Origin of the sequence: Kribbella sp. CCNWLW201 (genome assembly GCF_037203805.1) — a bacterium.
In the GTDB taxonomy this organism is placed as follows: domain Bacteria; phylum Actinomycetota; class Actinomycetes; order Propionibacteriales; family Kribbellaceae; genus Kribbella.
The window spans coordinates 223,807-281,477 of record NZ_JBBCBQ010000005.1 but is presented as its reverse complement, the minus strand read 5'-3'; the positions used below and the strand labels follow the sequence as shown (position 1 = coordinate 281,477).

Below are 57,671 nucleotides of genomic sequence, written 5' to 3'. Positions count from 1 at the left end.
TCTGCCGCAACTCCGTGCGGAAGTCGTCGACCTCGCCGAAACCCGGGTGCACCGATATCCACAACATCAGCGAGCCCATCCCCTGGTAGGTCAGGTACCGCGCCCGACCAGCCGGATCCCGGCTCGGCCGGATCAGGCCGCTCTCCACCCCGGCGGCCAGATACTCCTCCGCATCACGACACATCTGCTCCATGAACTCCGTCGCGAGCTCACCACCGGCCTGCAGACTGCGCAACGCGTACATCGCTATCGGGGCGTACTCCTCCACCTCCGCCAGCTGCGCGATCATCCCCGCCGGACTGCCGGTCGTCGCCTTCAGCTTCTCGGCCCGGATCACGCCCAGCACATGCGCATCGCAGGCCCGGCGCAGCCCTTCCTTCGACCCGAAGTGGTGCACCACCAGCCCCGCGGTCACGCCCGCATCCGCCGCCACCGCCCGCAATCCGGCCGCGAACCCGTCCCGGCCGTACCGCAGGATCGCGGCATCCCGGATCCGCTCAACCGTCGACTGCCCGCCGGCACCGGCCGACGAGCCACCACGAGCCTCGGTTGAACGCATGTTCAAAGACTAAACGCGCGTTCAGTCCAGGCACAACTGCCCGACTCGATCCGGATGTGCGTGCTGACGGCTGCGTTCGGGCGACGGGTCAGCAACCGCCCGAGATTGCCCGCACAGTCACGGTCTGCGGTTACCTGGGTTGCAAACTGCGCCAGGCGGCGACGAGCATTGTCATCTCGACTCAGTACCTGTTGTTGAGCTCGGTCGGCAGCACAGGTGATTGAGCGCTTCGGCTGGCTCGCGCATTGAGCATCTGTTGGCCGCGGAGGTCAGGCGTTGAAGCTTCGGCGGGCGGCCTCGATGTGACCTAGGTACCGGCGGGTCCAGCCGCACATTCCGTCAACTGTCGCGCGCAGAGCCTGGCCCGGCTCGGTGAGGGTGTATTCGACCCGCGGTGGGACGGTGGGGTACACGGTGCGCTCGAGCAGGCCGTTGCGCTCCAGCATGCGCAGGTTCTGGGTGAGCATCTTGTGGCTGATGCCCTCGATCTCTTTCCGAAGCTCGCTGAATCGCAGGGTGCGATCACCGAGACCCTCGACGATGAGGAATGCCCACTTGTTGGCGACGTCCGAGAAGATCTCCCGCGCCAAGGAGTCCGCACGCGCCAAGTCCGCATCCTCGGGCGAGCCGGTGAACTGCTTGGTCACCATAAGGTTCTCCAGTCACTGAAAAGTGCGTTCTTCCATTTCACCCGCCACTCTCCTACGGTTTCTCAGTAACCACAAGAGAGTACGAGCGTGTTGGTCGGGCGGACCCGAGCCCGCGGCGCTCAGGACGAGGAGATACGCAGTATGGCCATCACCTTTGTGAACCCCAGCGGATTACCCAAGATCGACGTCTACCGGCAGGTGTCGATCGCATCCGGGTCGAAGCTGGTCTTCATCGCCGGGCAGGTCGCATGGGATGCCGAAGGGGTCACGATCGGCGAAGGCGACCTCGCTGCCCAGGTCGAGCAGTCTTACCTCAACGTCGCCACCGCCCTGGCCGAGGTCGGTGGCTCCTTCGACGACGTCGCGAAACTGACGTTCTACGTCGTCGACTGGAATCCCGACAAGATGCCTGCGCTCCTGGAAGGGATCTCGCGGGCAGCCGCGAAGCTGGGAGTCACCCCGGCCCCACCGACCACGCTGATAGGCGTTGCGGCACTCGACGTCCCCGACCACCTGGTCGAGATCGAAGCCACCGCGATCCTCGACTGAACCGACACCTTCGCTCGCTTCGGCTGGAGGCTGATAAGCGGGAGGCTGCTGACCGTCAGGGATAAGGCTGGAACGTGCCCGACGGGTGCGCCGACCAACCCGCGGCTTACCGTCGTGATGTGGACCAGTCTCGCCGGACAGGCATGAACCCAGAAGAGCACAGTCCCGGACTCCTGGAACTGCTCACAGGATCGGACCGACATCGATGGACTCAGTTCGTCCCGGGGCGACCATGTGCGAGGTCCGCGGCGCATGTGGCCTCGAGGTCTCCGTCCGTCGATTCAGTAGGAGCACACTGACGACTGCCCAATCTTACGGATACCAGCCTCGCACCTTGACCGCTTCCGTGGGCCGGAAGGCGGCGCCAGAAGTGAGTGCAGCGTTCAGCGAGCCTCCTTTCTTCATCGGCTCGAAGGGTCGCGGCACGATGAGGTCAGGGTGCGTGGGTCGATGTGGAGTTTCGGTCCGCCGGTCGCGTTGTCGGGGCGCCAGCCGGACAGCACATCACCCGCACGGTCTAATGGGACGACACCGGCGACGCACGGCGCCGGGTCGACCCGCCCGTCGCGGTAGGCATCGATGGTGCCTACAATTCCGGCGGATGCCCCGAGGATCCCGACGACGGTGATGTCCTTGAGCGCGATCTCCCGCGTGTCGACGGTGCTCGGCGTGACCGAGAGCCCGATGAGGACTACGCGACGCCCGGGCTCGACAAGGTGTATAGCCGTAGCCGGGACCACCGCGCCGTTGGAGGCGTCGACGATGGCGTCGAACGGCTCGTCAGGCAGGTCGTCCAGGGTGGAGCAGCCACCGAGCGCGCTGCCCCGAGCGAACTCCAGCGAAGGTCCTGGTACGCCCGCGAGGTGCACGCGCACCCCCGCTGCGACGGCGAAGGCGGCGACCATGAGTCCAATGGTGCCGGTGCCTACGACGAGAAGGCGCTCACCGCTGTCCACCTCCGCGGCCTGGAAGGCGCGTAGCGCATTGCCTCCCGGCTCGACCATCGCGCCGGCAGTGTCGTCGACGCCGTCCGGTAACGGGAGCAGCGCTCGGCACGGAACCCGCAGCCGTTCGGCGAGTGCGCCGGGGAACTCTCCTCGGATGCCGATCTCGGAGCGATCGTCGCAGACGTGGTTCCGACCGGCCCGACATCGGCGGCAGCGCCCACACCCCAGCATGGTGTCGCCGGTGACCCGGCGGCCAAGCCAGGTGCCGTCGACGCCGTGACCGACCGCCGAGACTGTGCCGCACCACTCGTGGCCGAGCACCATCGGGTAGCTGGAGTATCCGAGCCTCAGATACTCCATGTCGCCGGTGAAGAGCTCGACATCGGTTCCGCAGATCCCGACGCGGGCGACGTCGACTACGACCTCACCTGGGCCCGGCACCGGATCAGGCAGCTCGTCCACCTGGGCCTTCCCAGGGCCGACCAGGACCAGCCCTCTCATGGTCGGGTTACAACGAGCCACTCGGCACCGGGCTTGCCTAACCGCATGAGCTTCATGTTCTGCATTCTCTCCTTCGCTTGCACTCAGGGCTTCCCACTCTTCGATGATCGGATGGGTGTATCTCGACCACCCGCACACAGGTCGTCCATCAAGTGACAGCGGACCTGCCAAATCTCCCTGCAGGGCGGACACGACATCCCCAATCCTGTGGACAGCTGATCTCCCTTTCCACGGACGGTTGGGCCGTCGTGTCGGTCCGATGTAGAGCGTCCCTCCGGACGTGCCAGTACTGCCAGGTGGGGCAGGTCCGGCGAGCGTGATGGAGACGAGTACGAGAGGTCTGCGTCGCCTCAGGAACGCGTCCCGACAGCATTCCGTTAGAACGCGATCGTCGCCTCCAAGTCAGCAACCGTCAGAACAAGATGTGCGCATCAGCCGATCAGGTCATCGCACGGGCCAGGGCTTCGATCACTGAAATCCCGCGGGACCAGTCGCCCATCTCATTGGTCAGATAGGCGAAGCCGAGTTTCGCGTCGGAGTCGGCGAAGGCCACCTGACCGCCGGCGCCATCGTGTCCAAAGGAGGTCGGCGATAGGTACGGCTGCCAATCGGACGGAATCATGACGCCGGCGCCCCAGGCCTGGTACGGCGGCGGTCCGGTCACGAAGCGTGGTACACCCACACTGCGCGGCTCCCGAAGCGCCTTGACCATGTCATCACTGATCAGCCGCACGCCGTCGGTCGGCGTGACGGTCGCCGACCAGATCTTTGCCAACCCGCTGGCGGACGCGATACCGCTCACCGCGGCCAGCTCCGCGGCGTGAAGTGGCCGGCTGTTGAACGACTGCGGTGTGATCCCGCCTAGAAAGTTTCCGGCGCGCTCGGACCAATAGATCGATTCAGGGTCGCCTGTCAGGGCCTCCGGCGGTGATGGGTCTTCGACCAGCCGGCTGACCCGATGTTCTTCCGACTCCGGAAGGCCGATCCAGGCCGCCGCCTGGAGAGGGCCTGCGATGTAAACGTCGAAGCAACCGCTGATCGACTGCCCGGCAGCAAGCCGGACCAACTTGCTCGTGATCGCACCATGCGTGACAGTGTGGTACTGGTGGTGCTCGCCCGGCGGCCATAGCGGCATCTGTTCGGCTAGGACGTCAGCCACCGTCAGGTCGTCCAATGCGTCCTCGAGGCTCAGCTCGCGGCGCGGGGCCGACAGGCCCGCTCGATGCGCCAGCGCATCACCGATCGTCACCACTTCTTTGCCATAGGCACCGAACTCCGGCCAGAGGTTGACGACGGGACTCTCGAGCGATGGAATCGTGCCGCGTTCGATGAGCATGGCTATGAGCACGGACGCGAGGCCCTTGGTGCACGAGAAGATCACCGACAGCGTGTCGAAACCGAAAGGCCGTCCGGTACGTGCATCGGCCACTCCGCCCCACAGCTCGATGACCGGCACCCCGTCAATCCAGACCGACATGGCCGCGCCACTGCTGTCATCGTCCGGAATCGTTCGGAAGAACGCATCGGCTACCGCGCCAAAACCGGGTGCTACTACCGGATCGCTCATCGCGCCCATCCCCTTCAGTGGACGACCACGCGGATACGACCCAGGTTCTGCGCCCGCCCGAACGCAGTGGTGGGATGGCCCTCGCGTTGCGAGGCGACACGCAGCGCCGGGAAGTAGGTACCTGGCTTGGTGTAGGTAAAGCTGGTCCTCACCTCCACGGTCGGCTTTGGTATGCCGAGTCTCATGGGAGTGAAGGTGCCTGTACCGAAGAAGTCCCACTCGGTCGCCACGACTTTGCCGGTCGCGGGCGGCACCTGGATCCGAGCCCGGAAGGTGACCGGGTGGCCGGCGAGCACGTCGATGCGGTCGCGGCCATTGACGGTGAGGTCGACCACGGGCTGGATCCCACGACGCTCGACCGCCCGAGCTGGGACGCCGATCTGGCCGTTCACCGCGTCGTACTGCGTCGATCCTGGCGGCGCGATGCCGTGCTCGACCCAGGCGCTGACATCGCGAACCGCCTGCTGCAGGATGCCGGTGTACGCGACGATCCGCGTGGCCCGATGACCGCTGACGGCGCCCTCGCCGTGGTCGGCGTTGTCGTTGTACCAGACGCGGAAGGTGTCGGCGAAGCGGTTGCCCAGAGCCTCTTTCACCCGTTGGGCGTACCAATCGGCGTGCCACGGGTAGGCGTCGACGTCGAGCAGGTTCGCGACCACGATCACCTTCCCGGTGATCTGGCCGGTGTAGCGGCCACCGCCGGTGACGCCTGAAGTGATCATTGGGCCGATCTCGACCGGCCGCTGCGGGTGGATCGGCGTTCCATCCGGTGCTCGGAATTGATCCCACGCGGAGTAGCCCGGTCGCTTCGGCACCTGGTGCCGGTGGTACGACGTGAGTGCGACGGCCCATCGGTTGTCGATGCGCAGCCTCTTGCCGACGGCAACGGCGTCCAGCACGTTCGCCGGGTTGCCACTGCCGATGGTGAAGACCTTGGCGTCCAGTGAGCCAGACAGCGATCCGATCTTGGTGGATCCGTCGTACAGCGTGAAGTCAGAGCCCGCCTCGATCGACGATGGTGCGCTGTCGAGGACCAAGCTCACCGGCTTGCCAGTCGCATCCCGGTTGACTTGAGTGATCACGGCCATGTGGTCCACCTTCGCCGCGCGGACCAGTCCGCCCAGGGGCGACTGCTCGGCGCCGAGGTAACCCGGTTTGCTCCAGAAGTCGTCCACGTACGTCGCGTCTGTACCGCGGATCACAGAGCCGAAACCGAGCAGACCATCGGTCGTCTGCAGACCGAGGAGATACGAGTAGTCGTCCCACGCCCGCAGCGGCACGCCCATCTTCGTCACCTCCCGCAGCACGTCCCGCTCTGTGGGGTTGAGGCCGGCGAAGGGATCGCCGCTGCCGCCCGGACGTACCGCGTTGGCAATCTGCGGCGCGCTGTCCTTCAATACCAGTCGGGCGAAGGCGCGGACGAAGAAGTTGTTCGGGATCGAGGTCGGCACTCCAGGGATGAACGGTACGGCGCCCTCCCACACGCCCACGCTGTTCTCGATCGCGCCGATGGTCTGGAACGAGCCGCCGCTGCCGCCGTAGATGTATCCGTGGATCCGCCGGTCGGGATCCCCGTAATACCGGGCCGCGACGGTCTTGGCGAACTTGGCGGCTGCGGCATCGACGCGGTAGCCGCCGTCGCCGTTGGTCTGCACCGTGTAGGCGCCGCTGTCCACACCGAAGGCGATGGTCTCGTCAGTCGCGGTCTCATCCTGGAACAAGGCCAGCGGGTAGACCTTGTGGAAGAACCGTCCTTGCCACCGGTTCTGCGGCGGATAGTAGAAGTTGAACTTGTACTTCGTTCCTTCGAAGTGCCCGGACACCTTGCGGTGCGGCACGGGGGTGTTCACGTCCTGCTCGGAGTCGATGACTGGGCGGTTGTACAGCGGATCGACGCAATCGGCTGTGATCCAGAAGGGGCCACCGGCCTCGCTCGGCGCGCACTCGGTCGCGGGTTCGGTCGCCGTGGCGCTCGTGCTCGAGGCGACCAGAACGACGGCAGCGGTCAGCACGGAGGCGACAACGTGAAGTGGCCGGCAGCGGGCAGAAGTGATCTTCATCAGGGTGCTCCCGATAGGTCGGTGGGCTATCCGGCCAGTGCGTCCTGCATCTTCTTCAGTGCGCTCTCGGGACTGTCGTCGCCAAGCAGCATCGACTGCACCACCTTGTTGAGCGTCGTCTGTACTACGGGGTTCGGCCAGGTCGGAAGGGTCGAGAATTTGCCCGACGCAACCAGTTTCTCGAACTGGTAGAGCTCAGCCGGCGGCTTGAACTGGTCGTTGGGAATCGCGGGCACCGAGCCGAACTCCGCGGCGTAGTGGTTGATGTTGTCCGGCTGAGCGAGGAACTCCAGGAATGCCTTCGCGGTCGCCGGATTCTTCGCCTTGGCGTTCACGGCGAGCGTGTAGCCGGGCAAGGCCGGCATGTAGGTGTCGGCCGGGTTGTCGGTCGCCGGCATCGCGGCCAGAGCGAACTTCGATCGTGGTGCAGTCTTCTGCAGGGTGCCCATGACCGCGCCGACGTCGACGACGCCGAGCGCACGTCCGGCGGCGACGGCATCGCCGCCCTGCTGCCGGGTCCGGCCCAGCGCGCCGTCACCGAAGCACCCCGCGTCGTGCATCTTCTTGTACAAGTCGAACTGCTGCTTCCACGCGGAGTCCTGGAAGGTTGCCTTGCTATCGAGCTGCTGCTGGGTGAACTCTGGGTTCGGCCCGTACACGAGCGTGCCGGTCTGAGCGAACGACAGCATCTGCGGGCCCGCGGACACATCCCCGAGACCCTGAGCGTAGGCGTAGATACCGGCACGCTTCGCGGCCGCGCAGAGATCCAGCACCTCGGTCATGGTCTGCGGGATACTCAGCTTGAGTTGGTCCAGCTTTGTCTGGTTGTAGACGGCGCCCAGCCCCTGCACCGCTCCTGGATACGCGTACGTCTTGCCCTGATAGGTCACGTCAGGGCTCCATTTCTTGGGTACAGCGGACGCCCACGACGAGTCGGACAGGTCGAGCAACCGGTTCTGCGAGGCCATGGTGACGACGTTGACGTTGCCGCCGTTGCCCGGGCTGCCGCCGGGGAATGTCAGCAGCAGGTCCGGAGCGGTCCCCGCCTGGAGTTGCGTCGAGATCAGACCAGCGACGTCGCCTCCGGCGTAGTTGATCTCGACCTTTACACCCGGGTGCTCCTCCTGAAACGCCTGCGCCGCAGGGTCGAGGGCCTGCTTGTAGGCTGCGTCGAACACGCCTGTCAGTGTGCCGCCGACGGTGCCGTTCGCCGCCGGAGCCGCCGCGGTCCCTCCATTCGAGCACCCGCTGAGTACCAGCGCTCCGATCAGCATGGTTGCCGCGACTCCGCGTCCGGTCCGAATCTTCATCGCTGTCTCCAATGTCTTTGTCATTACGGTCTTAGCCCTTCAGGCCGCCGGCGAAGCCACGGATCACGTAGCGCTGGAAGGCGAGGAAGATCACCAGGATCGGAATCATCGAGATGATCAGGGCCGCGAAGATGAGGGCCCAGCTGGTCGAGTACAGGCCCACGAACTGGTAGATCGCGACCGGCAAGGTGTTCCGATTGCTTCCCGCGAGGTAGAGCAACGGCGTAAAGAAGTCGTTCCAGATGCCGACGCCGTTGAGAATGACCAGCGTCCCGAGAACCGGCCGGAGCAACGGCACGACGACATGGACGAAAGCCTGGACATCACCACACCCGTCGATCCGCGCAGCCTCCTCGAACTCGGTGGCCACGCTCGATCGAAGGAAGGTCGCCACCAGGAAGATCGAAAACGGCATCTGCACTCCGGCGTAGCAGAGCACCAACGACCAGACGGTTCCGAGCAGGTGCAGATCCCGCATCGTCAGGTACAGCGGCAGGAGCGCGACCTGAAAAGGCAGCAGCAAACCGATCAGGAAGAAGTAGAACGTCGCCGTCGAAAGCCCAGCCGTCGACCTGGCCAGTGGGTACGCCGCCATCGTCGAGAACACCAGGATCGCCAGACACGACAAGGTCGTCACGATGATGCTCGTGACCATCGCGCTGCCCAGCGAGGACTGGGTCCAGGCCGTGACGAAGTTGCCGGTCGTCGCTCGTGAGGTGGGCAGGTACGCCGGCGACACGTCGTCGACCGGACGGATCGCCAGGTTGACCAGGACGTAGATCGGCAGCAGGAACAGCACGGTCGTGCCATATGAGAGCCCGTGCCGGGCGACACTTCCGGTTCGCGACGAAATCATGCTTTCCTCTCCTGCCGGCGCAGAGCGGCGAACTGGATGAGCGACAGCACTGCCACACCGATGGTGAGTACGACGGCCAATGCCGCCGACCGGCCGTAGAACCCGAACTGCGAGAACAGCTGATAAATCAGAGTCGAGATCGTCTCGGTCTTGCCGGCCGGACCGCCGGCGGTGATGGCGAAGATCTGGTCGAACAGCTTCAACCCGCTGATGAGTCCGAGCATGAGGTTGATGGTGATGGCCGGCGCGAGCAGTGGGCGGATCACGTACCAGAACCGTTGCCACGTGCCGGCGCCGTCGAGAGCGGCCGCCTCCAGTTGCTCGGGTGGGATGTTCTGCAGCCCGGCCAGATAGATGACCATCGTCGATCCGGTGAACTGCCAGACCACGACGAAAACGATCACCCACAGAGCCAGGCCCGGCCGCGCCAGAAAGTCCACCTGGTCCAGCCCCGCAGCCTTCAGAATGCTGTTGATCGCGCCGATGTCCGGCGATCCGAAGATGTACTTGAACAGGTAGCCGCAGACGAGCGGAGACACCAGCATGGGCGCGAAGATGATGCTCCGAAGGACGTTCCGGCCCGCGATCCGACCGTTCAGCAGGAGCGCGAGCAGCAGGCCCAGCACATTCTGGGCGACGACCGCGACGAGCGCGATGAACAGCGTCCGCAGCGCCGCCGTGCCCGCGTCTCCCTGAAAGATCCTGACGAAGTTGTCCAGACCGACGAAGCGACGGTCCAGCGAGTATGCCGACCAGTTCGTCAGCGACATGTAGGCGCCCTGGGCCGTCGGCGAGACGACCACGACGACGTACAGGAGGACCGCCGGGAGGACGAACCACCACAGGTTGCGTCCGACGGAGCGCATCCGCCGTTGTGAGCCAGGCGCGCGCGGCGGGCTGGAAGGACTCCCGATCGACTGCGTCGTCTCAAGCGTCGTCATTGCCACCTCTTTTGCGGCGCCGATGGTGTGCAACGTTCTACACCAACGATGGATGGCGCCCATGGAGTCGGATTGTGTGCAACGTTCTACGCCCGGACGTTACGAACACGATTGAAACGAGTCAAGAGCTCGTCGAGGTTCGCCGTTGTAACGGTTCTGCAACACCGAGAGCGGCGGGAGTGGGACCGGGCGAAACTACCTGGGGCTCGTGGATCGCCGGCGAGTTGCAGTATCTGCCGCAGCAGCCGCGCTCGTGCTGCGTGGCAGCAGGCGCGGTGCGACGACGTAATGCACAGGCCTGGTCCGGCCGGCGATCCGCTCCAGGAGAAGCCTCGCGCTCGTCGCCCCGGTGAGGTGTCCGGACTGGTCCACCGTCGTGAGCGAGATACGGCCGATCGTCGACACGTAGATGTTGTCGTAGCCGACGATGCTCAGGTCCTCCGGAACCCGGTACCCGAGCTCTTCGGCCGCCCGCAGGGCTCCCAGGGCCGCGATGTCCGCGCCGCCGAAGATGGCCGTTGGCCTCGTGGACCTGCCCAATGCTTCGACGGCGGCGCGGTAGCCGCCATCCTCCGACCAATGGGTCTCGATGACGTCGGGCTCGAGCCCGTTTCGTTCCATGGCTTTCACATAACCGTCGCAGCGCGCAGTCTGCGACAGCACGAAAGGCCGCTTCAGACCGCCCGAAGGATGAGTGAGGTGCACGATCCGCCGGTGCCCGAGAGCGGCGAGGTGATCGACCATAAGGCGAGCGCCTTCGTAGTCGTCGTCGACGACGCTGTCATAGTTGTCGCCGCCGCCATGGCGCGCGACCACCACGGTTGGGACGCTCGCCGTGAGCTTCTCCAGCCAGGACTGACTGACGAACGGAGCAATCAGGACGAGTCCGTCCACCTGCCGGTCCACGAGCGCCTCGATGCCGCGCTTCTGGCCCTCAGCCAGGGCACCTCCGACGGTCAGGATCGCCTGGAAAGGACTCGAGTCCAGTTCGGCACTGATGCCGTCGACGACCTCGGGCTGGAACGGTGACGACAGCTCGGTGAGCATGACGCCGATGGTGAAGGACCGGCCGCGCATCGCCCGTGCGCCGGTGTGCGGCCGGTAGCCCAGCTGCTCGATCGCATCGTTGACCCTTGCCCGCATCTCGGGACTCACGCCATAGGCCGCACGCAATACCTTGGACACCGCCGAGGGCGACACTCCGGCCGCCTGGGCAACATCCTGGATCGTGGCCCTGCGGGCCGAGCCTCTTCGCATGGTCAGAAGTCTACCGAAGGTGCTGTATATCGTTGCACTCATCAAGCCGCCGGACCGTTGACTTCTGCCGAGATCCTTGTGTAGAACGTTGCACACAACTCGTGAGATGTGGAGTCCTGACATGGCCATGGCTGCGGCACCCGAACCGCCCCGGTTCGAACATCACACCGGCCCGGTGCTCGGCCTGGGAACAGACAGACCTCGGCTCTCGTGGTCGATCCCGACGGCGGAGCCCGCATACGAGCAGACGTCGTACGAGATCGAACTGACCCGCGACGGGATCACCGAGCGGCACCGAGTCGACAGCCCTCACCAGATCCTCGTGTCCTGGCCGGCGAGGCCGCTCGCTTCTCGCGAGGCCGCAACCGTGCGGGTCCGCGTTGCACACGAGGGGAGTTGGAGCGAGTGGAGCGAGCCGGCGATCGCCGAAGCAGGGTTGCTCGAGGTCGCCGACTGGACTGCCACGTTCATCAGCCCTGTCGGCGTCGGCGCGTTGCACATGCCGGCGCCGATACTGAGTGGCTCGATCACGATCCCCGGGAACATCCGCAGCGCGCGCCTCTACACCACCGCGCACGGCGTCTACGTCGCCACCCTCAATGGCAGGCGGGTCGGCACCCAGGTCCTCGCGCCCGGCTGGACGTCGTACCGGACCCGGCTGCGGTATCAGACGTACGACGTGACCGACCTGGTTCACGGCGGCGAGAACACGCTCGAGTTCCTGCTGGGCAACGGGTGGTACCGCGGCCGCCTTGGATTCAAGGGAGAGCGGGCACTGTACGGTGACCGGCTCGCCCTGCTGGCGCAGCTCGAGATCACCACCACGGACGGGCAAGTGCACGTCCTGGCCACGGACGGATCGTGGACCGCGCGCGAGAGCGAGATCCTGGCCGACGACCTGTACGACGGCCAGCGCACTGACTTACGCCGACGCGACGGTGAACGGCGGCCGGCCGCGGGCGGCGTCGAGCTGATCGACGGCGACCTGACCCGGCTGGTGGCGCCCGACGGTCCTCCCATCAGGGTCACGGAGGTCCGGCCGGCTCAGCGATTATGGACCTCACCTTCGGGCCGCAGACTGGTGGATTTCGGTCAGAACGTGGTCGGATGGGTCCGGCTACGGGTCCGCGGGCTTGCGCCGGGTAACGAGGTGACGGTCAGGCACGCGGAAGTCCTCGAGGACGACGAGCTCGGAACCCGCCCGCTACGAACCGCCGAAGCCAAGGACACCTACCTGGTCGCAGGCGACGGCGAGGAGACGCTCGAACCCGAGCTCACCTTCCACGGCTTCCGCTACGCCGAGATCACCGGCGTAGCGGACGTGGACCCAGCGGACGTCGAAGCGGTCGTGATCGGCTCGGACCTTCGCCGCACCGGCTGGTTCACCTCGTCGCACGAATTGCTCAACCGGTTCCACGACAACGTCGTGTGGAGCATGCGCGGCAACTTCGTGGACGTACCGACCGACTGCCCCCAACGCGACGAACGGCTCGGCTGGACCGGCGACCTCCAGGTCTTCGCACCTACCGCGACCTTTCTGTTCGACACCGCCGGGTTCCTCAGCTCGTGGCTGGCCGATCTGAGCACCGAGCAGCAGAGCGACGGCTCTTTGCCCTTCGTGGTGCCAGACGTACTGCTCGACCACTCCCCTGCTGCGGCCGCTTGGGGTGACGCGGCAACAATTGTCCCCTGGGTGCTGTATCAGCGCACCGGAGACCGCGGGATGCTGGAACGTCAACTCCCGAGCATGCGTGCGTGGGTGGACAAGATGACCAGCCTCGCCGGCCCCGACCGGCTGTGGTCCGGCGGATTCCAGTTCGGCGACTGGCTCGACCCGACTGCGCCCCCAGACGCTCCGGGGGACGCGAAGGCCGACCCCGACGTGATCGCCACCGCGCATCTGGCACGCTCGGCCGAGATCGTCGCCGAGGCCGCTCGAATACTGCACCGCCTCGACGAGGCCGAGCGCTATGCGGCGCTGGCGACCGAAGTCCGGGAGGCGTTCGCCCGTGCCTATGTCACGCCTGCCGGACGGATCCTGTCCGATGCGCAGACTGTTTACGCCTTGGCGATCGAGTGGACTCTGCTGCCACGGGAGGTCCAACGGGTTGAAGCAGGCCGGCGGCTGGCACAACTCGTCCGGGAAAGCGGGTACCGGATCAGCACCGGCTTCGTGGGGACGCCAGTCGTCGCCGATGCGCTGACCTCGACTGGCCACGCGGACGTTGCCTATCGGTTGTTGTTGCAAACCGAATGCCCATCGTGGCTCTACCCGGTGACGATGGGGGCCACGACGATCTGGGAGCGCTGGGACAGCATGCTCCCTGACGGCAGCATCAACCCCGGCGAGATGACCTCATTCAATCACTACGCCCTCGGCGCCGTTGCTGATTGGTTGCACCGCCGGATCGCCGGGCTCGCTCCGGCCGCGCCGGGCTACCACGAGATCGTCGTACAGCCGCATCTGTCACCAGCTCTCACCTCGGCGTCGGCTCGGCATCTCACGCCGTACGGCGAGGCCGGCGTCGCGTGGCGGCTCGCGGACGGGATCTTCCACCTCGAGATCCGTGTCCCGGTCGGAAGCACAGCACGGGTGCACCTGCCCGGCGGAACCAACCCCCAGCTCGTCGGACACGGCGACCACAGCTGGGACGTCGTCGCGCCCCTCGACGAACCCCGCGCACTCGCACCGTCCCTTACAGAATGAGGTCCGCAATGCCGAATGCGCAGTACCGCGACGCAGGCCTGTCCGCCGACGTCCGAGCCAACCTGCTGCTGCGGGAGATGACACTCGAGGAGAAATGCCATCAGCTCACCTCGGTGATGCCCTGGACCCTGGTTAGGCCAGACGGCTCCGACGCGGATTCGACCGCTGCGTCGCTCCAGAACCCTCCCGGGCATGTCGCGCAACTGATTGTCGACGACCCAGCCCGCCTGGCCGACCTGGTCGGCACGATCCAGCGTCGGTTCGTGACCCGGACCAGGCTCGGCATCCCGGCACTTTTCCACGCGGAGGCACTCAACGGCCTCCTTGCCGGCGGCCACATGTCGTTCCCGACCGGCACCGGCCTGGCCGCAACCTGGAGTCCTGGACTCATCGAGCAGATGGCCGATCTGATCCGGCGGCAGATGCGTCGGACCGGCATGTCGCACGCCCTGTCGCCAGTCATGGACATCGCCTTGGATCCTCGCTGGGGGCGTGTCCACGAGACCTACGGTGAAGACCCGTACCTGTGCGCCGCGTTCAGCGTGGCCTACACCCGTGGTCTGCAGGGTGACGATCTCACCCAGGGTGTCATTGCCACCGGCAAGCACTTCCTCGGCTACGGCCTTCCGGCCGGCGGCGTGAACACCTCCGCGTACGACGCCGGCCCGCGCCGGACCCGCGACCTGTTCGCCTACCCCTTCGAAGCAGCGATCCAGCTCGCCGGCCTGAAGTCGGTGATGAACTCGTACGCCACCGTCGACGACATGCCCGTCGGCGTTTCCCGAGAGGTCCTCACCGACCTGCTTCGCGGAACCCTGGGCTTCGACGGCTTCGTATCCTCGGACTACACGACCCTGGACCAGGTCGTCGAACGCCAACGGGTCGCCTCGACCCCCGGAGAGGCAGCCCGCCTCGCGATCGCCGCCGGCCTCGATGTCGAGCTGCCCAAGCCGTACGCCTACGGCACACCGCTGATCGAGGAAGTACAACGCGGCCTCGCAGACGTTCGGTACGTCGATGCCTGCGTCCATCGTGTCCTGAAGGCCAAGTTCGAGCTCGGACTCTTCGAGAATCCCTACCCCGCCGAAGACATCGACATCGCCGCGGTTGCGGCCGAGGGCAAGGACCTCTCCGAACAGCTGGCCGAGCGATCAATCGTGCTCGCGAAGAACGACGGAATTCTCCCGCTGACCCGCGGATCCCTGAAGGTTGCGGTGATCGGCCCGCACGCCGACACAGCTCTACGGCAGTTCGCGACGTACACGTACCCGGCGTGGCGCGAGGCGGTCAACGCGATGTCCCGTGGGGACCTCGGCAACATGCTCGGCGCCGAGGAGATCATCGCCTCGTGGTACGAGGCCTTGCTGGCACCGGTCGATCCGGAGAAGCTCGCGCGCGACCGCTACGGAGCTCGCACGCTGTCGGACGAAATCGCCGAGTTCGCTTCTTCCGTACAGATCGAACATGCTTCGACGTTCACGCAGCCGTTGAGCCCGGACGCCGTGGGCCGAGCCGTCGACATCGCGAGCGATGCCGACGTCGTCATCCTTGCGCTCGGGGGTGCGAGCCTCTGGTTCAACGGCGAGCGCACCGAGGGTGAGGCCAGCGACTCCGCGGACATTTCGCTACCCGCAGCCCAAACCCGCCTCGCCGAGGCGGTCGCCGCGGCCGGCAAACCTCTTGTCGTCGTACTCGTCCAAGGGCGCGCCTACGCGTTGCCCGACGTCGTCAGGAACGCCTCCGCGATCGTGATGGCGCCGTACGGCGGTCCCTTCGGGCCGAAGGCGATCGCGAACGTCCTCTTCGGCGCTGTCAATCCCAGCGGCAAGCTTCCGTACAGCATCCCACGCCACACCGGGCAGGTCCCGGTCTACCACCACCAGCACGCGGGCACCGGCTACCGCAACCCACTACCCCCGAGCGTTCCCCAGCACTACCTCGACCTGGAAGCCACTCCCCTGTACCCGTTCGCGCACGGCCTCAGCTACACCGACTTCGATCTTGACGGCCTGTCCGGCGATGCGGAGATCGACACCGATGGCGTCGCCCGGATCGGCGTGTCCGTGATCAACACCGGTGCTGTCGGTGGCGCCGTTGTCGTGCAGCTTTACCTTCGCGTCGAAACGATCGGTGTCACCCGTCCCGCACAGCAGCTCGCCGGCTTCTGCAGAGTCGTGCTGGCTCCAGGCGAGTCCCGGCGCATCACCTTCAAGGTCGCGGCGACGCAGCTCGGCTGTACGAACCGGTCCCGCGACTTCGCAGTCGAGACCGCGAACGTCGAGTACTTCATCGGATTCGACTCCGACGACCGGCGCCTCGAAGGTCACTTCCAGCTGGTCGGGGAGCCGCGCGTACTGACCAGTGCGCAGCGCTCCTTCCTGTCCGAGGCGACGATCTCGCCCGCCTGAGTGCGGCGCCACCCACGAAAGGAAACCTCTGTGTCGCGAGTTCTCTTCGGCGCTGCCTACTACCCCGAGTACCAACCCGGCGAGCTGCTGAAGACCGATCTGGACCTGATGGCCGAGGCACGCTTCTCGGTCATCAGGGTCGGTGAGTCCGTCTGGTCCACCTGGGAGCCGCAAGACGGCCAATTCAATCTGGACTGGCTGCAGCCGACACTAGACGGTGCGCACGCGCGGGGCATCGGTGTCATCCTCGGCACACCCACCTACGCCGCTCCGCCCTGGCTGGCCCGCCTCTATCCGGAGATCGCCGGCGAGGAGTCGACTGGGCAGCGCATGAGTTGGGGCGCCCGGCAGGAGATGGACTTCACTCACCCCGCTTTCCGGTTCCACGCCGAGCGCATCATCCGCAGGGTGGTCGAGCGCTACGCAGGTCACCCGGCGGTCATCGGCTACCAGGTCGACAATGAGCCGGGCCTGCACCTGCTGCACAACCGGGGCGTCTTCCAGCGCTTCGTGAATCGGTTGCGTCAGCAGTACGGCGACGTACAAAGGCTGAACGAGGAATGGGGTCTGGTCTTCTGGTCGCATCGCCTCTCGGACTGGGCGGACCTGTGGACACCCGACGGCAACGCCCAACCACAGTACGAGCAAGCCTGGCGGCAGTTTCAGGCCGACCTGGTCACCGAGTTCATCGCTTGGCAGGCCGAGATCGTCCGCGAGTATGCCCGGCCCGGACAGTTCGTCACGACCTGCATCGCCTACGGCAGACCAGCCTTGGCTGACGAGGAGCTGACCCGGGCCCTCGACGTCACCGCTGGGAACTTGTACTACGGGATGCAAGACGATCTGCTTCTGCCCGCGCCGCCGGAGCAGAGACAGCGCTGGCACAGCAAGGACACCTGGGCCCTTTACCGAGCGGCCGACCGAATTTACTCTTCCCGCCAAGCGCCCTTCTTCGTCACGGAAACCAATGCCCAGGGGATCGGCCCTTCGTGGGCCAGTCAACCCGGCTACGACGGACAGCTGCGCCAGGCAGCCTGGGCGCTCGTCGCCCGGGGCGCGTCGATGATCGAGTACTGGCACTGGCGGACGCTGGCGTTCGGCGCCGAGACTCACTGGTACGGCGTTCTGCCACACAGCGGCCGTCCCGGCCGCACCTATCGGGAGCTTGCTCGTATCGGGGCTGAACTGGACAGAGCAGGCGATCTGGTCGGGGATCTGGTGCCGGACGCCGATGTCGCGATGCTGTACTCGCAGCCGAGCGAATGGGCCTTGGCCGCCCAGCCGCCGCTCGGCTCGCCCGCAGGCGGACCGGATCGGCGCTCGTACGAGACCATCTTCGACGCGTTCTACCAGGGCGCGTTCGACGCGCGCCTTCAGACGCGGATCCTGCATGCCGCGCAGGCCGTCGCCAAGGATCCGGCTGAAGTCGCCGAGAGACACCCGGTTCTTGTGGCCGCCGCGCTGTACGTGAGTGACGACGCCACTTTGGACTGGCTGGCCGGCTATGCCGAGGCCGGCGGCCACCTGATTCTGGGGCCGCGGTCGTGCTATGCCGACCCCGAGGTCCGGGCCCGCCGCGACACTCAGCCAGCCCGTCTCGCCGAAGCGGCAGGCGCCTGGTACGACGAGTTCAGCAATCTCGATGCCGAGTTGGCGGTGCAGGCAGCGGACGGATCACAGCTCGCAGTACCCGAAGGCGCTGCCGGCACCCACTGGGCGGACGGGCTGTACGCCAACGGCGCCGACGTACTCGCCGGCTACAGCCACGCTCACTTCGGGCAGTTCGCAGCCCTTACCACCAAGAGCTACGGCAAGGGCCAGATCACCTACGTCGGCACTGTCCCCAACCTTGCCCTGAGCGCTGCCCTGTTCCGATGGCTGGTGCCAGACGCCGGACCATGGAAGAGCCTGCCGACAAGCGTCACCTCCACTGGCGCCACGGCCCAGGACGGCCGACGGGTCCGGTTCCTGCACAACTGGAGCTGGCAGAAGATCACGGCCACAGTGCCCGTCGCCGTACACGATGTTCTCGATGACACCGACTACGAATCCGGCACCCAGGTGCAGCTAGGTCCCTGGGACGTCCGCGTCCTCTTGGAGAAATGATCACGATGGCATACGGCCCTTCATCAGTCGTGGGCGAGGTACTCCGTAACGAGCAGGCCGCGGCCATCGTCAGGAGGTACTTGCCTGGCCTGCAGAGCGAACTCATGCGTGTCCAGTGCATGCGCGGCACCCTCGAGCAGGTCACCGGCTTTGTGCCAGACATACGCACCGACCCGGCGACCCGCGAAGCCCTCTACTCCGAGCTGGCCGCGGTCGAGGCAACAACACACATCCCAGCGGCCCAGACCGATGCACCGCTGCCGCCATCCCCCGACTACGAGTCCTCGGATGTGCCCAGAGGCAGTGCCGCCCTGATCAAGCGCACGCACTCCACTCGCTGGCGAACCTTCGAAGTAGAACTCCACGGGCCCGCACACGGCAACCCCTATACCGACGTCATCCTCTCGGCAGATTTCCGCCTCGGTGAGCGCAACCTCACGGCCCAGGGCTTCTACGACGGCGACGGCGTCTACCGCATCCGATTCATGCCCGACGAGGAAGGTACCTGGACGTTCCGAACCTCCAGCAACGCTCGCTCGCTGGATGGGGTCGTCGGAGACGTCCACTGTGGGCCGGCCGCCGGCGAAGACCACGGACCGGTCCGAATCCACGGCTTCCACTTCCGTCACGCCGATGGAACCCGCTATCTCCCGATCGGCACCACCGCCTACGCGTGGACGCAGCAGGGTGACGCACTCGAGGAACAGACCCTTCGGACCCTCGCGTCAAGTCCGTTCAACAAGCTCCGGATGTGTGTGTTCCCGAAGTCGTTCGTGTACAGCACCGGCGAGCCGCCGCAGTACCCCTTTGCCGGCTCGCCGGATGACGGCTGGGACTTCCTGCGCCCCAACCACGCGTACTTCCGCCATCTGGAGCAGCGCATCGCGCAGCTTGCCGAGTTGGGCATCCAAGCCGATGTCATCCTCCTCCACCCCTACGATCGTTGGGGGTTCTCAGACATGGGTGCCGCTGCGGACGAGCACTATCTGCGGTACCTCGTTGCTCGGCTCGGTGCCTATCCGAACGTCTGGTGGTCGCTGGCGAACGAGTACGACCTGATGTGGGCCAAAGACACCGCGGACTGGCATCGCTTCGCCACCCTGATCCGGGAGAACGATCCGCACGGGCATCCGATCAGCGTCCACAACTGGGTCGAACTCTGGGACAACAGCGTGTCCTGGGTGACCCACGCCAGCATCCAGGACTCTCCGGCCGAGATCACCGAATGGCGCTCCCGCTGGCGCAAGCCGGTGCTGATCGACGAATGCGGCTACGAGGGCGACATCGAATGGGGCTGGGGCAATCTCACCCCGCAGGAGCTCGTCCGGCGCTGCTGGGAGGGAGTAGTCCGGGGTGGCTACGTCACGCACGGCGAGTGCTTCCTCGCCGACGACGACGTTCTGTGGTGGGCGAAAGGTGGGGTGCTCAAGGGCGAAAGCCACGCCCGCCTAGGAGTCCTGCGGAAGGTCCTCGACGAACTCCCGATCGACGTCGACGGCATCGACCCGCTCCCGGGCGACTTCGACCTCCTCATGGGCGGTGTCGAAGACCGTTACTACCTCATCTACTTCGGCCACATGCAGCCCCGCCGGCGGACGGTCTCATTACGTCCTGGGACGCGTTATCGGGCCGATGTCATCGACACCTGGAACATGACCATCACCCAACTCCCCGACACCTACGAAGGAACGTTCACGCTACCGCTTCCCGGACGCCCGTACGTCGCCATTCGCCTGCAAGCGCTCGAGGAGTGAACAAGATGCCTGCGGCCAGTCGTCGGAGCCAGCCATGCCGGTAGGCGCCTTCCGCGAGGTCCTAGGGATCCCATCCATTCGCTGGCAGCTTGCCACGTCGATCGTCGGCCGCCTCAACCAAGGCATGGCCGGTTTCGCGCTCCTCATGCTCACCACCGAGCACTCGACCTACGCCGTGTTCAGCGCCGTGTCGGCAGCCGGAGTCGCGGGCACGTTCGTAGCCGGCCCACTCCTCAGCCGAATGGCCGACGCCCGAGGACGCCGCCGAGTGCTCGCCGTCACGGCAGTCCTCTACTCGCTGACGATGAGCGCGATGGCGCTGGTACCGCCGCATCCGATCCTGCTCGTTGCGCTCTCTCTGCTCGCAGGGCTCTTCACGCCGCCGATGACAGCCACCGTGCGCGCGGCCCTGCCGGCGCTTGCCGGGCCCGACCGGCGCCAGACGATCTTCGCGCTCGAATCAACTCTGCAAGAACTGATCTTCGTCCTGGGGCCACCGACCGCGGCCCTGTGCGCCGTCATCGGCGGACCACGGCTAGCCGTCGGCGCCTGCGCCGTACTCGTGCTCCTGGGGACGCTCGGTTACGTTCGTGATGCCAACGTGGACGCAGGCCGGCTGCCGGGCAGCAGGGTCGCGGGCCGCGGCGCGCTCCGCTCGCCGGGTGTCCCACGGGTGCTGATCGCAGGAACTCTGCTCGTATTCGCGTTCAGCAGCGAGGTCATCGGCGTCGTGGCAATGGTCAGCGGAGAACGCGCAACATCGCGCTCGGGCCTCGTCGTGGCGGCCGGGAGCCTCGGCTCCCTCGTCGGCGGTGTGGTCTATGGAATGCGCAACCGCCATCGCGCCCAGCTGCGCCACCTGATGCTGTTCGTCGCGATCGGATTGGCCGCCCTCATCGTCGCTCCTAACCCCGGAGTACTGACAGCTCTGCTGTTCTGCTGGGGATGCACCGTCGCCCCAGCGATGTCCCGGCTACTCGAACGCCTGTCGGCGAAGACGCCAGCCGAGTCCGCGACCGAGGCGTTCGGCTGGATGAGCGGTGGCTTCGCGGCAGGAAACGCCCTCGGTACCGCGAGCAGTGGGCTGCTGGTGACGGCCTACGGTGCTCGCGCACCGATCATCGCGGCCTGCGTCAGCACTACCCTCGCAGCCCTGATTTGTGAGCGGTGGCCGCTGTTGCAACGCCGCAGCCGTTCCTCCACCGTGCGAGAGGAGATCTCATGAGCAACACCAAGACAGCGCTCGTGACCGGAGCGGCCAGCGGGCTCGGTGCGGCGACCGCACAGCGGCTGCGCGCCGACGGCCTCGAGGTCGTCACCTTGGACTTACACGGGGCCGATGTGTGCGCCGATGTCACTGACGAGAACGTCCTGGCCCGGGTGGCCGATCAGATCGGAGCCGTTGATGTGCTCATCAACTCCGCCGGCATCGTCGGCCCCAACAAGCCGCTGGTGGATACCACCGCCGACGAGTGGAGACGAGTACTTGACGTCAACGTGATCGGCACAGTCAACACCATGAGGACCTTCGTCCCTGGGATGCGCCAACGGGGCTGGGGCAGGGTCGTGAACTTCGCCAGCATGGCCGGGAAGGACGGCAACCCCAACTTGTCGATCTACTCCGCGTCCAAGGCCGCGGTCATCGGGCTCACCAAGTCCGTGGGCAAGGAACTCGCCACTACGGGCGTCCTGGTCAATGTCATCGCTCCTGCGGTCATTGCCACCCCAATGAACGACGACACCGACCCGGACGTCCTCGCCCGCATCACCAGCCTGATCCCCATGCAACGCGTAGGCCGCCCCGAGGAGGTCGCCGAACTGGTCGCCTTCCTCTCCTCGGACCGCCTCAGCTTCTCCACCGGAGCCGTCTACGACATCAGCGGCGGCCGCGCGACATACTGAAAGACCGTCAGCCGATGTGCGGTCGAAGTTGGGCCGCCCGTGCCCTGCGCGTCGCCGACGACCCTCCTCGTCGGTACGGCGTTCCTGCACGTCCAACTCGAGGACGACCGTAGGGACCACCTCGACGAACGCCTCGCCGCCCGCGACGTCTTCCTCGCCCACCAGAACCGACCCGACACCCCTGGCCTCGCCGCGATGGCCGCCATGCTCACCACCTGGGGCCGACATTACCGAGACCGACGACCGCACCTACCGCTTCATCCTCGAGCTCGCCCTGGCCGGCGCCCAATCCCGCCTCTCGTCCAGCCGGGAAACCTGACGCCTTGCCGTTCCCTGTCGATCAGGCGCAGGGTAGAGGAATCGGAACCGCGACGGAGGGAGCTGACATGAGTACGACGCACACCGAGGCAACGGACCACGAGCACCTGCCCGGCGACGGATGCCAGACAGTCGAACACGAGGACCACCTCGACCACCTACACGGCGACGAGCGCCACCCCGAGGCGAAGATCCACACCGCCCACGACATGACCCACACCCCCGACGACGGGTGCGAGACCGTCCTGCACGGTGACCACGTGGACCACGTGCACGACGGCCACCGCCACTACCAACACGGCGACCACGTCCACGAACACTGAACGTCCCGCCGACTCGATCGCCAGGCCGTCAGCGCCTCGGTGGCCGATCAACCAGACGAGCCGATGGATCGGCCGGCTATCGATTCCAGCTGGGCACGAACCACCGGCAGCATCCAGCGAAGTGGTTGCTCGAGCACCTTCTTCGTCGTCACCTCGTCGGTCCGCGGCAACCTGCCGATCCGACAGACCGCGTCCGCCTCGTCGATGAATTAGGTTGCCTGTGACAACTATCCACCGGCCGCCTGTACATCAGTCGAGACTTACAAGGGACCCCCGGCCCGCAGCCAGGGCGACGCGGATGGCGGCAGCTTTCGCCCGAACAGCACCGCGGCGCGATAGACGTTGCCGACACGGCTACGCATCAGATTGGTCGTCGGACGGCATCTCCAGGTCAGAGCCAACATCATCAGCACCCTGCCAGCGCCCGCCAGGGGATCAGGAGCCCGCCTGGCGGCCCCAGACAGCCATTCGGGCCGATCGGGGCATCTGCGACTCTCGGGGGGTGAGAGCCGCGCGGCCCTCGCTCGCGGCCAAGCTGCCCAGGTGTGGGGGTACCGCCGCCAGGCGCTCCCTCAGTCAGCCGAGGTCTAGCAGGCATGGGCGGGCGTACCAAAACCTCAAGGTGGCGTAACCGCAACCCCGGCCAGGACAACTTTCGGGGCCGTAGGTTGTTGCGCTCGCCTTATTGCTGGAAACTTCGGCGGCTTGGTCGTCGACACTGGACGCGAGACAGCCCTCGGGCTCACCGGTCCTCCTGCCCAGCCAGTCGTCGATAGCGGTCAGCACATTTGCTCGAGGGCGGGGGACCGGTTGGCGACGTACGTTGCCCTGTACAACCTTTCCCAGGCCGCCCTCGCGCTGGCCGACTACCAAATTGCCCGCCAGCGACGAAGGCATCGCCCTCTCCCGCGAGACGCGTGATCTGGCCAATCTCGCCTACTTCGTCGAGACCTTGGCAGTCATCGAATCCAAGGAGGACAACCACCTCCGCGTCGCGACTCTGCTCGGCGCTGCGACCGGGCTGCGCGAGACCGTCGGCGCCGACGTGTACGCGTACTACCTTCCCGACCAGAGCGTGCGCGACGCAGCCCAGCAGGCAGCACGAACAGCCCACGGCGACAACGCGTACGACGAAGCAGTCACCGCCGGCCACTCCCTCGACCCCGCCGCCGTGCCAGAGCTCGCCTGGTCGGGCCGCCGGGCTAGCCGGTGATTTGGTTGGCTAGGGCTTCGGCGGATTGTTGGGTGAAGGTGCCGGCTATTTGGAGTTTGCCGCCGGGGATGGGGGATTGGACGGCGGGGGCGGACACGACTTGGCCGCGGACGACGATTGCGAGTTGGTTGAGCGGTTGTTGTTGGGTGGCCAGGTCGGCGGTGAGGGTCGCGAAGAGCTTGGCGCCCTCTTCGTCCAAGGTCAGGTTGACCAGCCAGCGGGGTTCGTCAGGTGCTTGGGCGGCCTTCACGTCGGTCACGTGGCTGCCGTCGAGTTCGATCTTGCCGAGGACGTAGTTGTAGCCGTCCAAGCCACAAACGGTCGGGCTCGATGCGGCCGGCGACGCGCTCGCACATCCACCCGCTTCGGCCTTGAGCACCCGGCGGAACTCCACCGAGTCCGGCCCCGCCGGTTTGGCGGCCGGCGCGGCTGCCTCCGGATCGGGCCTGTTGAGGCGCTTGACCAACAACACCCCGCCGACAGCGAGCACTGCGATCAATACCAGGACCAGTGCGCCGACCAACACCAGTGGACCGCGGTTGCTGCGTTGTGGTGGTGGACTCAGCTGCGCCATGACAGCAGATGCTATGTGGCGAGGAAGTCACCCATGCAGCAGTCGCGCCGCGAGTTCGGCGTTGCGTTGGGCGAACGGCTGCCAAAGAACCGGAGTCGCTGCCACCCGATCACGGGCGACCGCCTCGGAGACCGCGCGTTGGGTCCACGTGCACATCCGGCCGGCGCGGATCTTGAACTGGACGAGTACGCCGTCGGCCCAGCCGTAGACGTCCGCGTCGCGCGGATCCAGCCAGGACACCTTCTGCTCGGCGACGATCCAGTCGAACGCCTCGATCTCCTCCTGCAGTTTCGCCGCGAACTCGAACCGTAGCTCGCCGGCCGCCCGATCGCGGCGACGTTCCAGCTCGGCCCGCAGCGCGGTCACCGCCGCCGGATCACGTTCCAGTACGGCGATCGCCGTACGCGCCAGCGATTCGCGGTCGGCCGGGCCGATCCCGAACAGTTCGGCGAACTCGCGCACCGAGCCGTTCGCCGTACCGGTGTAGGTCAACGGCAGCACCCGGTGGAGTGCGGAGATCGCCAGCCGGATCCGCAGACCGCCGAGATAGGGGCCGAAGTGCTGCGCGGTCCCGGTCGCCAGGTGCGCGAAGCGCAAGCCGGGCCGCCGGGGCTCGTCGTCGAACACGATGTAGCCGACGACTTCCTGACCGCCCTTGGTGCGGTTCCAGCGCGGCTTGGAGTGCTCCAGCAGGTTGCGTTCCAGCCACGCCGCCTCGTGTTCGGAGTCGCACCACACGGCTTCGACTCGGTCGATCCGCTCCACCATCCGGCGCAATCGCGGCCGATCGCCGAGATGCGTCCAGTACGACTGCACTCGACGCCGCAGGTTCACCGCGCGCCCGACGTACAGCACCTTCCCGGTCTCATCCCGAAACCGGTACACCCCGGGCCCCATCGGAAGCCCGCGTGCCACCGTCCGCGCCGCAGTCACCCGCCCATTCTCACCTCTTGGCGATCAGATTGAGGCCGTGCTTGCCGTCGGCGGTTCGGAGTTCCAGGCGGTTGGAGTCGATCGAGTAGGACAACTTGCCCGCCAGGACGGAAAGCACAGCCTTCTCCTGCCGGCCGACGTCCCCCGCGCACTCACTTGTGGTCACGGTCAGCGCGCCGACGGACAGGCTGCCGGCGGTGTGGGTGACGTTTCCGTGGAACTCGTTGCAGCCGGTCGAACCGGTGACTCGCTCGCCCTTGATCGTCAAGTACGCCGGCGGCAGCTGGGAGAAGTGGTCGACGGCCTCCCCCGAGAGCACACCGTCCACGGTCCACCTGGTGCCTGCGATCGGAAGGTCCGGCTCGACGATCTCGCGGTCCTGGAGGACGAGCGTCGTACTCCCTCTGGTGAGGGTCAGGGTGTCCCCCTCGAGCTTCCAGGTAGGTCCTTCCTTGAGGAGCTCACCGAGCCATTCGTCCTGGGCTTGCAGCGCCGGATCGCAACCCATCTCGGTGCCGCCATAGCCGTCCATCGTCAGGACGCCGCCGCCGAGTGAGATCGTGCCGCCGAGCTGGTTGCAGCCGGCGTTGAAGGCGAGCGCTCCGTCGCGGAAGTCCAGGCGGATCCGGGTCCCCGGCACCAACTGCTTGACCTTGCCGTCCTCGGTCAGCTTGATCGAGAGGTACGACGTCCCAACCGGCGAGCCACCACCACCGTCGGCGGCCCGCACCTCGGAACCGCAGGCGGCCAGAGACAGGCCCACGCCCGCCATCACAACACCGAGCAACCGCATCTTCATGACCTACAGACGCTGCTCGATACCCACGGCGTTGCAGAAATCCGGCGTGACCCCTCGGTGTGATGGGATCTGTGGTTGGGTTCCCCGGGTCGCCGGGTTACCGTCCAGGCGCGTTCGCCCGCTCGGGGAGCGTCCCGGGGAACCCACCAGCTAGTTCTTGGCGACCATCAGCCAGCTGACCTGGATGTCGGGTGAGCGGGTCGGCCGGATGGTGACGGTCAGTGCGCCGTCGGAGCCCACAGTCACCCCGCCGTACGACGCCGCAGTCGGAGTCGCGGTGAAGAGGCGCTCAGCGTCAACCACCGATCCGTTGATCGAGACCTCGGCGGCACGGTTGGCCCACGGCCACGGGTCGTAGTAGCCGGCGTGGACCGTGTACGTCCCGGGCGCCAAACCACCGAAGGTATAGACGAGCGGCTCATGGTTCTTGGCGTAACGCAGGGTGGTGTACATGTCACCGGTACCAGCAGGCGCGCTGGATCCCGTGTAGCCCCACGTCGTTCCGGTGACCGGGTCGGTCCCGAGTGGCTGTTCCGCAGCGGAGTTGAGCAGCGGTCCGGCCACCTGGGTCAACCGCGTCCAGTCGGCAGTCGCAGTACCTCCCGCGTTGACGGCGTACCGAAGTCCCTGAGGTACGACGACAACAGAACGCGTGAAGGTCCGACCGTCGGACAACGTCCCCCGCAACTGCGCCGGCCCGGGTTGGCCGATCGTCGACGCATCCCACGTAACCCCGATCTGCGCCGATCCGCGCGAAGTCGTCACGGTGACCTTGTCCGGCAGGGTGCTGGTGTCGTTGAGCCACACGTGGTCCGGGACCGTCGACGTGACAGTCCAGCGCGTGTAGGACTTCAAGTCCTTCAGCGTCCACTCCTGATCCGGGCCGATGGTGAGACTGCCGCCCTCGCCGAAGCTCATCGGCATCCAGACGTACGGCGCGTTCGCCAGATCACTCGGGGTCCACCGATCCCCCATGAAGATGAACTTGTTCTGTTTCCGGTCGACCGGGATCACGTTGGTGCTCTGAGACCGGTAGGTGTTCGCCGCCCCGGCCCCCGGCACCGGGTTACCGCGGTCGGTGAACTGGCCGAGGATGTTCTGCGAGGTTGCGTACCGCGCCGGGTTCGGGTCCCAGCCCGTCGCCCCCGACGTCACGAGGTGGTACGTGCCCTCGGACTTGAACATGGCCGGCGCCTCCCGCTGGTTGCACGGCAGCGTCCGGACGAAGTCCTGACCCTGTACGGCGTTCTCCGGTGCGGCGGACAGATACGTGTAGGACTTGTTCAGCTTGGAGATGTACATCGTCCGGTTCTCCTCGGAGGAGTAGATGATGTACGCCGTACCGTCGTCGTCCACGAACAGGTTCATGTCCCGGGCCATCCCACCGGCCGGGTCGAACGCGGACGACGTACCGCACCACGGCACCGAGTCGCTCGGCACCCGGTTCAGCCGGTAGGAGTCGATCCAGCGGAACGGGCCCTTCGGTGAGTTCGCGATCGCCACGCCGGCCTCGGCCCGTGCGTAGGTCGACGTGCTCGTCGGCGACGACGGTCCGTCGGAGTGCACCCACATGATCCATTTCCCGGTGGCCTGGTTGTAGATCACCTTCGGCCGCTCGAGGATCGACGGCCGTGCCCACCCGTCGGTGCGGACGCTGTTGGTCGACAGGTCACGCCACACGATCTCCTTCTGTGCGGCGGTGTACCCCTTGTAGAGCTTGGCGAAGTACGGGTCGTCGGTGAACTGGTCCGTCGAACTCATCGCCCGCAGCGCGAGTCCTTCGTCCTTCCAGTTGTAGAGGTCGTACGACGAGTACAGGTGCACCCCGGGGCTGTCGAAGTACCCCTTGCTCCGGTCCTCGCCGTACCAGTAATAGATCCGTTGACCGCGATCGTCGGTCGCCGGCACGACCTGGCCGCCATGCGCCTGGATCACTTGGCCGTTGGTGTCCAGCCACGGCTCCCCCGGCCGGAAGCTCTCGTACTTGCCGGCCGCCGAGGCCGGCGTGACACCGGCGACCGAGGCCACCAGAACCGCCAAGGCTGCAACGGCGAATCGTAATCTCCGACGGGTCATCGTGACTGTCTCCTCACCAGGCGAAAACGTGCGCCTCAGCGTGCTGTGCGCGGCGTTCGACTTCAACGGTCCGTACACAATCGAACACAGTCGATCCGGCCAGAACTCTTCGCGATAACCCTTTCAAACGACCTATTGCATCGCACACCGATCGTGCCGCATGCTGTCGGGCACCTCGACGTCTTGCCGGGAGTGGGGCCCGGGATCGAGGCTTTCCCTGGGGGGACCATGTTGCATTCCGCCAAAAGGCTGCTGGCAGCGCTGTGCGTGGTGCTGTTGGCGCCGTTGACCATGACCGAACCGGCACGCGCTGCAGTCGTGCCGAGCGGTTTCAGTGAGCAAGTCGCGTTCACCGGGCTGACGAATCCGACGAATGTCGCGTTCGCCGCCGACGGCCGCGTGTTCGTCGCCGAGAAGAGCGGCCTGATCAAGGTCTTCGACTCGCTCGAGGACACCACTCCCGCCGTGTTCGCGGACCTGCGCACCAAGGTCTACAACTACTGGGACCGCGGACTGCTCGGCCTCGCCCTGCACCCTGACTTCCCCGCGGATCCGCGGGTCTACGTCCTCTATACGCACGACGCCCTGATCGGCGGAGCCGCACCGAAATGGGGAACCGCCGGCGCGACCAACGACCCGTGCCCATCGCCACCCGGGCCGACGAGTGACGGCTGCCAGGCCAGTGCGCGACTGTCGGTCCTGACCCCGAGCGGCTCGGCCGTGGCCGAGCAGGTCCTGATCGAAGACTGGTGCCAGGTGTTCCCCAGCCACTCGATCGGCTCGATCGAGTTCGGGCCGGACGGCATGCTCTATGCGGGCGGCGGCGACGGCGCCAGCTTCAACTACGCCGACTACGGCCAGGACGGCTTCCCCTCCTCGGACCTCACGCCGGACAACCCCTGTGCCGATCCCCCATTACCGACCGGCACCGCGCTCGCCCCGCCGACGGCCGAGGGCGGCGCGTTGCGCGCCCAGGACATCCGGACGAGCGGCGACCCCGCCACGCTCGACGGCTCGATCATCCGGATCAACCCCGACACCGGGTTGGCCGCGCCCGGCAACCCACTGCTGAGCAGCTCGGACCTCAACACCCGCCGGATCGTGGCACACGGACTGCGCAACCCGATGCGCTTCGACTTCCGCCCGGGCACCAACGAGCTCTGGGTCGGCGACGTCGGCTGGAGCGCCTGGGAGGAGATCGACCGCATCGTCAGTCCGACCGCCGGCGTGACCAACTTCGGCTGGCCCTGCTACGAAGGCGCCAACAAGCAGGCCGGGTACGACGGCCAGGACCTGAACATCTGCGAGAACCTGTACGCCGCCGGCTCGAGCGCGGTCGCAGCGCCGTACTTCGCCTACAACCACTCCGAAAAAGTAGTCGCCGGTGAGAGCTGCGGCACCGGTAGTTCGTCGATCACCGGCATGTCCTTCTACGAGGACGGCAACTACCCGCCCGAGTACGACGGCGCCCTGTTCTTCGCCGACTACAGCCGCAAGTGTGTCTGGGCGATGCTCCCCGGCGCGAACGGACTGCCTTCCCCGGCCGAGATCGTCACCTTCGCCTCGGGCTATGGGACCACAAGACTGCAGACCGGACCGGGTGGCGACATCTTCGCCGTCGACTACGACGGCGGCCGGATCATGCGCTACGTCTACAACGGGACGAACAACCCGCCGACCGCGATCATCGACGCCGATCCGACCAGCGGCCCGAGCCCGCTCACCGTCACCTTCGACGGCACCGCCTCCAACGACGCCGACGGCGACGCGCTGACGTATGCCTGGGACCTCGACGGAGACGGCCAGTACGACGACTCGACCGCGGCGACCGTTCAGTACACGTACACGGGCAGCGGATCCGTCACCGCTCGACTGCGAGTGAGCGACGGCAAGGGCGGGACCGGCACCGCATCGACCGAGATCGATGTGGCCAACGGCCCACCGACTGCGACGATCACGGCCCCCAGCCCGGCGACGAAGTGGAAGGTCGGCGACACGATCAGCTTCGCTGGTACGGCGACTGACGCCGAGGACGGCACCTTGCCCGGATCGGCGCTCACCTGGTCGCTGATCATGAACCACTGCCCGAGTGACTGCCACGCGCATCAGATCACCACGATGACCGGCACGAGCGGCACGTTCACGGCTCCCGATCACGAGTATCCGTCGTACCTGGAGCTCAAGCTCACCGCCCGGGACTCCAGCGGGCTGACCGACGTCAAGAGTGTCCGGCTCGACCCGGCGACTGTCGGGCTCACGTTCGCGACACAGCCGTCGGGGCTGAAGGTCACCAACTTCTCCAAGACAGTGACCACTCCAGCCACGAGTACGGCGATCATCGGGTCGAACGGATCGCTGTCCGCCGATCTGTTGCAGCCGTCCGCGGGCAAGCTCTACCGGTTCGCGTCCTGGTCCGACGGCGGTGCGCGGAGCCACAACTTCACCGCGCCTGCCACGCCGGCGACCTACACAGCGACGTACATCCCGAAGCGGAACCTGGCGCTCAACCGCCCGGTGTTCGTCTCCAGCGTCTACACCGCCGGCCGGGAAGGCCCGAAGGCCGTGGACGGCTCGATGACGACGGCCTGGTCGAGTGCGCGCACCGATCCACAGTGGTTGTACGTCGACCTCGGTTCGGTCAAGGTGATCAACCACGTGCTACTCAGCTGGCTGGGATCGAACTACGGCAAGGCCTATCAGATCCAGGTGTCGGGCAGCGGACGGACCTGGAAGACCGTCTACTCGACCACGGTCGGAGACGGTGGCACGGACAGCCTGACGTTCTCGTCCAACTACGCCAGGTATGTGCGGATCAGCGCGACGGCCCGGGGTATCGCGGGCAGCTACTACTCGCTCTGGGAGTTCGGGGTGTTCCAGGACACCGGCCCGATCTCCGGGATCGCGGGCAAGTGCATCGACATCTACCAGGCCAGCTCGGCCGACGGGACGCCGACGACTCTGTACACCTGCCACGGCAACGCGAACCAGCAGTGGACCCAGTTCGAGGACGGCACGATCAGGGCGCTCGGCAAGTGCTTGGATGCCCGCGACACGGCGCTTCGCACGCCGGCCGTGCTGTGGACGTGTGACGGAAGCGCCGGCCAGAAGTGGCTGCCACGCGCCGACGGCACGCTCCTCAACGTCCGCGCCGCACAGTGCCTCGACGCCGCCGGCGGATCCAGTGCGAACGGGACGAGACTGATCCTCTACACCTGCCATACCGCGATCAACCAGAAGTGGGTGCTGCCGTAAATCAGTCGTGACAGCTCGGTCCCGGACGTAGGGTAACTCCGGCCTACGACGAAGAACGGGATCATGCACAGCGGCTTTGTGGACGAGGGATTCGGCAACGACTGCGCCGGCGGCCAGTTCGCCTTCGCCGACGACGAGTACGGCGTGGGTTTCGCCTACGTCGCCAACCGGATGCTCGGCCACGGCGATCCCCGAGCCACGAACCTAATCACCGCCGTACGTGACTGCTTGAGGCGATGTTCACTGGGCGTTCACCCGCCGCGAGGAATGTCGCGATGACATCCGGTGGAGGGGAGATCGTTCATGATTCGGCGGTTGGTGGTGGCGGGTGCGTCGGCGGTGGTGGTCGCGGCGCTGCTGACGAGTTCGGCTCAGGCGAGCGACCCGCAGGCACGGGTTGTCGGTACCGCGACGTTGCCTGACATCCCGCTCGGCGCGTTCTCCAATGCGCTGCTGCCGGGGAGCGTCACGAACGATCGCGGCGTCGACCTAGGCGGCATCGGAAGTGACCTCTTCCCGTCCGAACGACCGGATGAGTTCTGGACCGTCACCGACCGCGGGCCGAACGGCCAGATCAAGGTCGACGGCGTCAACCGCCGTACGTTCCCGGTGCCCGGATTCGATCCGGCCATCGTGAAGGTGAAGGCGTCCGGCAGCAAGCTGCAGATCCTGACCGCGATCCCGATCGCCACGCGCAGCGGTGCACCCGTGACCGGCCTGTCCAACCAGGCCAGCCGGGACGAGATCCCCTACACGTACGACGCATCCAGCCGACTCAACCTCAATCCGAACGGGCTGGACACCGAGGGAATCGTCCGGGCGCATGACGGGACGTTCTGGCTGGTCGACGAATACAGCCCGTCGCTCGTGCACGTCTCCGCCCGTGGCAAGGTGCTCGCCCGGTACGTGCCGAAGGGGTTGTCGCTGACCGGCGCCGACTACCCGGTGATCGAGGCGCTGCCGTCGATCTTCCTTACCCGCAAGGGGAATCGCGGCTTCGAGGGTCTCGCTCAGCTGCCCGGCGGTGACCTGGTGCTGGCGTTGCAGAGTCCGCTGCTCAACCCGAGTAAGGCAGTCGGCGAAGCGTCCCGGACCACGCGACTTCTGCGCTTCTCGCCGTACAAGGGGAAGGTCACCGCGGAGTACGCGTACCAATTCGACCCGGTCGGTGTGGTCGACCCGGGTGAGGACGACAACACCGAGCTGAAGATCTCCTCGGTCGTTGCCGTCGGCCCCGAAACCCTGCTGGTCCAGGAGCGCACCGACAACGCGGCACGGCTGCAGCGCGTCGTCCTCAAGTCCGGCTACAACATCCTCGGCACGCGCTGGGACGACCTGGCCACCACGCCTTCGCTGGAAGCCCTGACTGACCCGCCGGCGCTGCCGAAGAAGCTCTTCTTCGACCTCAACACGATCCCCGGCGTACCCAAGAAGATCGAGGGCGTCGCGCTGGTCAACCCGTGGACGCTGGCAGTCATCAACGACAACGACTTCGGCATGACCGACGGCACCGGCGCCTTCGACGCGGCTGGCAATCTCAACGACAGCGGCATCGAGACCAGGCTCGTCACCATCCGCCTACGCTGAATCTCCGAGGATCCAGACGGTCCCGTCGAGCAAGGCGTCGTGCCAGGCCCGAACCCGGCGGGGACGAACGGTGACGACACCGCCGTCCTCGTCGGCCGGCTCCGGCACGAGCCGACCGTACTTCGCGGTCCACGCGTCGACGATGCGCTGAGCCAACTTGTCATCGGTCACGCAGAACTCGGCATCGCCCTCGACGATCACCACGTCGTCCGCGCTCTCCAGGTTGACGCTCACCTGCGGGTTCGCCGCGATGTTCTGGCCCCACCTGGTCTCCGGTGAACCGTCGAGGTACAGCACGTCGTCGACCCACACGCCCCACAGCGGCGTCGTGTGCGGAGCGCCGGACGGCCGGCAGGTCGCGATCCAGTAGTTCCGCGCCGCCACCAAGCGCTCGACGGCATACGACCAGGGCAGCAGCCCTTCGGGATCCTGCGAGAACTTGTAGTAATGCGGCACCTGCGGCCGCCGAGCGAACGGTTCACCCATACACCCGACGCTAGCCACCTCCGCTGACAACTCGGCAGCCCTGGCTCGGGGAGCCAGGGCTGCCGAAGGTCAGACGTTGCGGCGCTTGTCCGCGCAGAGGGTGGCGATCCAGGTCCAGCCGAGGATGACGGCGAGGTCGAAGGCGATGATGGTGGGGCGGGAGCCGGCGCCGGCGCTGAGACCGGCGAAGGCGCCGAAGAAGAGGATGCCGGTGGCGGCGGAGTAGCGGCTGAACGCCGTACGGCCGATGCTGCGGTAGTGCGCGGCCACCACCAGGCAGCCGGCGATCAGGCCGGTGAACCCGATGCTGCCGGCAACGAAGTGGCCGATGCCGCGGGTGCTGACCTCGGCGTAGTCGGCCGGCGTACCGGCCGGGAAGCCGGCGCCCGGGTCGGCCGGGAAGATCGCGGCGAGCAGCAGGCCGACGCCGTACGCGCCGAGCAACCGCGGCGCCCACGTGCTGCCCCGTCCGGTGAGGGTACGGCGGAGGCCGACCGCGGCACCGATCGACAGCAGGCCGGCGATGACGAAGTTAGTGGTCTGGATCCACCCCGGGCCGCCGTTGGCCAGCAGGCTGGCCGGGTGCCGGGTCAGGTCGAAGCCCTCCCGGGTGAAGGCCTGGATCAGCCAGACCGCGACGTACAGCGGGCCGGCCACGATCCCGCCGGTCAGCAGGGCGCGGGTGGAAACACGGGTGGTGGCCGGAGCCGTCAGGTCGTTGGTGGTCATCGCCGGGGTCCTTCCAGGTGGTCTGAGGTCGTCCTTCACCCCTGCGTCGACCGACCTGGCCCGAAATCGACACTCCACCCGAAAACCTCAGCGGACCTGCACCACTCACCAATTGCACACAACCAACGCAGCTCACGCTCAGCCGCGAGCTCAGACCGGCGATCGGTGCGGCTTTGGTGAGTGGCACAGGTCCGGGATCGGCAGTCAATCGGCCAGGAGTTTCTCGTAGGTGTCCGCGGACCAGCTGGCGGCCGTCTTGGTGACCAGCTTCGCGCCCAGGCGGTCGTAGAAGCGGTAGCCGGCTTCGTTCTCGAGGCGGAGGCCCCAGCCGATCGTCAGGCGGTCCGGCAGGGCGTGGCGGGCGAGCTCGAGCATCAGCGCCCGGCCGACTCCGGCATCGCGGAACTGCTCCCGCACGTAGAGGTCGTCCAGGGCGAGCAGGTCCCCGCCGACCCACAGATACGGGCGACGCAGCGACGACACGTACCCCGCCGCCGTCCCGTCGATCTCGGCGATCAGCACGATCACGTCGTCCCGGCCGAGGAACCCTTGCCAGTCCTCCACAGTGGCGGTGACGTCCTTGCCCTGGTCCTGGTAGTCGGCGAGCTCGACCAGCATGGTCCGGACGACCTCGGCATCCGCGGGGACCGCACGACGAATCTCAGTGGGCATGAGCTGCTCCTGTCGAAGGCTTGGCGACCGGTACGACGACCAGCGCGAGGACGGCCGCGACGGCCGCGGTGATGGCGGCGAAGGTGAATCCGCGACTGAAGCCGGTCGTGACCGTTCCGGCCAGACTCGCGGCCGCGATACTCGACACGATCGCCACTCCGAGCGCCGCACCGAACTCGTGGAAGGTGCTGAGGATCCCGGACGCCAGCCCGGCCTCGGTGTAGTCGATCTGCGCGAACGTGGTGGTCGAGGCCGCGACGAACGCCGCACCGATACCGCCGGCGCCGAAGCTCGTCCCGATCACGACCATGGCAGCACCCTCCCAGATGGCGGGGACAGCGATGCCCAATGCGGCAATCGTCAGGCCGATCATCGCCACCGGACGGGCCCCGACCTTGCCGATGACCTGGCCGGACACCTGCGCTCCGAGGATGGTCAGTACGGCGATCGGCAGGAACAGGAGTCCGGTGCGCAGGGCGCCGTACCCCTTGTAGTGCTGCAGGTAGAACGATCCGAGGAAGAAGACCGCGATCATCAGCGCGGTGGCGACCAGGATCAGGAACGTACCGGCGGCCACCGGGCGGCGGGTCAAGATGCGCAGGTTCATCAGCGGCGACCGGACGACCGACTGCAGCCAGGCGAACACGGCGTACAGGACGACCGAGCCGGCCAGCGTGCCCAGCGTTGCGGCCGACAGCCAACCGCGGTCGCCGGCGTTGATCAGCGCGTAGATCGCCGTACCTGTACCGGCGGTGACCAGGATCGCGCCCGGTACGTCGAGCCGGCCTTGGCTCTCCGCCGGACGGTCGGCCGGCAGCATCTTCAGCAGGATCGCGAACACGATCACGCCGATCGGCACGTTCACGTAGAACACCCACTGCCACCCCGGGCCGGCGGTCAGCACGCCACCGAGCAGAACGCCGATCGCGGAGCCGCCGCCACCGATCGCGGACCAGATGCCGAGCGCCTTGTTCCGCTCGTCGCCGTCGAAGGTCTTGGTCACCGTGGAGAGCGCGGCCGGCGACAGCATCGCGGCACCGATTCCCTGCGCGATCCGGCCGCCGATCAGCAGTTCGGCACTGGTCGCCAGGCCGGTCGCCAGCGAGGCCGCGGTGAACACGAACAGGCCGGCCAACACCACCTTGCGAGAGCCGAAGAGATCGGACGCGCGCCCGCCCAGCAGCATCAGGCCACCGAACATCAGCGTGTAGGCGCTGACCACCCAGGTCAGCGTGTCTCGCTCGAGCCCCAGGTCGGTCCCGATGTGCGGCAGCGCGATCGCCACCACGGTCACATCGAGGATCAGCATGAACTGCGCGACGGCGAGCAGCCCCAGCATCCGCCACCGCCGCGGGTCGGCCGCGACGGCCTCGGGTTCTTCCTTGATCGGTCCGGACATCTCCGGTCCCCTCCTCACATTTTGGCTATCTCGAACACCAGTGTTCGGGTTATTTCGGCTACGATAACTCGTACAGTGGTGTTCGACAAGAGGAGGTTCGATGCCGGCGAAGTCAGCGGGTACGACGACCAAGCGTGCCGACGCACAGCGGAACATCGCGTCGATCGTGGCCGCGGCGACCGAATGCCTCAGCCGGGATCCGGCCGCGAGCACCAGCGACATCGCGAAGGCGGCCGGTGTCGGCCGGGTCACTCTCTACGGTCACTTCCCGTCCCGGACCGACCTCGTCGACGCGGTCTTCGTGCACGCGATCGAGGGCGGCGAGGCCGCGCTCAGCCAGGTCGATCTGACCGGCGATCCGCGCGAGGCGCTGGCCCGGCTGATCGAGTCCAGCTGGCACCTGGTCGACCGGTTCCGCTCACTCCTGATCGCCGCGCAGGACGCCCTCCCGGCAGGCCGGGTCCGCGAGTTGCACGCCGATCCGATGGTGCGGGTGGAGCGGCTGATCGAGCGAGGCCGGGAGGAGGGTGTGTTCCGGACGGACCTGCCGACGTCCTGGCTGGTCGGGGCCATGCACAGCGTCATGCACGGCGCAGCCGACGAGATCAACGCCGGCCGCATCACCCCCGACAAGGCCGCCGACTACATCACCGCAACAGTCCTGGCCGCCTTCACCCCACCCGGCAAACCCGTCCCCAGCTAGCGGCCCCCGCCAGGCACTCGCGACCCAAGCCCCCGCCACCTGCCCGCCCCACGCCCCACGGTGGCTTCACTGGGCGCAGTGGCAACGGCCCGGCGTCACCGAGTGTGGGCACCTTGCCGTGAGTAAGCGCTTGCCGACAGCAGCCTCGCCACACTCGACGACTCCGCGCACGGTGGCTTCACTGGCGGCAGCGGCACGGTGGCTTCACTGGCGGCAGCGGCACGGTGGCTTCACTGGCGAGGCAGCGTCCACCGTCATCGAGTGTGGGCACCTTGTCCCGGGTAAGCGCTTGTTGGCGGCAGACTCGCCACACTCGATGGATCTTGCACGGTGGCTTCACTGGCGAGGCAGCACGGTGGCTTCAGTGGCGGGTGGATCCGGCGGGATCGTCGTACGAGTGCTACTCGAGCCAGGTGGTTTCGAAGGTGGGGTTGGCGTGGATGTGGACGGCCTCGTAGCCGCCGGGGCCGGTGGCGAACTTGTGCGGGGTGTCCGCCGGTACGACGAGGATCTGGCCGGCCCGGCCGACGACCTGCTCGGTGCCGACGGTGAAGGTGGCCGAGCCACGCCGGATGATGAACGTCTCGGCGTACGGGTGCATGTGCAGGCGCGGACCGACGCCCTCCTTCGTGGTGGACTCGAGGATCAGCGAGACCCCAGCCCCACCCGGGAGCTGCTCGTAGTTCTCGGTCCACTCCTCGCCGTCGTCCCGCCCGTCGGCGCGGTTGATCACGGCTGCACCGGTGTTCGCGATCTCGGTCATCACAGCTCTCCCCTCAGATCCCTGCCCACCGTAAACCGGGAAGTGGCCGGTCGCGACAGCATTTGATCAGGACCGAAAGGGTTGCCGCTCGGTTTGCCGGGCCGCGACCGGACCGAGTGCCGCGACGAGCAGCGCCAGTACGGCGACCCCGCCGAGCGCGACCGGCAGCGACCAGGCCGACGACGCGGCACCGACCGCGGCGGGGCCGAGCAGGAACCCGAGGTACGCGATCGTGGTCACCGTCGAGATCGCCCCGGCCCGCCGCTCCGGACCCGCCCACGCACCGGCCATGCCGATGATCGTCGGCGCGCAGACCGACGTACCCAGGCCGGCCACACCGATCCCGATCAACGCCAGCCACGCGGTCCCGGCCGCAGCCGCCGCGATCGAACCGACCGCCGCGAGCACCCCACCGGCAACCAGCAACTGAACCGGCCGCAACCGCCTCAGCAGGGCATTCCCGGCGATCCGCCCGGACGCAGCCGCGGCCGCGAACACTGCCGGGGCAATCGAAGCCAGTCCTGGTGCCGCGTTGAGCGAGGTGTCGAGATGTACGGCGCTCCAGCTCTGCCAAGCGTTCTCGACGACGTACGCGATTGCGCAGAGTCCTCCGAAAACCAGGAGAACGGGCTCGAGTCGCCGCTTTTCCGTCTTCACAGCTTGGGCACGGTCCCGAGAACCAGGTGCAAGCGCGAGAGCCACGCCTGTGATGATCACGCCGACTCCGCCGAGCACCGGCAGCGCGTCCGCACCGGCTGCGCGCAGTGCCGCCGTACCAAGGCTGGCGACCACGACCGCGACGGAGAAGATGCCGTGGGCAAGATTCATCAGCGGCTGTCCGGTGACCGCCTCCGCGTGGGACCCGGTCGCGTTGATGGCGACATCCGTCGCGCCTGAGGTCACCCCGAGCAAGAACAGCGCCACGCTGAGGGTGACGGCCGAGTCGGCGAGTGCGGGCAGTACGCCGCAAGCCCCGAACAACACCACCACGATCGGCAGCACCACTCCGCCGTTCCGATCGATCAGAAACCCGGTGAACCGCATGGAGGTCAACGCGCCCAACCCCACCATCAGCAGTGCAAGCCCAAGCTCACCGTCACTGACGCCCGCCTCAGCCCGCACCGCCGGCAGGATCGCGCCCCACGCACCCCAGAACAGCCCGAACGCACCGAACCCCGCAACCGTCCTGAGCACCCGCTAAACCCTAGCCTCCCGCGCTCCCGCACTCACCCGAGCAAGGACTCCGAACGCGGCGGAACAGCCGTCATCGGTCGAGGGGGTTGTGGTTGAGGGGGAGGCTCATGCCCAGGCGCCAGAGGATGGCGGCGCGCGAGTTGGGGCGTTCGGCGGACTCGCGGCGCATGAGCGTGGCGAAGCAATCGGGGAAGCCGTCGCGAGGATGCTGGGCGACGACGTCGCGGATCGCCTGCCGAGGTAGGTCGCCGGCTCGCGTCCCGGCGACATCGAGATGCGCACCGGCGTGCAAGAGATGCGCCTCGACCCCTTGATCCGCAGGGACGTGGACGTTCATGTGCAGCGCGATCGCCTGCGCGACATCATCGGCGTACGACGAATCAACGCCGAGCGAGATCAACGTCGTACGAGCGACCTCACCACCGTGGACCGCGAAGCATGCGGCTTCCGGTGGTGGACGGTGGCGATCCGTGAGGGCGATGTCATGCAGGAGACAGGCGACGTACAGCAACTCCTCGTCGGGCTTGATCCCGTCGCGCCTGCCGAACAGGTCAGCCCACAGCCAGGTCCGAAGGCAGTGACCGAGCAACGGCCCCTGGTACGACGACCTGGCCACCTCGACCACCTCGCGCGTGACCGCGGTGTCCGGCGGCTCGCGGTCCGCAAGAAGTACCGGCGTACCAGGACCGGCTGTCAGGCGGGCACGGAGCTGGTCGGGCACACCACTCAGCTGTGCGAACACGGCCGCGCGGGCGAATCGCAGCTTGGCAGCGTCCATCGCAGCCACCTTTCTTACAATGATTGCAAGACAGGCGCCACGCTAGCGCACTAGCCAACCTGTTCGACAGTGCCGGCGTGGCGGCGGGCCAGGTCGTGGTAGACGGCGGCGTTGTGGTCGACGAAGAGTTTGGCGACTCCTTCGAGCGGCACGATCTTCTTGGCCGGGCTGCCCATCGCGACCGATTCCGGCGGAATCACCGCGCCCGGCGTCACCGTCGAGCCGGCCGCGACCAGACTGCGCTCACCGACGATCGCGCCGTCGAGGACGATCGCGCCGTTGCCGACCAGCGCCTGCTCGCCGATCGTGCAGTCGTGCACCAGGCACTGATGCCCGACCGTCGCGTTCGGCCCGATCTCGCAGCCGTTGTGGCCGACGTGGATCACGGTGTTGTCCTGGATGTTCGCCCCCGCCCGGATCGTGATCCGGCCCAGGTCGGCCCGCACGACAGCGCCGTACCAGATCGACACGCCTTCCTCGACCACCACGTCCCCGACCAACGTCGCAGTCGGCGCGATCCACGCGTCCGGATGCACGACCGGACTCTTACCTTCAAACGAGAACAAGGGCATAGCGCACCTTAAGTCGAACGTGGTGCGGCGCCCTGAATATACGACAGTTCGTGTCTGATATTCGGGCTGAGACTGGTCGTATGAAACCTGAACGAGCCTGGCTCGGCGTCGTCTCGGCCGAGCATGCGCGGATCGCCGTACAGCAGAACTTCATCCAGCTCAATCACGGGAAGCGCCAAGGAGTCGCGCGGTTGCGGCAAGGGGACGGCTTCGTCATCTACTCCCCGACCGACCGTCTCGGCGACAAGTCGCCGCTCCGCGCGTTCACCGCGCTCGGCGTCGTCGCCGACGCCGAGCCATACCTGGCCGAGCCGATGGCCATGGGCGCGCGCGGCACCATCCGTCCGTGGCGGCGCCGCGTCGACTTCCTGCCGGTCGAACCGGTGCCGCTGCGCGTCCTCGATCTGGAGCTCACGCGGCAACCCAACTGGGGCTACCAGCTCCGCCGCGGTCTGGTTTCCCTTGCGCCCGAGGACTTCGAGACACTGCGGGCCGTCATGACCGTTGGCGATACGTCCCGAGGAATGTCGCGATCCGGGTGAGGGCGTCCGCGAGCTGATCCTTGTGCGGGAGCGTGACGATCCGGATGTGATCGGGTTCGGGCCAGTTGAAGCCGGTGCCGTGCACGATCATGATCTTCTCGGCCCGGAGCAGGTCGAGGACGAACTGGCGGTCGTCGGTGATGCCGAAGACCTTCGGGTCCAGCCGGGGGAACACGTACAGCGCACCCTTCGGCTTCACACAGCTCACGCCGGGGATCTGGGTGAGCAGCTCGTACGCCGTATCGCGTTGGGCCAGCAGTCGTCCGCCGGGCAACACCAGGTCCTTGATCGACTGCCGGCCGCCGAGCGCGGTCGCGATCGCGTGCTGCGCGGGCATGTTCGCGCACAGCCGCATGTTCGACAGGATCGTCAGGCCCTCGAGGTAGCTCGCCGCGTGGTGCTTCGGCCCGCTCACCGCCATCCACCCGCAGCGGTAGCCGGCCACCCGGTACGCCTTCGACAGTCCGTTGAAGGTCAGTGTCAGTACGTCGGGAGCCAGCGACGCGAGCGGGGTGTGCTCGACTCCGTCGTACAGGATCTTGTCGTAGATCTCGTCGGCGTAGATCAGCAGGCCGTGCCGGCGCGCGATCTCGGTCAGCTCGACCAGGAGCTCGCGGTCGTAGACGGCGCCGGTCGGGTTGTTCGGGTTGATGACCACCAAGGCCTTGGTCCGGTCGGTGATCTTCCGCTCGATGTCGGCGGGGTCCGGCATCCAGTCGGACTGCTCGTCACAGCGGTAGTGCACTGGCGTACCTCCGGCCAGCGCGACCGCCGCGGTCCACAGCGGGTAGTCCGGAGCGGGAATGAGGACCTCGTCGCCGTCCTCGAGCAACGCCTGGACGGCCATCTGGATCAGCTCGGACACACCGTTGCCGATGAACACGTCCTCGATGTCCAGCTGGATGCCCCACGGCTGGTAGTGCTGCACGACCGCCCGGCGGGCTGACGGCAGCCCCTTGGCGTCACCGTAACCATGCGCGTCCGCGAGGCTACGCACGATGTCCTCGAGGATCTCCGGCGGGCACTCGAAGCCGAACGGCGCCGGGTTGCCGGTGTTGAGCTTGAGGATCCTGTGCCCGGCCGCCTCCAGCCGCTGTGCCTCGTCCAACACCGGTCCGCGGATCTCGTAACAGACATTCGCGAGCTTGGACGACTGCAGCACCGGTGACATTCCCGCACCCTAACCGCGCTCCGGAACTCGTGCCGCTGACTGTGTCAAATATCGCGACGTACGTACGACGTATGGGTGAGAGCTGACCGGATCACGACCCTGGAGTCACCATGAGTGAGCAGCACAGCCCCTTCAAGCGGTTGCTGGTGAACACCCTCGTCGCCAACGTCACGACTACTTTCCTGTCCTTCGCGTTGGCGTTCTGGGTCTACCTGGTGACCGAGTCGGTGCTGGTCGCGTCCATCGTGTCCGGGAGCTCCATGCTGGCCGGCGCCCTGTTCGGCGCGGTCTTCGGCGCAATCGTCGACGCAAACCGTAAGAAGACAGCGATGGTGATCTCGAGCTCCGTCACCGGAGTCGCGTTCGCTGCCGCCGGTGTGGTGTACCTGATGGTCCCGGTCGCCGACTGGACCAAGCCGTGGTTCTGGGTGTTCGCGGCCCTGGTTCTGATCGGGAGCCTCGCGGGCAGCCTGCGGAGCATCGCGCTGGCCACGACGGTCACGCTGCTGGTCCCCGCCGACCGCCGCGACAAGGCCAACGGGATGGTCGGCACGGTCAACGGCCTGGCTCACCTGGTGACGAGCATCCTCAGCGGGCTGTCCGTCGGGTTCCTCGGGATGGGCGGTACGGTCGCGATCGCCGTCGTACTCACTGTCGTCGTCCTCGGACACCTGCTGCTCGCGATCCGGATCGACGAACCGCGCCCGCATCGGACCGGCCGCCGGCATCACCTGGATCTGCGTGGTTCGTGGCAGACGATGCGCGCCGTACCGGGTCTCGTTCCGCTGGTTCTCTTCAGCACCTTCAACAACCTGATCATGGGCGTGTTCATGACGCTGATGGACCCATACGGCCTGATCCTGTTCTCGGTCGAGTCCTGGGGCATCGTCCTCGGCATCACCAGCATCGGCTTCATCGCCGGCGGCGCGTTCGTGGCACGCTACGGACTCGGCCGCTCGCCGCTACGGATCCTGCTGCTGGCGAACGTGGCGATCGCCGTCATCGGCATCACCACCGCCGTCCGTGAATGGCAGTCGCTGCTGGTGCTCGGCATGCTCGGCTTCATGCTGGTCGTCCCGATCGCCGAAGCGGCCGAGCAGACGATCCTGCAGCGCGTCGTCCCCTTCGAGACCCAGGGCCGCATCTTCGGCTTCGCCCACAGCATCGAGTCCGCGTCGACACCGGTCGCCGCCTTCGCCATCGGCCCGATCGCCCAGTTCGTCCTGGTCCCCTACATGAGCTCCGGCAGCGGTCAAACCACCTTCGGCTGGCTCCTGGGCACCGGCCAAGCCCGAGGCCTGGCCCTCACCTTCGTCATCGCGAGCGCCATCATGCTCATCGTCGTACTGGCAGCCTTCCTCACCACCACCTACCGCCGCCTCACCCACGAGTACGACGTCATGACAGCACCCGGACTGGTCCCGGCCTAGCCTGTGCGTGAGACCTCGAAATAGTCGATCTGCCGTGGTTTCAGCTCGCCGACTGCCGATGAGCGTGCTGATGGCACCCGGTCGAGACCGACCACCTCGACCGACACCTTGGCGTGGTCGAACGTCAGCCGGAGCACGCACTTGAACTTCTCCGACCGGATCGACGAGAAGGCCTCGAGCTCATGGAAACCGAAGCGTTCGCAGAGCACCAGGTAGACCGTGAAGGCCAGAGTGCCGAGGACGACGAGTGCCAGATAGCCGGCCACCACCCACACCAGCGTCGGCGGATCGATGACCATGAACACCCAGGCCACCAGCGCAACCGCCGCGAGATGAAGCACGGTATGCCCGACACCCGCGATCACGACCTTCGCCAAGCGGGACTGCCACGGGCTTCCCCTCTTTCCGCGAATTCCGGTTGCGGCGTAGGCGCACAGCACAAGGGCGAGGACGATCGCGGCAACGGCTGAGGTCGGGTGTACGACGTCAGCGAGCTGACGATCTGCCACGGTCCAGAACACAACGGCCAGGAGGGCGCCGATGAGGGCCGGGAGCACCGGCCCGTTTCGCGATCCCATCGTCCAGATCTCGCGACGCAGCTTCTTCGACTCGTCCTTTCTCGGGTAGACCTTCTCCTTGTCCAGGCGGTACCGGGTTACGTCTCGAGGCGGGGTGCGTCGCCAGGGCACCGACAGCGTCTCCTTCAGATGATGAGTGGGAGACGTGAAGGCACCACCGCCACCGCAGGTGACGAGGGCGGGACCGGGACACCACTCCAGCCCCTCGCCGTCATCCGGCTGCGGGTCTGCCGGGAGATAGCGCGCGTAGTGATGCGTGTCGCCGGTCAGGATCATCCGGAGTTGCTGGCGGTCCGGCGGCAGGAGGTCGTACCGGTGCAGGAAATTCACCATGGTGGACAGCGGCGTTTCCCGGACCAAATCCGGCGGACTGTCACCGTCGGCCTCCTTCCAGTTCGGGGTCGCACTGAGAAGCACGACGCCGTCGTCCGGCTTCAGCAGCCGCTTGGCCTGCTGGAAATAGGCAAGCTGCGCCGCGTCGATGGGAGCGTTGAGCTGCGAGTCCACACCCCAGATCCACCACTTCGGATGCACCCGAATCGCGAAGTAACTGCGCGACTGAATTGTGGTCCAGCCGCCGGCGACTTCCCGTTGTCCGGTCTTTTCATCGGACTCGTAGCACCCGACCTTCGTCAAGCCGTCGGGGTCGAGTTCATCGTCCATCCGCGTCCACGACTCGCAGAAGGTACGACGAAATGCCGACAACCCGTCGTACCAATCATGGTTCCCGGGGAGTGCCAGCACTGGCGGCCCGTGAGTGTGGTCGAGGAACTGCGGATAGCTGGAGCGAGCGGCCCGGAACACCGCAGTGAACCGCTGACGGTAGTTGTCGGCACTCGCCACTGGATAGACCTCGTCACCTCCCAGCACGAGCAGTTCGGCCGGACCCTGATCAGGAACATCCGCGTCGGTGGACTGGCCGCCGGCGAGGAGCCGGGCCACCGCGAACGTCGCATCGAACCCATCCCCTGTATCAGCAGTAAAGTCAACGCGCACCGGTTTCGTGTGATTCGGCGGCGTCAACGCGTAATACCCCGCCCGGACCGTGCCGATCACGTCACGCTTGTCGGCGAAACGCGCGAACCACGTCGCCTTCATCACCTCGAGCGCGGTTCGGATCAACTGCCGGACGGACAGCCACTTGACCGCGGGCTGCCTGACCTGAGCACTTACCCGAGGATCCATGACCACAGCGCGCCCTCCCGACACTATTTGCCTCATGATGACGCCCGCACGTGATCCCGACGACCCCTCAGAACAAATGCACCGCAATTCACTACTTCAGCGCTCAGCCCAACGTCTCGACCAGCGCGTGCACCTCTCGCGCGATGCCTTGCAGCTGGCCGGCCGGCTGAATAGCCAGGTTCGCCGTCGCAACAAACCTGTCATGCTCCCACGCCCTGACATCCCGCACCATCACGTGCAACACCACGTCGCGTGTCCACGTGACTTTGCGGATGGTGGCTGCGCGTGTGAGGTCGACTAAGCGCGCGACGATAGGAGCACGCGCCGGAGGGCGGGCGTAGCGGCGCGTGGGTGAGAACTAGGCGACGGTGCGGATTTGGCGGACCAGTACGCCTGCGAGGAGGGTTATGGCGGCCGCCAGTAGGTAGAGGGCGGGGTAGCCGCCTAGGTGTTTGACGATGGGGGCGGCTATGGCGGGGGCGAAGACTTGGGGGAGGGAGTTGGCGATGTTGATGACGCCCAGGTCTTTGGCTCGGTCGCGGGCGTTGGGGAGTATCTGGGTGAGGAGGGCGAAGTCGACGGAGAGGTAGACGCCGAAGCCGGCGCCGAGGATGATCGCGCCGAGGACGGCGCCGGGCCAGGTGGGCCAGACGGCGAGGACGACGCCGGCCAGTGCCATCACCACGCCGGAGGCGGTGACGAAGATCTTGCGGCGGGCGATCCGGTCGGACCAGGTGCCGAAGGTGATGGACGTGACCAGGACGCAGACGCTGTAGATCGCGGTCAAGATCAGTACGGCGGTGTCCGGTTCGTCGACGCGGACCTTGTCCTGCAGGTAGAAGAACAGGTACAGCGTCCCGAGCGCGTTGCCCACGTTGAACAGGAAGCGTGTCAGCCAGCCCCAGCCGAAGTCCGGGTAGCGGCGCGGGCTGATCCAGAAGCCGCGGACGAAGTCGCGCACAGCCAGCGGTGGTCGTGAAGCCAGCCGCTCGTCGCCGCTGCGCAGTAGATACGGCAGCACCGACACCAGCAGGAAGACCGCACAGGCGACATACCCGGCACCAATCCCGCCAAAGTACGTCGCAAGCCCGGTGCCGACCAGGGCGCCGAGGACCTGCGACAGTGCGACCCATCCCCCAACAGCACCACGCTGAAGCGTAGGAACCCGGTCCGGCACGGCGGCGGTGATTGCCGCGAGCAACGCGTTGCCGAACAGTTGCACCAGGCACCAACCGACCAGCATCCAGGCGACGGAGGCGACGCCGGCCAGCACGAGCAGGCCGATCGCACCCCCGACAGCGCCGGCCAGGACCCACGGGACCCGGCGGCCGAAGCGGGACGTCGTACGGTCGGAGATGGCGCCGGCCAGCGGGTTCGCGATCACCGAGACGGCCGCGCCGACCCCGGTCACCAAGCCGAAGACGAACTCCTTGTTGCCTGGAGCAACCGCCTCGGACTGCTTCGCGAGTAGCACCTGGATCGGTCCCAACCAGGCGGCGAAGACACCGACATTGGCCAGTACGACGGCCGCCGTCCAGCGCGACCGGACCCGGACGACCGGTTCCGCGAACGCCGTCGGTACGACGCCCGGTTCGGGGATCATGCCCGGCTCTGCGCGATCACGTCACGGAGCCAGTGGTACGACGCTTTCGGCGTCCTGACCTGGGTGTCGAAGTCGACGTGCACCAGGCCGAACCGCTGGGAGTACCCGGCCGCCCACTCGAAGTTGTCCAGCAGCGACCACTGAAAGTACCCGCGGACGTCGACCCCGTCGTCCATCGCCTGCCGGAGCGACCGCAGGTACCCGTCCAGGTAGTCGATCCGCCGCTGATCGTCCACCGGGTCGCCGAACGAGCACCCGTTCTCGGTGATGTAGATCGGTGGCAGTTTGTCGCCGTACCGGTCCTTGAAGATGCGCAGGATCTCGCCGAACGCAGACGGCACGATCGGCCAGCCGAAGTCGGTCTTCGGGTAACCCTCCAGCGATCGCGGCTCGAACGGCAGACCCGGCGGCAGCAGGATCCCGTCGGTCGCGGCGGTGTCGGCCTGACCCGCGGCGGCGCCCACCGACACCGGCGCGTAGTGGTTGATCCCGAAGAAGTCCAGTGGAGTCGAGATGACGGCCAGGTCGTCCGAGACCGGGCCCGGCATCGCGGCCTCGTAGCCGGACGGATAGGTCCCGAGGAGGATGGGGTCGGCGAACAGCCAGTTGATCAGGTTGTCGTAGAGACCGGCCGCGTCCTTGTCCTCGACGCTGTCGCTGGCCGGCCAGGTCGGTGCGTGGTTGCTGGCGATTCCGATGTTGGTCGCGCCCCCCGCCCGCAGCGCCTGCACCGCGCGACCGTGAGCGAGCAGTTGGTGATGAGCGACCGGCAAAGCGTCGAACATCAACGAACGGCCCGGCGCGTGCGCACCCAGCGAGTACCCCATCAGCGTGAGCACCATCGGCTCGTTGATCGTGATCCACATCGGCACCCGATCCGCGAACCGCGCCGCGAGCAGCGATGCGTAATCGGCGAACCGGTCGGTGATCGAGCGAGACAGCCAGCCGCCCGCGTCCTCGAGCGGCTGCGGCGTGTCCCAGTGGTACAGCGTCGGCGCCGGCTGGATCCCGGCGCCGAGCAGCGTGTCGATCAGCCGGTCGTAGAAGTCCAGCCCGGCCGCGTTCCCCGGCCCGCTCCCGGACGGCTGGATCCGCGGCCACGAGAACGAGAACCGGTAGGTGTCGACCCCGAGGTCCCGCATCAGCGCGACGTCCTCGGCGTACCGGTGGAAATGGTCACAGGCGACCGCACCGGTGTCGCCGTTCAGGATCCGTCCCGGTTCGGCGCAGAACGTGTCCCAGGTCGACGGGCCGCGGCCACCCTCGGCCACAGCCCCTTCGATCTGGTACGCCGACGTCGACACCCCCCACCGGAAGTCGGGGCCGAAGGAAAGCTCAGCTGTCATTCGCATCATCCTCATCGGGAACGGGCTTCGGCTCGGCTCGCGGCGGCTCGTACTTCCGGACGATGACCGCCGTACCGTAGGCAGCCACCTCGCTCATCGTTTGCGCGATCTCGGTGCAGTCGAACCGCATCGCGAGGATCGCGTTCGCACCCATCTGCTGGGCCATCTGGCACATCCGCATCACCGCGACGTGCCGCGACTCGGCCAGCATCTGGGTGTACTCCGGCACCTCGCCGCCGGCCAGCGACCGGAAGCCGGCGGTGAAGTTCGACCCGAAGTCGCGACTCCGCACGGTCAGCCCGAAGACCTCGCCGAACACCTTGTCCACGGTGTACCCGGGCAGGTCGTTCATGGTCGAGACCAGCACCGGGTACGGCGAACCCTGCGGCGCGATGTGTGGTGCGTTCTGCTGGGTCGGCTGGTAGTTGCCGGGCGCCTGGCCGTACCCGGGCTGACCGTATCCGGGCTGCTGCCCGTACCCCTGCTGCGGCGGACCCTGCTGGTATTGCGGCTGCTGCTGCGGCGGCGCATATCCGGGCGGCGGGCCCTGCTGGTAGCCCTGCTGCTGCGGCGGGTACGGCTGGTTCTGGTTCGGGGGAAAGTTCTGGTTCATGCCCTCATCCTGACAGGCCACGGGTCGTCATTGCCGGTAGACCTGGAGCTCATAAAGCGAGTACCCGTACGACGTCGCCCGCTGCGTCCCGGTGACCCGGACATACCGGGCCGGCACCGCGTCGAACCGTGCGACGTCCTCCCCGCCGTTGCCGGTCGTGGTCGCGTACACCTGCCGCCAGGCCGACCCGTCCCGGGACACTTCCACCCGGTACGACTTCCCGTACGCCGCCTCCCAGTGCAGCACCACCCGCCGGATCGTCTGCTCGTTGCCAAGGTCAACCTTCAGCCACTGCGGATCGGACCAGTTGCTCGCCCACCGAGTGGTCAGCTTCCCGTCGACCGCGTTCGCGGGTGGCGAGTTGTACCACCCGGTCTCGTGGCTGCTGGCGGTCGCGGTCTTGCCCGCGGCCAGGTTGCTGACGTCGTCACCCCGACGGGCCGGGAACTCGATCACCTGCTGGTACGTCGGCCGGTTGACCCAGGCGATCCGGTCCTGGGTGATGCCGCCCATCGGGTTGTGCACGATCTGGTCCGCGCAGAACTGATCGCCCGCGGCACAGTCGGCGGTCGCCGGGTACGTCGTCGCCGCCGGGACCTTGGTTGCCGCCAGCAAAGAGTCGGCGAGCACCGTCCGGCAGGCCGCGAGCGAACCGCCGCCGCAGAACGTGACCGGCTGCGGCGCCTGCACCGGATCGCCGAGCACCTTGCGCAGGTCGCGCTGAACGAAACCCCACCATCCGCTCTGGAACGCGGATCCCTGCGCACTCGGCCGCTCGTCGATCTTGAGGTTCGCGACCAGGGCGCCGTACAGGTCGGGACCGAGGTCCTTGAACTGGGCCGGGACCAGCAGCGGCCACCAGGCGTCGATGATCCGGATCGCTTCGCTGTGGTCGTAGACCTTCGAGGTGGCGTTCGGCGTCTTCCGGTGACTGCCGGCCGCCTGCCACGCGGTCAGCTTGGCGACCGCGTCGGCGACGGCCGGATCGGTGATCGGGGCGGACTTCAGGACCCTCAACAGATAGGGAACGACCTGGTCGCCCCGGAGGTCGACGGTGGCCGCGTCTTCCATCGCCTCGACCAACTTACCGCGAGTAAATTTCTGGCCGCTGATGATGACCGCCTTGATCCGGTCGTCGAGCGGCTGACTGCGGTAGACCGCGTTGTAGCCGAACTGGCCGTCGGATGCGGAGAACCCGGGTGCCTGCTTGTTGTTCCAGCTGGTCAGGTAGTCCTGGTTGACCACCTGCGGGTGTTGAGCGGCCGGGGTGTAGGTCGCGCGGTTGGTGTCCGGGTTCCAGCCCTGCCACTCGTACGAACTCCAGGTCGGCAGGTTCGGGTCGGCGCCGGCCGGGCGGACCGGGTTGTCACCGGAGTTGTAGTACGCGATCGACGTCTTGTCCGTGTAGAACCAATTGAACGTGTAGCCGATGTTGTGCGCCGCGTTCTGGAAGTCGGCCGCCGAGTGGATCCGGTCCGGGTCGTTCAGCTGCATGAACCCGAGTGCCGAGCCTGCCTCGTTGCCGTAAGTCGAGCGGTTCTTGGTGAACAGGACCGGCCGGCCGCCGACCGTGCCGCGGTGCGTGACGATGCCGAACTTGGTGCGCAGGGCAACCAAAGTGTACGAGCCGGCCGGTTCGGAGGAGCCGAGGCTGGAGTACCACTCGTTGTGCCGTTCGAGCCGCTCGATCGGCACACACTGGCCGCGGTACTCGTAGTACTGCGAGTTCTTCGTCGGCGTTCCGCCGCCGGGTTCACACAGCGGTACGGCGAAGGTGTCGGTGATGTCCTGTCCGGCCGACGTGGCGCTCCACGAGTAGTCGGGGCCGCGGCCGATCAGGGTGTAGAAGTTCAGCCCGGCGAAGGCGACGCCGCGGGAGCTGACGCCCGGGCCCTGGAGTTCCTGACGGAGCAGGAGTTGAGGCGCGAAGTAGCCGGTCTGTGGGCCGTAGACGGCGAACGGGTTGCCGCTGACAGTGTGCTGACCCGAGACGAGGAGCGCGTTCGACATCCCCTTCTCGCCGAATCCTTCAGGGAAGAGGCCTTTGTCGAAGATGCCCCGCAACGACTCCGCGCCCGTCGGCTCCGGTTTGCTCGAGGCCTTGGTGACTGTTTGGTTGATCACCTGTGGCTCCGGGGTGACCGAGCCGCGATCCGGTAGCGCGCGACCGGCCGGGTTCGGACCCGTCACGCCGTACGGGAAGGTCGCGCCGTTGTGCACGGTGGTGTTCGCCTCCGGGTCGTTCTGCGACCGGAACGACTCCCACACCTTGGTGCCCTGGGCAACGCCGTACTTCGCCTGTGCTTCGAGTAAGGCCAAGGCCGACGCGACCTCGTGTCCGCCGCCGGTGCCGAAGATGCCCGCGACCACGGCCGCGGTGGCGACCACGTCGGTCACCTTCCACTGCGGTGTCGGCCAGTCCAGGCCGAGTGCGATGTACTCACCGGGATAGGCGATGCCGACCGTGTTGACGTAGTGGTTGACCCCGTCGACCCAGGCCTTGATGTCCTGCTGCATCTTCACGCCGTCGGCGCCGTACCTCTCGTCGGCGTCGTCGTACTGCTTCTGCAGATCGGCCTCGTTGTACGGCGCGGTCCGCCAGAACTCCTGCTCGAACGCACGATTGGCCGGCGCGCCACCCGCGAACGGGGTCAGCTGACCGCGGCCGAGATGCCGGAACACGTCCATCACGAACAGCCGGTCCTGCGCGCCGGCGTACCCGGCGCCGAACATCACGCCCTGCCGCGTCGTACCGGTGATGTGCGGGATGCCGCGTGACTTGTCCCGCACGATGGTCACGTCCGCCCGCGGCTGGATCGTGCTCGCCACGTCGCCGGCCTTGACCCCGAACGACGCGTCGTCGAAGTACCCGCCGAGATCGTCGTCGGTGATGCCCTGGGAGTTCCAGACCAGATTCTCGTACGGCTTCAGCGAGTCGCTGAAATGCGGCGGCCGGGTCCCGAAACCCTTGAACAGAAGGAGATCCGTGAAGGTGGCGTTGCCGTTCTGCCCTGGTGTCACGATGTCGTCGCACTGCCCGACGCAATAGTCGACCGGGGCAACAGCAGCGGCCGGAGCCGCCTCGGTCGGTGCCGGCAGAGCAGCCAGTACGACGACAGTCGCAGCGGCGGCGACCGTCGTACGAAGAGAACGGCGAAGGGCGGCGCGGGTGGTTCGCGGGGCGGTGCGAGGCGACACGGATTCCTCCCTCGGGACGCGAGCGGGCGGCAGGGGAGTTACGAAAACTGAGAATGACTCACCAGTAGCTTGTGGTCAAGGTCTAGGGTGCGTCTCTCAGTTCCCTGCAGTCGCGAGCAGGTGCTCGGCGGAGTGCAGCGCAAGGCGGAGGGCGAGGCTCGGAGTGGGGTTCTCCGTGCCTCGCCCTCCAACGCCGCGATGTGCCCGCCGAGTGCCGCGCAGCACGCAGGGAACTGAGAGACGTGCCCTAGCCAACTCCGGACCCGATTGGCTCTCGCCAACCACAGTCCGTGACCACTACTGTGTGCAGCACCATGAGCATCCATGATCGTTACCGGTTGAGTGTGGTGATCAATGCCAAGGGGACGTACACCCCGCTCGGGGTGTCGCGGAGTTCCTACGGGGTGGCGGAGGCCGTCGCACAGGCGCTGCCTGAATTCTTCGTCATGGACGAGCTCGGCGACCGAGCAAGCGAGGCCATCGCCCAGGTGACCGGCGCGCAGGCCGGCGCAGTCGTCCATTGCACCGCCGCGGGCATCACCCTTTCGGTCGCGGCGACCATGACCGGCGGCGACCCGCGCCGGGTGGCAGCGTTGCCGGACGCAACGGATATGCACAACCGCGTCGTGATGCCGGCCAGCCATGTCGTCAACTACGGTCATTCCAACCTGCAGGGCATCCGGTTGGCGGGCGCGCAGGTCGACCTCGCCGGCGACGAAAACCGTTGTGGCATTGACGATCTGGAGGAGGAGCTCGACGGGCCGGACGTCGCCTGTCTGTTCCTCGTCTCGTCCCGGCTGACGCATGGTGAGCCGATCGACCTGGTCGCGGCGGTCCGCGCCGCACACCGTCGCGGCGTGCCGGCGATCATCGACGGCGCCGCCCAGTTCCCGCGGATCGCTGACCTGCTGGCGACGGGCGCCGACCTCGTCCTCGTCAGCGGGCAGAAGTACCTGGGCTCCCCAACCGCCGGGCTGCTCGCGGGCACCTGGCCGCTGGTGCAGTCCGTCCGCGCGCAGGACAAGGGCATCGGCCGGGTGATGAAGCCGACCAAGGAGGCCGTGATCGGCGTCCTCGCGGCGCTCGAGGAATGGCAGGCCTTCGACCGGGTCAAGTGGGAGGCCGACCAACTGGCCAAGGTGGTCTCGTTCGCCGGCGCGGCCGACGAGATCCCAGGTGTGTCGACCGAAGTGGTGCCGGATCCGACCGGCTTGCAGGTGTCGCGGGTGCTGCTGAAGGTGGCGGACGCCAAGCGGATCGCGACCGAACTCGAGGCGGGGTCGCCGTCGATCTACGTGATGACCGATCGGGTCGACGAGGACGAGTTGATGCTCGAACTCGTCCCGCTCGACGACACCGAGATCGCCGCCATCCTCGCCCGCCTCTGGGCGATCATCACCCAGTAGCGCACAGCAGCCCCCGACCTCACGCGGAGGTCAGGGGCTGCTGCTTGTGAATCGTCAGCGCTGGTAGGACTTGCCGCCCTCGTAGCGGTTGCTGTCGGTACGGCGCGGGCCGCTGCTCCGACGCGGACCGCTGCCGCCGCGACCGTCGTGGCCGCGACCCGGACGGCTGCTGCCGTACCGCTTGCCGCCGCCACCCTTGCCGAAGCGCTGCGGCTTCGGGGCCGGCAGCTTCACCGGGTACCCGGACGGCTTGGTGCCGCCGGTCAGCTCGGTCATCAGCTCGTCGCCCGGACGGACGCGCACCGGCTCGGCTTCGACACCGGCCGACTCGGCCATCCGGATCATGCCCCGACGCTGGTGCGGCAGGAGCAGCGTGACCACAGCACCCTTGCCGCCGGCACGCGCCGTACGGCCCGCGCGGTGCAGGTAGTCCTTGTGCTCGGCCGGCGGGTCCGCCTGGACGACCAGGCCGACGTCGTCGACGTGGATCCCGCGCGCCGCGACATCCGTTGCCACCAGCACCGGTACCGAACCGTCCTTGAACTGGTCCAGCGTCCGGTTCCGGGCACCCTGGGTCAGGCCGCCGTGCAGCGCCGCGGCCATCACGCCACGGTCCCGCAGCTGGGTGGCGACACGGTCGGCGCCCAGCTTGGTGCGGACGAACACGATCGTCCGGCCGTCGCGGCTGGCCAGCTCGGCCGTCAGCGACTGCTTGTGCGCCGGCTCGATCACGAGCAGGTGGTGCGCCATCGTGGTGACGGTGGCCTGGCCGGACTCGGTCGAGTGCGTGACCGGGTCCTTCAGGTACGTCTTCACGATGGTGTCGACGTCGTTGTCCAGCGTCGCCGAGAACAGCAGCCGCTGCCCACTGGCCGGAGTCATGTCCAGCAGCGTGGTGACGGCCGGCATGAAGCCCATGTCGCACATGTGGTCGGCCTCGTCCAGGACGGCGATCTCCACCGCACCGAGGTCGGCAGCACCCTGCTCGCACAGGTCGATCAGCCGGCCCGGGGTCGCGATCAGGAGGTCGACACCGCGGCGCAACGACTCGATCTGCTTCGGGTACGGCAGGCCGCCGGCGATCAGCTTCAGCGACACGTTCATCACGTGCGCGAGCGGCTCGAGCGCGTCATGCACCTGCATGGCGAGCTCACGCGTCGGGACCAGGATCATGCCGCGCGGACGGCGCGACTCGGTGTGGCCGCCGGCCAGCCGGGTCAGCGTCGGCAGGCCGAAACCGAGCGTCTTGCCGGAACCGGTCTGACCGCGGCCGAGCACGTCCTTGCCGGCCAGCGCGTCCGGGATGGTCGCGGCCTGGATCGGGAACGGCGCGGTGATCCCGTCGCGGGCGAGCCGCTGCACGAGTCGCGGCGCCAGCCCGAGCGCGGCGAACTGGTTGTCCGCGGCAACGGTGCCCAGATCCTCCAGCTGCTCGTCGCGCTTGTTCTCCTGGTACGACGACCGCTCGTTACGGACTGGGCGGTCGTCCCGCCGGTACGACGACCGGTCGTTCCGGTCGTACTGCGGCCGGTCGCTCCGGTTGTTGTACGACGGCCGGTCGTCCCGCGCCCGGTCGTCGGTGCGCGGCCGGTCGCCATTGCGCGAACGGTCGTCGCGGTTGTACTGCGGCCGGTCGTCCCGCCGGTACTGCGGGCGGTCGTCACGGTTGTACTGCGGCCGCTCACCGCGGTCGTACTGCGGGCGGTCGGTGCGGTCGGTGCGCGGGCGGTCGACGCGGTCGCCGTACTGGTTCCGCTCACCACGGTCGGTCCGGGTGCGGTCGCCGTACTGCGGGCGCTCGTCGCGGTTGTACTGCGGCCGGTCGTCGCGGTTGTACTGCGGGCGGTCGTCGCGGTTGAACGGCCGGCGGTCGGTGCGCGACTCGTTGGCGCGCTCGGCGCGGTAGCCCTTCGCCGGACGGCGGTCGTCGGCGGCGGGGCGGGAGCCGCGGTCGGAGTACTGGGTGGGTCCGCCCCGGCGCTCACCGCGGGCAGCGTCGTTCCGGACCTCGCCGGCCGGCGCCGCGGCTGCCTCGGCCCGATCCTGGGCCGCCATCCGCTCGCCGTACGACTGGGTCTGGAACTTCTTGTGCCGCGGCTTCTTGATCCGGCCGTCGGCCTGGTTGCCATCGGCAGGTTGGTTGTCCTGGTGGTGCTGGGTCACGCAAAAACTCTCTCTCAACGTCACGGACGAGTAGCCGGATTGCAACCGCACAGAAAGGCCGGTCACGACCGTGACCGGACCGAACGTGCTGAGCAGGAGATAGCCATCGACCTGCGGGTGCTATCGCGTTGCACCCATGTCGCCGGGAACCTTCAGCGGGATGCTGAACCGACGGGTCGGAGCGCCTGGGAAAATCTCTGGTGACGCGACGCGCGCACCGACGCAGAAAAGTATACCCGACCGCGACGCCTCTCCTGACCACACCGGCAACGACCAGACCACCGGTCCAGGTGGCATGCCTCCAGCAGTTCAAGCGAACTTGAGTTCTTGAGCGGCCGTCCTAGGGTGGCGGTATGGCGGAGGAGAACGTTCCGAGCAAAGAGCACTGGCTGTCCATCGGGGAGATCGCTCATCGGTCCGGAGTCGCCGCGTCGGCGTTGCGGTTCTACGAGGATCAGGGCCTGATCCAGTCCCGGCGGACGGCCGGGAACCAGCGTCAGTACCAGCGCAGCACTCTGCGGCGGATCGCCTTCGTGCAGGCGGCCCAGCGGGTCGGACTGGCACTGGCCGAGATCAAGAGTGCCCTGGATTCACTGCCGGACGACCGTACGCCGACCCGCGTCGACTGGAGCCGGTTGTCGAAGTCGTGGCGGAGCCGGCTGGACGAGCGGATCGCCGAGCTCGAGCGACTACGAGACGACCTGGACGGCTGTATCGGCTGTGGCTGCCTGAGCCTGCAGCGCTGCAACCTCTACAACAAGGCCGACCGCCTGTCCGAGCGCGGCCCCGGCGCCCGCATCCTCAACGTCGGCATCCCGGGTGAGTGACGCATAGGTCCCGGGTTATGAGCGGCATAGAACGGGGCGCGGGATTCGCGGGTTAACCCCCGAGTTCTTGCCGGACTGGTGCGGAACTTCCGAAGTGTTGGCAGCATCCGGTCTGTAGCGAACAGTAACCCTCTGATCGCTTTCCGCCACAGATCCGGAGTGAGGCCCTCCCATGTCGCATCGCCGCATCCTGACTTCGCTCGCGGGGATCGCCGCCGCAGCACTGGCCGTCGCCAGCTTCGCCGCACCAACCCTGGCCAACGCAGTCCCCGCCCCGGCACCGGCCACCACGTCCGTCTCGACCTCGACGACCCGAGCCGCCTACACCGGTTCACCGCAGGACGAGGCCGCCACCAAGGCCTTCTACGACGCCGTGATGAAGTCCGCGCGCGCCAAGATGGCCCAGAATGCCAAGGCCGGCAAGAAGGTTGCCGCCGTCACCGTCACGTACGCCGTCGACGCGCCGACCTTCCGCTCCCAGATCAACTCCAGTACGTCGATCTGGAACTCCTCGGTCTCCAACGTCAAGTTGGTCGAGGGCAGCAACTACGACTTCTACTACACCGAGGGCAACGACCCGCGCGGTTCGTACGCGTCCACCGACGGGCACGGGAGCGGCTACATCTTCCTGGACTACGCCCAGTCCCAGCAGTACGACCCGACCCGGATCACCGCCCATGAGACCGGTCACGTCCTCGGCCTCCCGGACCACTACTCCGGCCCCTGCTCCGAGTTGATGTCCGGTGGCGGCCCCGGCCCGTCCTGCACCAACGCCTACCCGGACGCCAACGAGCGCTCCCGCGTCAACCAGCTCTGGGCCAACGGCTTCGCCTCCGCCGCGAGCGCCGCCTTCCACACGTCCAAGTAGTCACCCCCAGGCCCTCCGGCCCGGACCGCCCGGCAGGGGACGGCTCCGGGCCGGAGCTCTCTGTAACCTGACCCCGTGCTCAAGTGGGTGGGGATGAGCCTGGCAGCTATCGCCTGCCTGGCCGGATGCGGCGTTCCAGCCGGTGGGCTGGTCGGCGTGACCGTCGATGCCGCCGGCAACCCGGTGATCGTCGTACAGATGTGTGAAGGCCACATCGACGGCGCAACCCTCTATCGGTTCAGTGAAGAACCGGACGACGAAGAGGTGCTCGGCAGGTGGGAGGTCAGCTCTCCGGT

The 57,671-nt window shown here is 67.1% G+C and carries 48 protein-coding genes (2 of these 48 only partly in view); 19 read left to right on the top strand and 29 right to left on the bottom strand.

The features are described from left to right. Together V9K99_RS23105 and V9K99_RS23100 are read right to left on the bottom strand one after the other, a co-directional pair. Positions 1-559: the 5' portion of a TetR/AcrR family transcriptional regulator gene (locus tag V9K99_RS23105; RefSeq protein WP_337006278.1), read on the bottom strand. The gene continues 125 nt to the left of window position 1, outside the view; only the first 559 of its 684 coding nucleotides appear in the window; the start codon lies at positions 557-559; its stop codon lies off the left edge, out of view. Between the two features lie 269 nt (positions 560-828). After that, positions 829-1,209: a winged helix-turn-helix transcriptional regulator gene (locus V9K99_RS23100; RefSeq protein WP_337006277.1), complete on the bottom strand. Its 381-nt coding sequence runs from the start codon at positions 1,207-1,209 to the stop codon at positions 829-831. Between the two features lie 141 nt (positions 1,210-1,350). On the opposite strand from V9K99_RS23100, the gene V9K99_RS23095 reads away from it, so the two are divergent. Beyond that, positions 1,351-1,758 carry a RidA family protein gene (locus tag V9K99_RS23095; RefSeq protein WP_337006275.1) on the top strand — a complete coding sequence of 136 codons (408 nt, stop codon included), beginning with the start codon at positions 1,351-1,353 and terminating at the stop codon, positions 1,756-1,758. A 401-nt stretch (positions 1,759-2,159) separates the two neighbouring features. Here the strand turns inward: V9K99_RS23095 and V9K99_RS23090 are convergent, their stop codons facing one another. The 7 genes from V9K99_RS23090 to V9K99_RS23060 form a co-directional block, all read right to left on the bottom strand. Further along, on the bottom strand, positions 2,160-3,206 hold the full coding sequence (locus V9K99_RS23090) for a zinc-dependent alcohol dehydrogenase (RefSeq protein WP_337006273.1): 1,047 nt from the start codon (positions 3,204-3,206) through the stop codon (positions 2,160-2,162). Positions 3,207-3,645: 439 nt separating this feature from the next. Beyond that, on the bottom strand, positions 3,646-4,773 hold the full coding sequence (locus V9K99_RS23085; RefSeq protein WP_337006271.1) for a serine hydrolase domain-containing protein: 1,128 nt from the start codon (positions 4,771-4,773) through the stop codon (positions 3,646-3,648). Positions 4,774-4,787: 14 nt separating this feature from the next. Further along, the gene (locus V9K99_RS23080; RefSeq protein WP_337006270.1) at positions 4,788-6,833 is read right to left on the bottom strand and encodes a PKD domain-containing protein; all 2,046 of its coding nucleotides are present in this window, start codon (positions 6,831-6,833) and stop codon (positions 4,788-4,790) included. 26 nt (positions 6,834-6,859) lie between these two features. Further along, a complete protein-coding gene (locus V9K99_RS23075; protein ID WP_337006269.1) occupies positions 6,860-8,143 on the bottom strand; it encodes an ABC transporter substrate-binding protein in 1,284 nt (427 codons plus the stop codon). A gap of 31 nt (positions 8,144-8,174) precedes the next feature. Further along, complete coding sequence (locus V9K99_RS23070) at positions 8,175-8,999, bottom strand: carbohydrate ABC transporter permease (RefSeq protein ID WP_337006268.1); 825 nt, start codon at positions 8,997-8,999, stop codon at positions 8,175-8,177. Continuing rightward, on the bottom strand, positions 8,996-9,940 hold the full coding sequence (locus V9K99_RS23065) for a carbohydrate ABC transporter permease (RefSeq protein WP_337006267.1): 945 nt from the start codon (positions 9,938-9,940) through the stop codon (positions 8,996-8,998). Before V9K99_RS23065 ends, V9K99_RS23070 begins: the two co-directional genes overlap by 4 nt. A gap of 195 nt (positions 9,941-10,135) precedes the next feature. Further along, complete coding sequence (locus tag V9K99_RS23060) at positions 10,136-11,197, bottom strand: LacI family DNA-binding transcriptional regulator (protein ID WP_337006265.1); 1,062 nt, start codon at positions 11,195-11,197, stop codon at positions 10,136-10,138. Between the two features lie 121 nt (positions 11,198-11,318). Between V9K99_RS23060 and V9K99_RS23055 the strand changes: the two genes are divergently transcribed. The 8 genes from V9K99_RS23055 (at position 11,319) to V9K99_RS23020 (ending at position 23,928) form a co-directional block, all read left to right on the top strand. Further along, complete coding sequence (locus V9K99_RS23055; RefSeq protein ID WP_337006263.1) at positions 11,319-13,904, top strand: family 78 glycoside hydrolase catalytic domain; 2,586 nt, start codon at positions 11,319-11,321, stop codon at positions 13,902-13,904. An 8-nt stretch (positions 13,905-13,912) separates the two neighbouring features. Next, entirely contained in the window at positions 13,913-16,312 is a 2,400-nt protein-coding gene (locus V9K99_RS23050; protein ID WP_337006261.1) for a glycoside hydrolase family 3 N-terminal domain-containing protein, read from the top strand. 30 nt (positions 16,313-16,342) lie between these two features. Continuing rightward, positions 16,343-18,418 (top strand): beta-galactosidase, encoded by a 2,076-nt coding sequence (locus tag V9K99_RS23045; protein ID WP_337006259.1) that lies wholly within the window; start codon positions 16,343-16,345, stop codon positions 18,416-18,418. Then, positions 18,415-20,172, top strand: a complete 1,758-nt coding sequence (locus V9K99_RS23040) for a DUF5605 domain-containing protein (RefSeq protein WP_337006257.1) — start codon at positions 18,415-18,417, stop codon at positions 20,170-20,172. The genes V9K99_RS23045 and V9K99_RS23040 overlap by 4 nt, the downstream gene beginning before the upstream one ends. 34 nt (positions 20,173-20,206) lie before the next feature. Further along, positions 20,207-21,397, top strand: coding sequence for an MFS transporter (locus V9K99_RS23035; RefSeq protein ID WP_337006255.1), 1,191 nt, complete (start codon positions 20,207-20,209; stop codon positions 21,395-21,397). After that, positions 21,394-22,074, top strand: a complete 681-nt coding sequence (locus tag V9K99_RS23030; RefSeq protein WP_337006254.1) for an SDR family NAD(P)-dependent oxidoreductase — start codon at positions 21,394-21,396, stop codon at positions 22,072-22,074. Before V9K99_RS23035 ends, V9K99_RS23030 begins: the two co-directional genes overlap by 4 nt. Positions 22,075-22,460: 386 nt before the next feature. Next, positions 22,461-22,715, top strand: coding sequence for a hypothetical protein (locus V9K99_RS23025; RefSeq protein WP_337006252.1), 255 nt, complete (start codon positions 22,461-22,463; stop codon positions 22,713-22,715). An 874-nt stretch (positions 22,716-23,589) separates the two neighbouring features. Continuing rightward, positions 23,590-23,928 carry a hypothetical protein gene (locus V9K99_RS23020; RefSeq protein WP_337006250.1) on the top strand — a complete coding sequence of 113 codons (339 nt, stop codon included), beginning with the start codon at positions 23,590-23,592 and terminating at the stop codon, positions 23,926-23,928. Here V9K99_RS23020 and V9K99_RS23015 read toward each other — a convergent pair. The 4 genes from V9K99_RS23015 to V9K99_RS23000 form a co-directional block, all read right to left on the bottom strand. After that, positions 23,918-24,502, bottom strand: a complete 585-nt coding sequence (locus V9K99_RS23015; protein WP_337006248.1) for a SecDF P1 head subdomain-containing protein — start codon at positions 24,500-24,502, stop codon at positions 23,918-23,920. The genes V9K99_RS23020 and V9K99_RS23015 overlap by 11 nt on opposite strands. Positions 24,503-24,529: 27 nt before the next feature. Beyond that, positions 24,530-25,387 carry a GIY-YIG nuclease family protein gene (locus V9K99_RS23010; protein WP_337006246.1) on the bottom strand — a complete coding sequence of 286 codons (858 nt, stop codon included), beginning with the start codon at positions 25,385-25,387 and terminating at the stop codon, positions 24,530-24,532. Between the two features lie 58 nt (positions 25,388-25,445). Continuing rightward, the gene (locus V9K99_RS23005; RefSeq protein WP_337006244.1) at positions 25,446-26,234 is read right to left on the bottom strand and encodes an META domain-containing protein; all 789 of its coding nucleotides are present in this window, start codon (positions 26,232-26,234) and stop codon (positions 25,446-25,448) included. Positions 26,235-26,384: 150 nt separating this feature from the next. Next, positions 26,385-28,274, bottom strand: a complete 1,890-nt coding sequence (locus tag V9K99_RS23000) for a glycoside hydrolase family 43 protein (RefSeq protein ID WP_337006242.1) — start codon at positions 28,272-28,274, stop codon at positions 26,385-26,387. 264 nt (positions 28,275-28,538) lie between these two features. On the opposite strand from V9K99_RS23000, the gene V9K99_RS22995 reads away from it, so the two are divergent. From V9K99_RS22995 to V9K99_RS22985, 3 genes are all read left to right on the top strand, one after another. After that, the gene (locus V9K99_RS22995; RefSeq protein WP_337006241.1) at positions 28,539-31,562 is read left to right on the top strand and encodes a PQQ-dependent sugar dehydrogenase; all 3,024 of its coding nucleotides are present in this window, start codon (positions 28,539-28,541) and stop codon (positions 31,560-31,562) included. 63 nt (positions 31,563-31,625) lie between these two features. Then, positions 31,626-31,841 carry a hypothetical protein gene (locus V9K99_RS22990; RefSeq protein ID WP_337323596.1) on the top strand — a complete coding sequence of 72 codons (216 nt, stop codon included), beginning with the start codon at positions 31,626-31,628 and terminating at the stop codon, positions 31,839-31,841. A 24-nt stretch (positions 31,842-31,865) separates the two neighbouring features. Then, positions 31,866-33,149: an esterase-like activity of phytase family protein gene (locus tag V9K99_RS22985; RefSeq protein ID WP_337006239.1), complete on the top strand. Its 1,284-nt coding sequence runs from the start codon at positions 31,866-31,868 to the stop codon at positions 33,147-33,149. Here V9K99_RS22985 and V9K99_RS22980 read toward each other — a convergent pair. The 4 genes from V9K99_RS22980 to V9K99_RS22965 form a co-directional block, all read right to left on the bottom strand. Continuing rightward, positions 33,141-33,635, bottom strand: a complete 495-nt coding sequence (locus V9K99_RS22980; RefSeq protein WP_337006237.1) for a pyridoxamine 5'-phosphate oxidase family protein — start codon at positions 33,633-33,635, stop codon at positions 33,141-33,143. The two genes, V9K99_RS22985 and V9K99_RS22980, sit on opposite strands and share 9 nt — an antisense overlap. 69 nt (positions 33,636-33,704) lie before the next feature. Next, positions 33,705-34,364, bottom strand: a complete 660-nt coding sequence (locus tag V9K99_RS22975; protein WP_337006235.1) for a DUF998 domain-containing protein — start codon at positions 34,362-34,364, stop codon at positions 33,705-33,707. Positions 34,365-34,568: 204 nt separating this feature from the next. Then, positions 34,569-35,036: a GNAT family N-acetyltransferase gene (locus V9K99_RS22970; RefSeq protein WP_337006233.1), complete on the bottom strand. Its 468-nt coding sequence runs from the start codon at positions 35,034-35,036 to the stop codon at positions 34,569-34,571. Beyond that, positions 35,026-36,435 carry an MFS transporter gene (locus V9K99_RS22965; protein WP_337006231.1) on the bottom strand — a complete coding sequence of 470 codons (1,410 nt, stop codon included), beginning with the start codon at positions 36,433-36,435 and terminating at the stop codon, positions 35,026-35,028. The genes V9K99_RS22970 and V9K99_RS22965 overlap by 11 nt, the downstream gene beginning before the upstream one ends. A gap of 100 nt (positions 36,436-36,535) precedes the next feature. Here V9K99_RS22965 and V9K99_RS22960 point away from each other — a divergent pair, with 100 nt between their 5' ends. Beyond that, the gene (locus tag V9K99_RS22960) at positions 36,536-37,138 is read left to right on the top strand and encodes a TetR/AcrR family transcriptional regulator (protein ID WP_337006229.1); all 603 of its coding nucleotides are present in this window, start codon (positions 36,536-36,538) and stop codon (positions 37,136-37,138) included. Between the two features lie 400 nt (positions 37,139-37,538). On the opposite strand, the gene V9K99_RS22955 is transcribed toward V9K99_RS22960, so the two are convergent. The 4 genes from V9K99_RS22955 to V9K99_RS22940 all read right to left on the bottom strand — a co-directional run bounded on the left by V9K99_RS22955 (position 37,539) and on the right by V9K99_RS22940 (position 40,445). Continuing rightward, positions 37,539-37,901, bottom strand: a complete 363-nt coding sequence (locus V9K99_RS22955) for a cupin domain-containing protein (protein WP_337006227.1) — start codon at positions 37,899-37,901, stop codon at positions 37,539-37,541. Between the two features lie 66 nt (positions 37,902-37,967). Beyond that, complete coding sequence (locus tag V9K99_RS22950) at positions 37,968-39,095, bottom strand: MFS transporter (RefSeq protein ID WP_337006225.1); 1,128 nt, start codon at positions 39,093-39,095, stop codon at positions 37,968-37,970. Between the two features lie 70 nt (positions 39,096-39,165). Next, a complete protein-coding gene (locus V9K99_RS22945; protein WP_337006223.1) occupies positions 39,166-39,873 on the bottom strand; it encodes an HD domain-containing protein in 708 nt (235 codons plus the stop codon). Between the two features lie 50 nt (positions 39,874-39,923). Further along, on the bottom strand, positions 39,924-40,445 hold the full coding sequence (locus V9K99_RS22940; protein WP_337006221.1) for a gamma carbonic anhydrase family protein: 522 nt from the start codon (positions 40,443-40,445) through the stop codon (positions 39,924-39,926). Positions 40,446-40,525: 80 nt separating this feature from the next. Here V9K99_RS22940 and V9K99_RS22935 point away from each other — a divergent pair, with 80 nt between their 5' ends. After that, the gene (locus V9K99_RS22935) at positions 40,526-40,987 is read left to right on the top strand and encodes an EVE domain-containing protein (RefSeq protein WP_337006219.1); all 462 of its coding nucleotides are present in this window, start codon (positions 40,526-40,528) and stop codon (positions 40,985-40,987) included. On the opposite strand, the gene V9K99_RS22930 is transcribed toward V9K99_RS22935, so the two are convergent. After that, complete coding sequence (locus V9K99_RS22930; protein ID WP_337006217.1) at positions 40,941-42,158, bottom strand: pyridoxal phosphate-dependent aminotransferase; 1,218 nt, start codon at positions 42,156-42,158, stop codon at positions 40,941-40,943. The two genes, V9K99_RS22935 and V9K99_RS22930, sit on opposite strands and share 47 nt — an antisense overlap. Positions 42,159-42,268: 110 nt before the next feature. Between V9K99_RS22930 and V9K99_RS22925 the strand changes: the two genes are divergently transcribed. Then, complete coding sequence (locus V9K99_RS22925) at positions 42,269-43,588, top strand: MFS transporter (protein ID WP_337006215.1); 1,320 nt, start codon at positions 42,269-42,271, stop codon at positions 43,586-43,588. On the opposite strand, the gene V9K99_RS22920 is transcribed toward V9K99_RS22925, so the two are convergent. The 6 genes from V9K99_RS22920 to V9K99_RS22895 form a co-directional block, all read right to left on the bottom strand. Beyond that, the gene (locus V9K99_RS22920) at positions 43,585-45,351 is read right to left on the bottom strand and encodes a metallophosphoesterase (protein ID WP_337006213.1); all 1,767 of its coding nucleotides are present in this window, start codon (positions 45,349-45,351) and stop codon (positions 43,585-43,587) included. The two genes, V9K99_RS22925 and V9K99_RS22920, sit on opposite strands and share 4 nt — an antisense overlap. A gap of 103 nt (positions 45,352-45,454) precedes the next feature. Continuing rightward, positions 45,455-45,598 (bottom strand): hypothetical protein, encoded by a 144-nt coding sequence (locus tag V9K99_RS22915; RefSeq protein ID WP_337006211.1) that lies wholly within the window; start codon positions 45,596-45,598, stop codon positions 45,455-45,457. A 111-nt stretch (positions 45,599-45,709) separates the two neighbouring features. Next, positions 45,710-46,954: an MFS transporter gene (locus V9K99_RS22910; RefSeq protein ID WP_337006209.1), complete on the bottom strand. Its 1,245-nt coding sequence runs from the start codon at positions 46,952-46,954 to the stop codon at positions 45,710-45,712. After that, the gene (locus V9K99_RS22905; protein WP_337006207.1) at positions 46,951-48,300 is read right to left on the bottom strand and encodes a GH1 family beta-glucosidase; all 1,350 of its coding nucleotides are present in this window, start codon (positions 48,298-48,300) and stop codon (positions 46,951-46,953) included. The genes V9K99_RS22910 and V9K99_RS22905 overlap by 4 nt, the downstream gene beginning before the upstream one ends. Further along, on the bottom strand, positions 48,290-48,913 hold the full coding sequence (locus V9K99_RS22900; RefSeq protein ID WP_337006205.1) for a YbjQ family protein: 624 nt from the start codon (positions 48,911-48,913) through the stop codon (positions 48,290-48,292). The genes V9K99_RS22905 and V9K99_RS22900 overlap by 11 nt, the downstream gene beginning before the upstream one ends. Positions 48,914-48,940: 27 nt before the next feature. Next, positions 48,941-52,111, bottom strand: coding sequence for a penicillin acylase family protein (locus V9K99_RS22895; protein WP_337006203.1), 3,171 nt, complete (start codon positions 52,109-52,111; stop codon positions 48,941-48,943). A 314-nt stretch (positions 52,112-52,425) separates the two neighbouring features. Here V9K99_RS22895 and V9K99_RS22890 point away from each other — a divergent pair, with 314 nt between their 5' ends. After that, positions 52,426-53,517, top strand: coding sequence for an aminotransferase class V-fold PLP-dependent enzyme (locus V9K99_RS22890; RefSeq protein ID WP_337006201.1), 1,092 nt, complete (start codon positions 52,426-52,428; stop codon positions 53,515-53,517). Between the two features lie 54 nt (positions 53,518-53,571). Here the strand turns inward: V9K99_RS22890 and V9K99_RS22885 are convergent, their stop codons facing one another. After that, positions 53,572-55,680, bottom strand: a complete 2,109-nt coding sequence (locus tag V9K99_RS22885; RefSeq protein WP_337006199.1) for a DEAD/DEAH box helicase — start codon at positions 55,678-55,680, stop codon at positions 53,572-53,574. A gap of 353 nt (positions 55,681-56,033) precedes the next feature. On the opposite strand from V9K99_RS22885, the gene soxR reads away from it, so the two are divergent. The 3 genes from soxR to V9K99_RS22870 all read left to right on the top strand — a co-directional run. Next, positions 56,034-56,507: a redox-sensitive transcriptional activator SoxR gene (gene soxR, locus V9K99_RS22880; protein WP_337006197.1), complete on the top strand. Its 474-nt coding sequence runs from the start codon at positions 56,034-56,036 to the stop codon at positions 56,505-56,507. A 172-nt stretch (positions 56,508-56,679) separates the two neighbouring features. Beyond that, complete coding sequence (gene snpA, locus V9K99_RS22875) at positions 56,680-57,375, top strand: snapalysin (protein ID WP_337006195.1); 696 nt, start codon at positions 56,680-56,682, stop codon at positions 57,373-57,375. Between the two features lie 75 nt (positions 57,376-57,450). Continuing rightward, on the top strand, positions 57,451-57,671 hold the 5' end (the start) of the coding sequence (locus V9K99_RS22870; protein ID WP_337006192.1) for a hypothetical protein. It continues 268 nt past the right edge of the window; 221 of the gene's 489 nt are visible here — the first part of the coding sequence; its start codon is at positions 57,451-57,453; its stop codon lies beyond the right edge, outside the window.

Coding starts and splice junctions, on each gene's coding strand:
- V9K99_RS22920 (WP_337006213.1), bottom strand. CDS start 45,351: ATGGATCCTCGGGTAAGTGCTCAGGTCAGGCAGCCCGCGGTCAAGTGG.
- V9K99_RS22935 (WP_337006219.1), top strand. CDS start 40,526: ATGAAACCTGAACGAGCCTGGCTCGGCGTCGTCTCGGCCGAGCATGCG.
- V9K99_RS23055 (WP_337006263.1), top strand. CDS start 11,319: ATGGCCATGGCTGCGGCACCCGAACCGCCCCGGTTCGAACATCACACC.
- V9K99_RS23005 (WP_337006244.1), bottom strand. CDS start 26,234: ATGAAGATGCGGTTGCTCGGTGTTGTGATGGCGGGCGTGGGCCTGTCT.
- V9K99_RS22890 (WP_337006201.1), top strand. CDS start 52,426: ATGAGCATCCATGATCGTTACCGGTTGAGTGTGGTGATCAATGCCAAG.
- V9K99_RS22925 (WP_337006215.1), top strand. CDS start 42,269: ATGAGTGAGCAGCACAGCCCCTTCAAGCGGTTGCTGGTGAACACCCTC.
- V9K99_RS22965 (WP_337006231.1), bottom strand. CDS start 36,435: ATGTCCGGACCGATCAAGGAAGAACCCGAGGCCGTCGCGGCCGACCCG.
- V9K99_RS22955 (WP_337006227.1), bottom strand. CDS start 37,901: ATGACCGAGATCGCGAACACCGGTGCAGCCGTGATCAACCGCGCCGAC.
- V9K99_RS23035 (WP_337006255.1), top strand. CDS start 20,207: ATGCCGGTAGGCGCCTTCCGCGAGGTCCTAGGGATCCCATCCATTCGC.
- V9K99_RS23095 (WP_337006275.1), top strand. CDS start 1,351: ATGGCCATCACCTTTGTGAACCCCAGCGGATTACCCAAGATCGACGTC.
- V9K99_RS22995 (WP_337006241.1), top strand. CDS start 28,539: ATGTTGCATTCCGCCAAAAGGCTGCTGGCAGCGCTGTGCGTGGTGCTG.
- V9K99_RS22900 (WP_337006205.1), bottom strand. CDS start 48,913: ATGAACCAGAACTTTCCCCCGAACCAGAACCAGCCGTACCCGCCGCAG.
- V9K99_RS23050 (WP_337006261.1), top strand. CDS start 13,913: ATGCCGAATGCGCAGTACCGCGACGCAGGCCTGTCCGCCGACGTCCGA.
- V9K99_RS22930 (WP_337006217.1), bottom strand. CDS start 42,158: ATGTCACCGGTGCTGCAGTCGTCCAAGCTCGCGAATGTCTGTTACGAG.
- V9K99_RS22945 (WP_337006223.1), bottom strand. CDS start 39,873: ATGGACGCTGCCAAGCTGCGATTCGCCCGCGCGGCCGTGTTCGCACAG.
- soxR (WP_337006197.1), top strand. CDS start 56,034: ATGGCGGAGGAGAACGTTCCGAGCAAAGAGCACTGGCTGTCCATCGGG.
- V9K99_RS22975 (WP_337006235.1), bottom strand. CDS start 34,364: ATGACCACCAACGACCTGACGGCTCCGGCCACCACCCGTGTTTCCACC.
- V9K99_RS22910 (WP_337006209.1), bottom strand. CDS start 46,954: ATGATCCCCGAACCGGGCGTCGTACCGACGGCGTTCGCGGAACCGGTC.
- V9K99_RS23015 (WP_337006248.1), bottom strand. CDS start 24,502: ATGGCGCAGCTGAGTCCACCACCACAACGCAGCAACCGCGGTCCACTG.
- V9K99_RS23070 (WP_337006268.1), bottom strand. CDS start 8,999: ATGATTTCGTCGCGAACCGGAAGTGTCGCCCGGCACGGGCTCTCATAT.
- V9K99_RS23065 (WP_337006267.1), bottom strand. CDS start 9,940: ATGACGACGCTTGAGACGACGCAGTCGATCGGGAGTCCTTCCAGCCCG.
- V9K99_RS23085 (WP_337006271.1), bottom strand. CDS start 4,773: ATGAGCGATCCGGTAGTAGCACCCGGTTTTGGCGCGGTAGCCGATGCG.
- V9K99_RS23090 (WP_337006273.1), bottom strand. CDS start 3,206: ATGAGAGGGCTGGTCCTGGTCGGCCCTGGGAAGGCCCAGGTGGACGAG.
- V9K99_RS22980 (WP_337006237.1), bottom strand. CDS start 33,635: ATGGGTGAACCGTTCGCTCGGCGGCCGCAGGTGCCGCATTACTACAAG.
- V9K99_RS22905 (WP_337006207.1), bottom strand. CDS start 48,300: ATGACAGCTGAGCTTTCCTTCGGCCCCGACTTCCGGTGGGGGGTGTCG.
- V9K99_RS22985 (WP_337006239.1), top strand. CDS start 31,866: ATGATTCGGCGGTTGGTGGTGGCGGGTGCGTCGGCGGTGGTGGTCGCG.
- V9K99_RS22940 (WP_337006221.1), bottom strand. CDS start 40,445: ATGCCCTTGTTCTCGTTTGAAGGTAAGAGTCCGGTCGTGCATCCGGAC.
- V9K99_RS23030 (WP_337006254.1), top strand. CDS start 21,394: ATGAGCAACACCAAGACAGCGCTCGTGACCGGAGCGGCCAGCGGGCTC.
- V9K99_RS23025 (WP_337006252.1), top strand. CDS start 22,461: ATGAGTACGACGCACACCGAGGCAACGGACCACGAGCACCTGCCCGGC.
- snpA (WP_337006195.1), top strand. CDS start 56,680: ATGTCGCATCGCCGCATCCTGACTTCGCTCGCGGGGATCGCCGCCGCA.
- V9K99_RS23040 (WP_337006257.1), top strand. CDS start 18,415: ATGATCACGATGGCATACGGCCCTTCATCAGTCGTGGGCGAGGTACTC.
- V9K99_RS22970 (WP_337006233.1), bottom strand. CDS start 35,036: ATGCCCACTGAGATTCGTCGTGCGGTCCCCGCGGATGCCGAGGTCGTC.
- V9K99_RS22990 (WP_337323596.1), top strand. CDS start 31,626: ATGCACAGCGGCTTTGTGGACGAGGGATTCGGCAACGACTGCGCCGGC.
- V9K99_RS22960 (WP_337006229.1), top strand. CDS start 36,536: ATGCCGGCGAAGTCAGCGGGTACGACGACCAAGCGTGCCGACGCACAG.
- V9K99_RS23080 (WP_337006270.1), bottom strand. CDS start 6,833: ATGAAGATCACTTCTGCCCGCTGCCGGCCACTTCACGTTGTCGCCTCC.
- V9K99_RS23075 (WP_337006269.1), bottom strand. CDS start 8,143: ATGAAGATTCGGACCGGACGCGGAGTCGCGGCAACCATGCTGATCGGA.
- V9K99_RS23060 (WP_337006265.1), bottom strand. CDS start 11,197: ATGCGAAGAGGCTCGGCCCGCAGGGCCACGATCCAGGATGTTGCCCAG.
- V9K99_RS23100 (WP_337006277.1), bottom strand. CDS start 1,209: ATGGTGACCAAGCAGTTCACCGGCTCGCCCGAGGATGCGGACTTGGCG.